The sequence below is a fragment of the Nocardioides ginsengisegetis genome, from assembly GCF_014138045.1.
GTDB lineage: Bacteria > Actinomycetota > Actinomycetes > Propionibacteriales > Nocardioidaceae > Nocardioides > Nocardioides ginsengisegetis.
Genome location: NZ_JACGXA010000001.1, coordinates 1,104,331 through 1,159,041, shown reverse-complemented (window position 1 = coordinate 1,159,041; position 54,711 = coordinate 1,104,331). Strand labels below are relative to the sequence as shown.

Annotated in this window: 57 protein-coding genes, 1 pseudogene and 3 riboswitches (2 of these 61 cut by a window edge); of the genes and pseudogenes, 26 read left to right on the top strand and 32 right to left on the bottom strand. The window is 73.4% G+C overall.

Annotated elements, in window-relative coordinates:
- On the top strand, nt 1-901 hold the 3' portion of the coding sequence (locus FB382_RS05425; RefSeq protein WP_182537447.1) for an ATP-binding protein. Its footprint begins 1,898 nt before the window's first position; only the last 901 of its 2,799 coding nucleotides appear in the window; the start codon falls outside the window, past its left edge; it ends in the stop codon at nt 899-901.
- On the opposite strand, the gene FB382_RS05420 is transcribed toward FB382_RS05425, so the two are convergent.
- The 3 genes from FB382_RS05420 to leuA form a co-directional block, all read right to left on the bottom strand.
- Complete coding sequence (locus tag FB382_RS05420; protein WP_182537446.1) at nt 879-3,593, bottom strand: penicillin acylase family protein; 2,715 nt, start codon at nt 3,591-3,593, stop codon at nt 879-881. The two genes, FB382_RS05425 and FB382_RS05420, sit on opposite strands and share 23 nt — an antisense overlap.
- A gap of 84 nt (nt 3,594-3,677) precedes the next feature.
- A complete protein-coding gene (locus FB382_RS05415) occupies nt 3,678-4,274 on the bottom strand; it encodes a sugar O-acetyltransferase (RefSeq protein ID WP_343055495.1) in 597 nt (198 codons plus the stop codon).
- Nucleotides 4,267-5,973, bottom strand: a complete 1,707-nt coding sequence (gene leuA, locus FB382_RS05410; protein WP_182537445.1) for a 2-isopropylmalate synthase — start codon at nt 5,971-5,973, stop codon at nt 4,267-4,269. The genes FB382_RS05415 and leuA overlap by 8 nt, the downstream gene beginning before the upstream one ends.
- A 184-nt stretch (nt 5,974-6,157) precedes the next feature.
- Between leuA and FB382_RS05405 the strand changes: the two genes are divergently transcribed.
- On the top strand, nt 6,158-7,153 hold the full coding sequence (locus FB382_RS05405; protein ID WP_182537444.1) for a GNAT family N-acetyltransferase: 996 nt from the start codon (nt 6,158-6,160) through the stop codon (nt 7,151-7,153).
- Here the strand turns inward: FB382_RS05405 and FB382_RS05400 are convergent, their stop codons facing one another.
- From FB382_RS05400 to FB382_RS05390, 3 genes are read right to left on the bottom strand one after another with little or no spacing between them, the layout of a single operon-like run.
- The gene (locus tag FB382_RS05400) at nt 7,154-7,552 is read right to left on the bottom strand and encodes a hypothetical protein (protein ID WP_182537443.1); all 399 of its coding nucleotides are present in this window, start codon (nt 7,550-7,552) and stop codon (nt 7,154-7,156) included.
- Nucleotides 7,553-7,587: 35 nt separating this feature from the next.
- Nucleotides 7,588-9,192, bottom strand: coding sequence for a phytoene desaturase family protein (locus FB382_RS05395; protein ID WP_343055494.1), 1,605 nt, complete (start codon nt 9,190-9,192; stop codon nt 7,588-7,590).
- Between the two features lie 4 nt (nt 9,193-9,196).
- Nucleotides 9,197-9,637 (bottom strand): SRPBCC family protein, encoded by a 441-nt coding sequence (locus FB382_RS05390; protein WP_182537442.1) that lies wholly within the window; start codon nt 9,635-9,637, stop codon nt 9,197-9,199.
- A gap of 49 nt (nt 9,638-9,686) precedes the next feature.
- A riboswitch (cobalamin riboswitch) is annotated at nt 9,687-9,888 on the top strand.
- Between the two features lie 55 nt (nt 9,889-9,943).
- On the opposite strand from FB382_RS05390, the gene FB382_RS05385 reads away from it, so the two are divergent.
- From FB382_RS05385 to FB382_RS05375, 3 genes are read left to right on the top strand one after another with little or no spacing between them, the layout of a single operon-like run.
- Nucleotides 9,944-10,816 (top strand): nitrite reductase, encoded by an 873-nt coding sequence (locus FB382_RS05385; RefSeq protein ID WP_182537441.1) that lies wholly within the window; start codon nt 9,944-9,946, stop codon nt 10,814-10,816.
- A complete protein-coding gene (locus tag FB382_RS05380; RefSeq protein WP_182537440.1) occupies nt 10,813-11,478 on the top strand; it encodes a precorrin-8X methylmutase in 666 nt (221 codons plus the stop codon). The genes FB382_RS05385 and FB382_RS05380 overlap by 4 nt, the downstream gene beginning before the upstream one ends.
- Nucleotides 11,475-13,022 carry a precorrin-2 C(20)-methyltransferase gene (locus FB382_RS05375; protein ID WP_182537439.1) on the top strand — a complete coding sequence of 516 codons (1,548 nt, stop codon included), beginning with the start codon at nt 11,475-11,477 and terminating at the stop codon, nt 13,020-13,022. The genes FB382_RS05380 and FB382_RS05375 overlap by 4 nt, the downstream gene beginning before the upstream one ends.
- Before the next feature lie 11 nt (nt 13,023-13,033).
- On the opposite strand, the gene FB382_RS05370 is transcribed toward FB382_RS05375, so the two are convergent.
- Genes FB382_RS05370 through cbiE form a run of 3 tightly spaced genes read right to left on the bottom strand, consistent with a single transcriptional unit; the run spans nt 13,034 to nt 15,317 of the window.
- A complete protein-coding gene (locus tag FB382_RS05370; protein WP_182537438.1) occupies nt 13,034-13,336 on the bottom strand; it encodes a hypothetical protein in 303 nt (100 codons plus the stop codon).
- Nucleotides 13,333-14,091, bottom strand: coding sequence for a precorrin-4 C(11)-methyltransferase (cobM, locus tag FB382_RS05365; protein ID WP_182537436.1), 759 nt, complete (start codon nt 14,089-14,091; stop codon nt 13,333-13,335). Before cobM ends, FB382_RS05370 begins: the two co-directional genes overlap by 4 nt.
- Nucleotides 14,088-15,317, bottom strand: coding sequence for a precorrin-6y C5,15-methyltransferase (decarboxylating) subunit CbiE (cbiE, locus tag FB382_RS22795; protein ID WP_182537434.1), 1,230 nt, complete (start codon nt 15,315-15,317; stop codon nt 14,088-14,090). The genes cobM and cbiE overlap by 4 nt, the downstream gene beginning before the upstream one ends.
- A 16-nt stretch (nt 15,318-15,333) precedes the next feature.
- A riboswitch (cobalamin riboswitch) is annotated at nt 15,334-15,479 on the top strand.
- Between the two features lie 23 nt (nt 15,480-15,502).
- Here cbiE and FB382_RS05355 point away from each other — a divergent pair.
- The 8 genes and pseudogenes from FB382_RS05355 to FB382_RS05320 all read left to right on the top strand — a co-directional run bounded on the left by FB382_RS05355 (nt 15,503) and on the right by FB382_RS05320 (nt 23,966).
- Nucleotides 15,503-17,482 (top strand): magnesium chelatase subunit D family protein, encoded by a 1,980-nt coding sequence (locus FB382_RS05355; RefSeq protein ID WP_182537432.1) that lies wholly within the window; start codon nt 15,503-15,505, stop codon nt 17,480-17,482.
- Entirely contained in the window at nt 17,479-18,105 is a 627-nt protein-coding gene (bluB, locus tag FB382_RS05350; RefSeq protein ID WP_182537430.1) for a 5,6-dimethylbenzimidazole synthase, read from the top strand. Before FB382_RS05355 ends, bluB begins: the two co-directional genes overlap by 4 nt.
- Before the next feature lie 2 nt (nt 18,106-18,107).
- The gene (gene cobO, locus FB382_RS05345) at nt 18,108-18,722 is read left to right on the top strand and encodes a cob(I)yrinic acid a,c-diamide adenosyltransferase (protein ID WP_182537428.1); all 615 of its coding nucleotides are present in this window, start codon (nt 18,108-18,110) and stop codon (nt 18,720-18,722) included.
- Nucleotides 18,719-21,056 (top strand): annotated as a pseudogene (gene cobBC / locus FB382_RS23070) (bifunctional hydrogenobyrinic acid a,c-diamide synthase/histidinol phosphate aminotransferase CobBC). Before cobO ends, cobBC begins: the two are co-directional and overlap by 4 nt.
- 148 nt (nt 21,057-21,204) lie before the next feature.
- On the top strand, nt 21,205-21,420 hold the full coding sequence (locus FB382_RS05335) for a CbtB domain-containing protein (protein ID WP_125035085.1): 216 nt from the start codon (nt 21,205-21,207) through the stop codon (nt 21,418-21,420).
- Nucleotides 21,421-21,429: 9 nt separating this feature from the next.
- The gene (locus FB382_RS05330; RefSeq protein WP_182537426.1) at nt 21,430-22,182 is read left to right on the top strand and encodes a CbtA family protein; all 753 of its coding nucleotides are present in this window, start codon (nt 21,430-21,432) and stop codon (nt 22,180-22,182) included.
- On the top strand, nt 22,179-23,219 hold the full coding sequence (gene cobT, locus FB382_RS05325) for a nicotinate-nucleotide--dimethylbenzimidazole phosphoribosyltransferase (protein ID WP_182537424.1): 1,041 nt from the start codon (nt 22,179-22,181) through the stop codon (nt 23,217-23,219). The genes FB382_RS05330 and cobT overlap by 4 nt, the downstream gene beginning before the upstream one ends.
- A 3-nt stretch (nt 23,220-23,222) precedes the next feature.
- Nucleotides 23,223-23,966: an adenosylcobinamide-GDP ribazoletransferase gene (locus FB382_RS05320; protein ID WP_182537422.1), complete on the top strand. Its 744-nt coding sequence runs from the start codon at nt 23,223-23,225 to the stop codon at nt 23,964-23,966.
- Nucleotides 23,967-23,971: 5 nt separating this feature from the next.
- Here the strand turns inward: FB382_RS05320 and cobU are convergent, their stop codons facing one another.
- The gene (gene cobU / locus FB382_RS05315; protein WP_182537420.1) at nt 23,972-24,496 is read right to left on the bottom strand and encodes a bifunctional adenosylcobinamide kinase/adenosylcobinamide-phosphate guanylyltransferase; all 525 of its coding nucleotides are present in this window, start codon (nt 24,494-24,496) and stop codon (nt 23,972-23,974) included.
- An 11-nt stretch (nt 24,497-24,507) separates the two neighbouring features.
- Between cobU and FB382_RS05310 the strand changes: the two genes are divergently transcribed.
- Nucleotides 24,508-25,440 (top strand): cobalamin biosynthesis protein, encoded by a 933-nt coding sequence (locus FB382_RS05310; protein WP_182537418.1) that lies wholly within the window; start codon nt 24,508-24,510, stop codon nt 25,438-25,440.
- Here FB382_RS05310 and FB382_RS05305 read toward each other — a convergent pair.
- From FB382_RS05305 to FB382_RS05285, 5 genes are all read right to left on the bottom strand, one after another.
- Nucleotides 25,397-26,134 carry a cobalt-precorrin-6A reductase gene (locus tag FB382_RS05305; RefSeq protein WP_182537416.1) on the bottom strand — a complete coding sequence of 246 codons (738 nt, stop codon included), beginning with the start codon at nt 26,132-26,134 and terminating at the stop codon, nt 25,397-25,399. The genes FB382_RS05310 and FB382_RS05305 overlap by 44 nt on opposite strands.
- Nucleotides 26,131-27,561 (bottom strand): cobyric acid synthase, encoded by a 1,431-nt coding sequence (locus FB382_RS05300; protein WP_182537415.1) that lies wholly within the window; start codon nt 27,559-27,561, stop codon nt 26,131-26,133. The genes FB382_RS05305 and FB382_RS05300 overlap by 4 nt, the downstream gene beginning before the upstream one ends.
- Nucleotides 27,558-28,277, bottom strand: coding sequence for a precorrin-6A synthase (deacetylating) (cobF, locus tag FB382_RS05295; RefSeq protein WP_182537413.1), 720 nt, complete (start codon nt 28,275-28,277; stop codon nt 27,558-27,560). The genes FB382_RS05300 and cobF overlap by 4 nt, the downstream gene beginning before the upstream one ends.
- Nucleotides 28,274-31,888: a cobaltochelatase subunit CobN gene (cobN, locus tag FB382_RS05290; RefSeq protein ID WP_182537411.1), complete on the bottom strand. Its 3,615-nt coding sequence runs from the start codon at nt 31,886-31,888 to the stop codon at nt 28,274-28,276. Before cobN ends, cobF begins: the two co-directional genes overlap by 4 nt.
- A 34-nt stretch (nt 31,889-31,922) precedes the next feature.
- Nucleotides 31,923-32,061, bottom strand: a riboswitch (cobalamin riboswitch).
- Nucleotides 32,038-32,742 carry a (2Fe-2S) ferredoxin domain-containing protein gene (locus FB382_RS05285; RefSeq protein WP_182537409.1) on the bottom strand — a complete coding sequence of 235 codons (705 nt, stop codon included), beginning with the start codon at nt 32,740-32,742 and terminating at the stop codon, nt 32,038-32,040. It overlaps the preceding riboswitch by 24 nt.
- Before the next feature lie 35 nt (nt 32,743-32,777).
- On the opposite strand from FB382_RS05285, the gene FB382_RS05280 reads away from it, so the two are divergent.
- Nucleotides 32,778-33,002: a hypothetical protein gene (locus tag FB382_RS05280; RefSeq protein ID WP_182537407.1), complete on the top strand. Its 225-nt coding sequence runs from the start codon at nt 32,778-32,780 to the stop codon at nt 33,000-33,002.
- Nucleotides 33,003-33,512: an AAA family ATPase gene (locus tag FB382_RS05275; protein WP_182537405.1), complete on the top strand. Its 510-nt coding sequence runs from the start codon at nt 33,003-33,005 to the stop codon at nt 33,510-33,512.
- Between the two features lie 27 nt (nt 33,513-33,539).
- Here the strand turns inward: FB382_RS05275 and FB382_RS05270 are convergent, their stop codons facing one another.
- Complete coding sequence (locus FB382_RS05270; RefSeq protein ID WP_182537403.1) at nt 33,540-33,815, bottom strand: hypothetical protein; 276 nt, start codon at nt 33,813-33,815, stop codon at nt 33,540-33,542.
- A 36-nt stretch (nt 33,816-33,851) separates the two neighbouring features.
- Between FB382_RS05270 and FB382_RS05265 the strand changes: the two genes are divergently transcribed.
- The 4 genes from FB382_RS05265 to FB382_RS05250 are packed head-to-tail and all read left to right on the top strand — an operon-like array spanning nt 33,852 to nt 36,713.
- A complete protein-coding gene (locus FB382_RS05265) occupies nt 33,852-34,517 on the top strand; it encodes an SAM-dependent methyltransferase (RefSeq protein ID WP_343055492.1) in 666 nt (221 codons plus the stop codon).
- A 9-nt stretch (nt 34,518-34,526) separates the two neighbouring features.
- Nucleotides 34,527-35,015 (top strand): flavodoxin family protein, encoded by a 489-nt coding sequence (locus FB382_RS05260; protein WP_182537401.1) that lies wholly within the window; start codon nt 34,527-34,529, stop codon nt 35,013-35,015.
- Between the two features lie 35 nt (nt 35,016-35,050).
- A complete protein-coding gene (locus tag FB382_RS05255) occupies nt 35,051-35,857 on the top strand; it encodes a septum formation family protein (RefSeq protein WP_182537398.1) in 807 nt (268 codons plus the stop codon).
- A gap of 7 nt (nt 35,858-35,864) precedes the next feature.
- Nucleotides 35,865-36,713: a septum formation family protein gene (locus FB382_RS05250; RefSeq protein ID WP_182537396.1), complete on the top strand. Its 849-nt coding sequence runs from the start codon at nt 35,865-35,867 to the stop codon at nt 36,711-36,713.
- Here the strand turns inward: FB382_RS05250 and era are convergent, their stop codons facing one another.
- Genes era through FB382_RS05205 form a run of 9 tightly spaced genes read right to left on the bottom strand, consistent with a single transcriptional unit; the run spans nt 36,714 to nt 45,149 of the window.
- Nucleotides 36,714-37,631: a GTPase Era gene (era, locus tag FB382_RS05245; RefSeq protein ID WP_182537394.1), complete on the bottom strand. Its 918-nt coding sequence runs from the start codon at nt 37,629-37,631 to the stop codon at nt 36,714-36,716. It lies immediately after the preceding gene.
- On the bottom strand, nt 37,628-38,416 hold the full coding sequence (locus tag FB382_RS05240) for an SIP domain-containing protein (protein ID WP_182537391.1): 789 nt from the start codon (nt 38,414-38,416) through the stop codon (nt 37,628-37,630). The genes era and FB382_RS05240 overlap by 4 nt, the downstream gene beginning before the upstream one ends.
- 13 nt (nt 38,417-38,429) lie before the next feature.
- Nucleotides 38,430-39,719: a class I SAM-dependent methyltransferase gene (locus tag FB382_RS05235; RefSeq protein ID WP_343055491.1), complete on the bottom strand. Its 1,290-nt coding sequence runs from the start codon at nt 39,717-39,719 to the stop codon at nt 38,430-38,432.
- Entirely contained in the window at nt 39,716-41,083 is a 1,368-nt protein-coding gene (locus tag FB382_RS05230; RefSeq protein ID WP_182537389.1) for an FAD-binding protein, read from the bottom strand. Before FB382_RS05230 ends, FB382_RS05235 begins: the two co-directional genes overlap by 4 nt.
- Before the next feature lie 35 nt (nt 41,084-41,118).
- A complete protein-coding gene (locus tag FB382_RS05225) occupies nt 41,119-41,961 on the bottom strand; it encodes a hypothetical protein (protein WP_182537387.1) in 843 nt (280 codons plus the stop codon).
- A 10-nt stretch (nt 41,962-41,971) separates the two neighbouring features.
- Nucleotides 41,972-42,313: a cytidine deaminase gene (locus FB382_RS05220; RefSeq protein ID WP_182537385.1), complete on the bottom strand. Its 342-nt coding sequence runs from the start codon at nt 42,311-42,313 to the stop codon at nt 41,972-41,974.
- On the bottom strand, nt 42,306-43,610 hold the full coding sequence (locus tag FB382_RS05215) for a hemolysin family protein (protein WP_182537384.1): 1,305 nt from the start codon (nt 43,608-43,610) through the stop codon (nt 42,306-42,308). Before FB382_RS05215 ends, FB382_RS05220 begins: the two co-directional genes overlap by 8 nt.
- A gap of 13 nt (nt 43,611-43,623) precedes the next feature.
- Entirely contained in the window at nt 43,624-44,091 is a 468-nt protein-coding gene (gene ybeY / locus FB382_RS05210) for an rRNA maturation RNase YbeY (protein ID WP_125035464.1), read from the bottom strand.
- Nucleotides 44,088-45,149, bottom strand: a complete 1,062-nt coding sequence (locus tag FB382_RS05205) for a PhoH family protein (protein WP_182537382.1) — start codon at nt 45,147-45,149, stop codon at nt 44,088-44,090. Before FB382_RS05205 ends, ybeY begins: the two co-directional genes overlap by 4 nt.
- Before the next feature lie 118 nt (nt 45,150-45,267).
- Here FB382_RS05205 and FB382_RS05200 point away from each other — a divergent pair, with 118 nt between their 5' ends.
- The gene (locus tag FB382_RS05200) at nt 45,268-45,510 is read left to right on the top strand and encodes a hypothetical protein (protein ID WP_182537380.1); all 243 of its coding nucleotides are present in this window, start codon (nt 45,268-45,270) and stop codon (nt 45,508-45,510) included.
- On the opposite strand, the gene FB382_RS05195 is transcribed toward FB382_RS05200, so the two are convergent.
- Genes FB382_RS05195 through FB382_RS05185 form a run of 3 tightly spaced genes read right to left on the bottom strand, consistent with a single transcriptional unit; the run spans nt 45,507 to nt 48,467 of the window.
- Nucleotides 45,507-46,910, bottom strand: coding sequence for an amidase family protein (locus tag FB382_RS05195; protein WP_182537378.1), 1,404 nt, complete (start codon nt 46,908-46,910; stop codon nt 45,507-45,509). The genes FB382_RS05200 and FB382_RS05195 overlap by 4 nt on opposite strands.
- Nucleotides 46,911-46,917: 7 nt before the next feature.
- Entirely contained in the window at nt 46,918-48,114 is a 1,197-nt protein-coding gene (locus tag FB382_RS05190; RefSeq protein ID WP_246377095.1) for a hypothetical protein, read from the bottom strand.
- 5 nt (nt 48,115-48,119) lie between these two features.
- A complete protein-coding gene (locus FB382_RS05185; RefSeq protein WP_182537374.1) occupies nt 48,120-48,467 on the bottom strand; it encodes an HIT domain-containing protein in 348 nt (115 codons plus the stop codon).
- A gap of 148 nt (nt 48,468-48,615) precedes the next feature.
- Here FB382_RS05185 and FB382_RS05180 point away from each other — a divergent pair, with 148 nt between their 5' ends.
- The 4 genes from FB382_RS05180 to FB382_RS05165 are packed head-to-tail and all read left to right on the top strand — an operon-like array spanning nt 48,616 to nt 50,983.
- Complete coding sequence (locus FB382_RS05180; RefSeq protein ID WP_220481266.1) at nt 48,616-49,143, top strand: SigE family RNA polymerase sigma factor; 528 nt, start codon at nt 48,616-48,618, stop codon at nt 49,141-49,143.
- Nucleotides 49,140-50,213 (top strand): Gmad2 immunoglobulin-like domain-containing protein, encoded by a 1,074-nt coding sequence (locus FB382_RS05175; protein ID WP_182537370.1) that lies wholly within the window; start codon nt 49,140-49,142, stop codon nt 50,211-50,213. Before FB382_RS05180 ends, FB382_RS05175 begins: the two co-directional genes overlap by 4 nt.
- Before the next feature lie 3 nt (nt 50,214-50,216).
- A complete protein-coding gene (locus tag FB382_RS05170; RefSeq protein WP_182537368.1) occupies nt 50,217-50,375 on the top strand; it encodes a hypothetical protein in 159 nt (52 codons plus the stop codon).
- Nucleotides 50,376-50,380: 5 nt separating this feature from the next.
- Nucleotides 50,381-50,983: a hypothetical protein gene (locus tag FB382_RS05165; RefSeq protein WP_182537366.1), complete on the top strand. Its 603-nt coding sequence runs from the start codon at nt 50,381-50,383 to the stop codon at nt 50,981-50,983.
- Here FB382_RS05165 and FB382_RS05160 read toward each other — a convergent pair.
- The gene (locus tag FB382_RS05160; RefSeq protein ID WP_182537364.1) at nt 50,976-52,274 is read right to left on the bottom strand and encodes an HNH endonuclease signature motif containing protein; all 1,299 of its coding nucleotides are present in this window, start codon (nt 52,272-52,274) and stop codon (nt 50,976-50,978) included. The genes FB382_RS05165 and FB382_RS05160 overlap by 8 nt on opposite strands.
- A gap of 316 nt (nt 52,275-52,590) precedes the next feature.
- Nucleotides 52,591-53,001, bottom strand: coding sequence for a hypothetical protein (locus FB382_RS05155; RefSeq protein ID WP_182537362.1), 411 nt, complete (start codon nt 52,999-53,001; stop codon nt 52,591-52,593).
- A gap of 99 nt (nt 53,002-53,100) precedes the next feature.
- Between FB382_RS05155 and FB382_RS05150 the strand changes: the two genes are divergently transcribed.
- Nucleotides 53,101-53,862, top strand: a complete 762-nt coding sequence (locus FB382_RS05150; RefSeq protein ID WP_246377094.1) for a class I SAM-dependent methyltransferase — start codon at nt 53,101-53,103, stop codon at nt 53,860-53,862.
- Nucleotides 53,863-53,869: 7 nt separating this feature from the next.
- On the opposite strand, the gene FB382_RS05145 is transcribed toward FB382_RS05150, so the two are convergent.
- Together FB382_RS05145 and dnaJ are read right to left on the bottom strand one after the other, a co-directional pair.
- Nucleotides 53,870-54,610, bottom strand: a complete 741-nt coding sequence (locus FB382_RS05145) for a 16S rRNA (uracil(1498)-N(3))-methyltransferase (protein WP_182537360.1) — start codon at nt 54,608-54,610, stop codon at nt 53,870-53,872.
- Nucleotides 54,610-54,711, bottom strand: the end of a protein-coding gene (gene dnaJ / locus FB382_RS05140) for a molecular chaperone DnaJ (RefSeq protein WP_182537358.1). Its footprint extends 1,071 nt past the window's final position; only the last 102 of its 1,173 coding nucleotides appear in the window; its start codon lies off the right edge, out of view; it ends in the stop codon at nt 54,610-54,612. The genes FB382_RS05145 and dnaJ overlap by 1 nt, the downstream gene beginning before the upstream one ends.

Genomic DNA, 54,711 nt, shown 5'->3' with positions numbered 1-54,711 from the left:
GACCTGGGTCTCCCACGACGGGCGCCAGCACACCGTCTCCATGACCCTGAGCGTCGCCGCCGACGCCTTTGCCGCCCAGGTCGGCTTCCTGTGCGTGGGCCGCGACGTGACCGAGCAGCGGCACAACCAGGAGATGATGCAGGCCGCCCTCGAGAAGGAGCGCACGGCCGTGGAGCGGCTGCGCCAGCTCGACGAGGCCAAGAACGACTTCGTCTCCACCGTCAGCCACGAGCTGCGCACGCCGGTGACCTCGATCGTCGGCTACACCGAGATGCTCAGCGACGGCTCGATCGTCGACCCGCAGCCCGAGCAGCTGCCGCTGCTGGAGACGATCGCCCGCAACGGCCAGCGGTTGATCGTGATCTGCAACGACCTGCTGCTGCTCAGCGGCCTCGACTCCCCCACCCAGCTGTGGGAGAGCGAGACGCTCGACCTCGCCTCGATCCTGGACCCCACCGAGAAGGCGATCCTGCCGCTGCTCAAGGACCGCGACCTGTCGGTCAGCTTCCGGCAGCCGCCGGCTCCGATCGTGGTGCTGGGCGACCGCGCCCAGCTGGAGCGGGTGCTGCTGAACCTCCTGAGCAACGCCGTGAAGTTCACCGAGGACGGCGGGTCGGTCACCTGCTCCCTCGAGGTGCGCGGCGAGGACGCGTGCGTGGTGGTCGCCGACACCGGCATCGGCATCCCGGCCGACGAGCAGGCCGGCCTGTTCCAGAAGTTCTTCCGGTCCTCGACCGCCCAGGCCCGTGCCATCCAGGGCACGGGCCTCGGCCTGTCGATCGTCGCCGCCATCGTCGCCGCCCACGGCGGCCGGATCGCGGTCGAGTCCGCCCACCTGGAGGGCACGACGTTCACCGTGCTCCTCCCGCTGAAGCGGCTCAGCGCGGCCGGTGCCCCGTGAACGTGACGACCTGCTGGAAGGTCGGCCGGTTCTGCCAGTCGATCGGCCGCACGCCCACGACGCCCGCGGTGTTGCTGCGGATGTCGTCCTGCGTCTTGTCGTAGGTCAGCTCGGAGACCTTCTTCACGCCCTGGACCTCGAGCATCCGCGCCACCTCGGCCCGCAGCGAGGCCCGCAGGATCCGCTGGCACTTCGACAGCTTGCCGCCGCCGCAGTAGCCGAACCGGTAGGGCCGCTCGACGTGCTTGCCGAGGACGGCCCGCAGGTCCTTGTTGACGTAGCCGTACCAGGCGACGCCGTTGAACGAGGAGCCGATGCCTTGGCGCGGGTGGTCGTCGAGGCCCTGCGGCAGCGCGTGGACGAGCTCGTTGCCGAGCCGGCCGCGGAGGACGTCGTACGCGACCGACTGGCTGTTGTGCTGCCACCAGTCGTCGAAGAGCGCGATGGCCGCCTGCTGGGCGTAGGCGCCGTCGCGGTCGCGGTCCACGCGCTGGGCGCCGGAGCGCACCCACTGCTTGAGCAGCGCGACGGCGTCGCGGGTCTTGGGGTCGTCGCCGATGACCTTGAGGATCAGGGGCAGCGTGTACGCCGCGCGCGAGTCGGCCGTGGCCGCGCCCGACATGACGCCCACCATCTGCTCGATGGTGACCGGGCCGCCGGCGATCTGGTGCTGCAGCCGCTTCTCGAGGGCCAGCGAGCGGTAGACCGGGCCGTAGCTCCACGTGTCGTCGGCGCCGCCGAAGCCGGGCGCCGGCTTGTTGTTCCAGCTGACGAGGTAGCCGCGGTCGGGGTCGGTCTGGTGGGCGTGGCCGTCGAAGGAGAGCCAGCCCTGCCAGTCGTACGCAGGCCCGGCCCAGTGCGGGAGGTCGGAGTCGACCTGGTGCGAGCGGACCGGCAGCAGGCCGGAGCTGTAGTAGGAGATGTCCCGGTCGTCGGCGTAGAACCAGTTGAACGTGTAGTCGATGTGGCTGGCCGCCTGCTGGAAGCTGTCCGCGTCGTGCACGAAGCCCGGGTCGTTGAACTGGGCGAAGCCGAGCACCGAGTCGACCTCGTGGCCGTAGGTCGAGCGCTGCAGCACGATCGCGACCGGCTGGCCCTGGACCTCGGTGCGAAGCTGGACGATGCCGTGCACCGTGCGCAGGACCTGGAAGTCGTAGGTCTGCGGCGGCGCCGGGGCGCTGGCGTTGGGCGTCGTGGTCTCGGAGTGGGTGTCCTGCTGCATCGGGGTGCAGGTGTCGCCGACGAGGTAGGCCGTCGAGTCGACCGTCGCAGCAGTGCCGTCGGTGTTGCAGAGCTTCTCCACGACGGTGTCGACGTTGTCGCCGCTGGCGCTCGTGGCCGACCACGCGTAGTCGACGCCGCGACCGAGCTGGACGAAGAGGTTGGTGCCGGCGAAGGCGACGCCGCGGGCCTGGATGCCGGGGCCGTTGAGCACCTCCTCGGTGAGGAGCTGCGGCGCGAAGTAGCCGGTCTGCGGGCCCATCACCGCCAGCGGCTTGCCGGTCGCGGAGTGCTCACCGGTCACGAGGATCGCGTTGCTCATGCCGTGGTGCTCGAGCTTGATGGTCATGCCCGGCAGGTCCATCTGGGGCGACGGGGCCTTGGCGGCAGCCGCCGCGCCGTCGGGAAGGCCGGTGCCGGGGGCGGTCTTCGCGCCCGGGTCGGGCATCGCGACGCCCGGCCGGGTCGGGTCGATCCCACCGCGCTCGTAGGGGGTGTAGATGTCGGAGGTGGTCGGCGCCTCGGGGTCGTTCTTCTCCCGCAGGTCGTTGTAGACCTTGCGCCCCGCCTTGTCGCCGAACTTCGCGGTCAGCTGCTGCAGCCACGCGGCGTTCTGCACCTCGTGGCCGCCGCCCTTGCCGAAGATGCCGCCGACCAGGCTGGCGACGTACACGACGTCGGCGCGGGTCCAGTCCTCCGGCTGCTTCTGCAGCGCGGCGTACTCGACCGGGCAGGTGGGCGCCGTGATGATCGGGCACATGTCGGACTGGGCCTGGTTGATGCCGGCGATGAACGCGTCGACACCGCCGGCCAGCTGGGCCCCGTCGGCGCCGAGCTCGTCGGCCCGGGCCGCCGCCTTGTCGATCTGGGCCGCGGCCTCCTCCGGCGTGTAGTAGGCCGAGCGGAGCTGCGCCTCGTCCATCGCGACGTTGCCGGGGGTGTTGCCGGCGAACTCCGCGAGCCGGGCCTGGCCCGTGTGCCGCAGGGCGTCCATGAGGAACATCCGGTCCTGGGTCGCGGCGTAGCCGGCGCCGAACTCGACGTCGTCGTACGTCGTCCCGTCGACGAACGGCACCCCGAACGCATCGCGCCGGATGGTCACGCCCGGCTTCGGCGTCTCGGTGCTGACGACCGACTCGGGGGTGAAGCCCTCGGGCTTGTAGAGCCGGTTGATGTCGTCGCTGGTGATCTTGCTGGGCTCGACCTTGGTCAGGCCGTCGTACATCTCGAGCTGGTCGGCGAAGTTCTTCGGCGTCGTGGGCGTCGCGGTCGTCGAGCCGCCCAGCGCGAGCAGGTCGGGCGCCGTGGCCGTGCCGTTGGAGCCCGGCGGCAGGATGTTCCAGAGCTGGCCGTAGGGGTCGCTCGCCCCGTCGGCGGCGTTGGCGGTGGTCATCGCCCCGGGCGCGAAGGCGGCCAGGGCGGTCGCGGCGAGGGCGAGGCCTGCGACGGTGGTGCGGGCCGTACGGCGCATGCGGGGGCTCCTGGCGTGCGGGGTGGGTGTGTGACCGCACCCACAACGAGCCCGCGACCCGGTTGGTTACGAGTCGGTAACCACTCAGATCGTGCGGATCACCGACGCCGGGTTGCCGACGGCGACGACGTTCGCCGGCAGGTCCCGGACGACGACCGAGCCGGCTCCGACGACGGTGTTCTCGCCGATGGTGACGCCGGGCAGCACGATCACGCCCCCGCCGAGCCAGACGTTGTCGCCGATGGTGATCGGCCGGGCGGCCTCCCACTTCTGGCGGCGCGGCTCGGGTTCGACGGGATGGGTCGGCGTGAGCAGCTGGACGTTCGGGCCGATCTGGACGTCCTCACCGATGGTGATCGCGGCGACGTCGGCCGCGACGAGGCCCCAGTTGGCGAACGTCCGCGCGCCGATGCGGATGTTGAAGCCGTAGTCGACCCGGAACGGCGGCCGGATCTCCACACCCTCGCCCACCGAGCCGAGCAGCTCCCCGAGGAGACGGCGCCGCTCGGAGCCGTCCCTCGAGCGCGTCGCGTTGTAGTCGTCGGCGAGGTCCTGGGCGCGCAGCCCCAGCTCGCCGAGCTCGTCGTCCGAGGCCAGGTAGGGCTCGCCGGCCAGCATCCGCTCCTTCATCGAGCGCGCGGGACGGGGCATCACGGGGTCGGGCAGGAACTGCTCAGGCACGGTTGACCGCGCTGATGACCGCCTTGAGCGAGGCCGTGACGATGTTGGCGTCCAGCCCCACGCCCCAGAACACCTGGTCGCCGACGAGGCACTCGACGTACGCCGCCGCGATCGCGTCGCCGCCCGCCGACAGCGCGTGCTCGGCGTAGTCGAGGACCCGCACGTCGAAGTTGTTCGGCAGCTCGTTGATGGCGTTGACGAACGCCGCGATCGGGCCGTTGCCGGTGCCCTCGAGGGTGGTGAGCTCGCCGTCGACGTACACGTTGGTGGTGAGCGCGTCCTTCTCCCCCGCCGCCGAGCTCGTGTGCACCGAGTCGAGCTTGAGCGGGGTCTCGCGGTCGAGGTACTCGCTGGAGAAGACCGACCAGATCTCCTCGGGCGACATCTCGCCGCCGTCGAGGTCGGTGCGCTCCTGGACGACCCGGCTGAACTCGATCTGCGCGCGCCGCGGCAGGTCCAGCTTGTGCTCGGCCTTGAGGATGTAGGCCACGCCGCCCTTGCCGGACTGGCTGTTGACGCGGATGACGGCCTCGTAGGTGCGGCCGACGTCCTTCGGGTCGATGGGGAGGTACGGCGCCTCCCACGGCAGCTCGCCGACGGGCACGCCCTGGTCGGCGGCCTGCCGGTCGAGGTCCTCCAGGCCCTTCTTGATCGCGTCCTGGTGGGACCCGGAGAACGCCGTGTAGACGAGGTCGCCGGCGTACGGGTGCCGCGGGTGGACCGGGAGCTGCGTGCAGTACTCCACCGTCCGGCGGATCTCGTCGATGTCGGAGAAGTCGATCATCGGGTCGACGCCCTGGCTGAAGAGGTTCATGCCCAGCGTCACCAGGCAGACGTTGCCGGTGCGCTCCCCGTGGCCGAACAGGCAGCCCTCCACGCGGTCGGCGCCGGCCATCATGGCCAGCTCGGTCGCGGCGACGGCGGTGCCGCGGTCGTTGTGCGGGTGCAGCGAGATCACGGTGTTCTCGCGCCGGGTCAGCTGGCGGGAGAACCACTCGATCTGGTCGGCGTAGACGTTGGGCGTCGCCGACTCGACGGTCGCGGGCAGGTTGAGGATGATCTCGCGGCCGTCCTCGGGCTGCCACACGTCGGAGACGGCCTCGCACACCTCGAGGCTGAACGGCAGCTCGGTGGAGGTGAAGATCTCCGGGCTGTACTCGTAGCCGATCACCGTCATGTCGAGGTGGTTCTCGCCGTGCTTCATGACCAGCTCGGTGCCGCGGGTGGCGATGTCCTTGATCTCGTCCTTGCCGGCGTGGAAGACCACGCGGCGGAACAGCGGCGCCAAGGCGTTGTAGAGGTGGATGTTGGCGCGCGGGACCCCGATCAGCGACTGCACGCTGCGCTCGATCAGGTCCTCACGGGCCTGGGTCAGCACCGAGATCGTGACGTCGTCGGGGATCTTGTCCTGCTCGATGAGCTGGCGGACGAAGGAGAAGTCGGTCTCGGAGGCCGACGGGAAGCCGACCTCGATCTCCTTGTAGCCCATCCGGACCAGGAGCTCGAACATCTTCAGCTTGCGGGCCGGGCTCATCGGGTCGATGAGCGCCTGGTTGCCGTCGCGCAGGTCGGTCGAGAGCCAGCGCGGCGCCTCGGTGATGGTGCGCGTGGGCCAGGTGCGGTCCGGCAGGTCGATCGGCGGGAACGCGCGGTAGCGGGAGACGGGCATCCCGCTGGGCTTCTGGGAGAGCAGGGTCATGGTGTCCTCGGCTGGTGGCTGGTGGGCGCCGGTCGCACAGCAACACTCCGCAGCGAGGGGGTCCGGCGGTGCTAGACCTCGCTGCGGCAGCGAAGGAGGAGCAGCTGACGCATCATGACCCGTTCACTGTAGCCCCCGCCGAAACGAGTTGGTGCGGGGCTGTTCGAGACGCGAGACTCCGGCCGTGGACATCACCCGCATCGACCCGCTCGACGTCGACCTCGACCTCGCCGATCGGCTGGTCGCCGTCGACCGCGCCTCGCACGAGCACGCGGGTCTGGAGCTCCCGGTCCAGTCGGGTCCGTCGCGGATGTTCTCCCTGCAGCACGGCAACGACGGCCGGCCCGTCGACGCCGTCTGGGTCGTGGGCCCGCCCGAGGAACCGGTCGGCTGGGGCCTGGTCGAGCTGCCCTTCCTCGACAACCGCGACCTGGCGCGGCTGCGGGCGATCGTGTCGCCCGCGCACCGGCGGGCCGGCGTCGGCACCGCGCTGCTCGAGCAGATGACCGCCTTCGCGGGTGAGCGCGACCGCACGCAGCTCACCACCGGGGCCTGGCTGGGCACCGACGGCATCGGGTTCCTCGGCGCCCGCGGCTTCGGCACCCAGGGCCAGCACCAGTACGCCGTACGTCGGCTCGACCTGCACGAGGACCCGACCCGCTGGGACCGCTTGTACGGCGAGGCCGCGGCCGTGGCGTCCGGCTACGAGCTGGTGCGCGTGGCGGGGCCGGCCGACGAGGCGATGGTGCCGGACCTGGTGGCGCTGCACGAGGCGATCAACGACGCGCCGGCCGACGACGGCAGGGAGCCGGACGCCTGGGACCCCGACCGGGTCCGCGCCTACGACGCCTCGATGGCACGCCGCCACCAGACGACGCACCGCGTCCTGGCCCGGCACAGCGAGACCGGCGAGTGGGCCGGGATGTCGCTGCTGTGCGTGGACGAGTTCGTCCCGACCGTGGCCTTCCAGGAGGACACGACCGTGGTGCGCGCGCACCGCGGGCACCGGCTCGGCCTGCTGATGAAGTGCGAGATGCTGCGCTGGCTGGCCGCGGAGCGGCCGGAGGTCGCCGCCGCCGACACCTGGAACGCCACCGACAACCACCACATGATCGCGGTGAACGAGCGGCTCGGCTGCCGGGTGATCGCGACGAACGTCGGCTACCGGCGCCTGCTCTGATCAGCCGGCGAGCACGATCCCGACGAAGAGGGTCGCGAGCGCGCTCAGGCCGGTGAGCGCACCGAAGATCGCCATCGCCCGCTTCGACGCGGCCTTGGCGTGGAGGTAGGCGGTGACGCCGGAGACGAGCACGAGGGCGTACTTCAGCGACAGCGTGTGCTGGTAGGCGTCGCCGCGGTCGCCCTCGGCGATCACGTTCCACACACCGGTCACGACCAGGACGCCGAACGCCGGCCACGCGATCCGGTTGAAGGCGTTGGCGGCGGCCTTGGGGACGTCGGTGCCGGCTGCGCGCAGCGCGGGCACGAGGGCCGCCAGGGTGATCTGGCCGCCGACCCAGATGGTGGCGGCCAGGACGTGCAGGAAGAGACGCAGGGTCTCGAGGTCGACGGTCATCACGGGGTGAAGTGTTCCAGCGGCGGTGAGGACCCTTGTCAGCGGTGCCTGGCACGCGGGTCGAGCCGGGCGTGCGCCAGGGCAGCGCGGGCCGCATTCATGCCGGCCGCGCCGTGCACCCCGCCGCCCGGGTGCGCGGACGACGAACCGAGGTAGAGCCCGGCGATGCCCGTCTCGGCACGCCCCAGCCCGGGCACCGGCCGGAGCACGAGCTCCTGGCGCAGGCGGGCGGTGCCCCCGTTGATCGACCCGCCGACCAGGTTGGCGTTGCGGGCCTCGAGCTCGCGCGGTCCCAGCACCCGACGAGCCAGGACCGTCGAGCCGAAGCCGGGGGCCAGCCGCTCGATCCGGGCCTGCATCCGGTCCGCGAAACGCTCGCAGTCGTCGTGGTCCCACAGCCCACGGATGCCGTCACCGCCCGTGTCCCGCGTGACCTGCTGCGGCACGTGCGTGTAGGCCCACATCGACTCGGTGCCCGCCGGCGATCGGGTCGGGTCGGACGTGGTCATCTGGCCGGCGAGCAGGAAGGGCTCGGCCGGGACCGCGCCGTCCGCCACCTCGCGGAACGCCCGGGACATCTGTCCGACGGAGTCGGCGATGTGCACCGTGCCGGGTGCGTGGGCGGGGGCCGACGCCCACGGCACGGGTCCGGACAGCGCCCAGTCGACCTTGACGGTCGAGGGGTCCAGCTCGAAGCGGCGCATCCCGCGGCGCACCCGCAGCGGCAGGTGCTCGGCGGCGACGAGCCCGCCGAAGAGGTGCGGCGCCACGACGTCGGCCACGACGGCCCGGCGCACCGTCGTACGACGGCCGTCGGCGGACCGGACCGCCCGCGCCCGGCCGCGCTCGACGTCGATGCCCACGACCGCGGTGGCGCAGCGGATCTCGCCGCCTCGGGAGACGAACCGCCGGGCCAGGGCCTGGGTGAGCTCACCCGCACCGCCGACCGGGACCGGGAAGCCGACGGTCTGGCCCATCAGGGTGAGCAGCAGCCCCATCAGCCCGGAGCCTGTGTCCTCGAGCGGGATGTCGGCGTGTCCGGCGTTGCCGGCCAGCAGCAGGCGCGGGGCGCGCCCGCCGAAGCGACGGCTCCCCACCTCCGCGGCCGGCGCGAGCAGGGTGCGGACGAAGGACAGCCCGCCGGCGCGCGGCAGGGCCGCCAGCCCGGCCAGCGCCGAGCGCACGGGCGGGAAGGGCGACAGGAGGCCGCCGAGGACGTGCGGGCCGATCACGTCCCACTGGTCGCACAGGGCCAGCCAGGCCTCGCCGTCGCCGGGGTGCTGCTCGTCGAGGAGGCAGGCGGTGACCTCGCGGTCACGGTGGAGCAGCGCCCACGCACCGTCGGGGGTGGGGTGCCCGAGGACCGCGGGCGCGTGGGCCCAGGCCAGGCCGTGGTCCTCCAGGTCCATCGCGCCCAGGAACGGGGAGGCGGCGGCCAACGGGTAGAACGCGCTGAACGTGTCGTGCACGAAGTCGGCGTGCACCTCCCGGTCACTCCGGACCGCTCCACCCACCTCGGGCTGGGCCTCCAGGACGAGCACCGACCAGCCGGCGTCGACCAGGTGGTTGGCCGCGACGAGCCCGTTGGGGCCGGCGCCGACGACGACGGCGTCGTACGTCTCGTCGGCGCCGGGCACGGTCACGCGGTCATCCTTGCGCACGCCGCTCCGCGACGAACGCCAGGCGACGCAGCGCCTCCACGTTGCGCCAGTGCAGCGGCAGGCGCCGCAGCGGCGCGGGCACCAGCCGCCCCGGCCCCGCGACGGCGTCCTCCTCCATCACGACCTCGGTGTCGGCGCCGCGCGCCCGGAGATGCAGGACCACCTCCGCCTCCCCGGTGGGCCAGGCCTTGGCACGCAGCCGCAGGCGGGAGCCCGGCGTCGCCTCGAGGACCTCGGTGTGGTCGTCGATCAGCAGCGGCCAGACCCCGACGGAGTGGTGCAGCCGGGCACCCGGCTCGGGCCAGTGCCCGTCGACCTCGCGCATCCGCGAGGCACCCACCACCCACAGCGGGTAGAGCCAGCCGTCGGCCAGCACGTCCCACACCTGCTGCGGCGTGGCCCGGACGATGCGCGTCGTGGTGCTCATGGCCCCGCCGTACCCGGCGACACCTCGGTGCACGCACTCCCCGCTCGTTGGTAGCCTCGCCGGTGCCAGTCAACCCCGCGGTGAGAGCCACGGGTCAGGGAACCCGGTGAGAGTCCGGGACTGACGCGCAGCGGTATGGGTGACGGGCGGGGCTTCCGTCGTACGACGGGCCACTGGACCTCCGGGTCCGGGAAGGTGCCCCGGCCCGGTCGATCCCGAGTCCGAAGACCTGCTGGCCCAAGCGGCACCTGCCGCTCGGTCACCCGCGGGCTTCGCGCACGAGCCCCTGACCTGCGAGGAACGCGCATGATCACCCGGACCCGTCCCGACCTCTGCCCGGGCGTCACCCGCCCCTGGCCCGCCGACGACGGGGCGCTCGTTCGCCTGCGGCTCGTCGGTGGCCGGGTGCCGTCGTCCGCGCTCGTCGCTCTCTCCGAGGTGGCCCGGGTGCACGGCGACGGAGACCTGCACGTGACCGGCCGCGCCAACCTCCAGCTGCGGGCGCTGCCCTGGTCCGGCGGCGAGCTGTCCCCCGCGGTGGTGGCCGCGATCGAGGCGACCGGGCTGCTGCCCTCGCGGTCGCACGAGCTGGTCCGCAACGTCCTGGTCTCGCCCGCGACCGGGCTCGCCGGTGGGCGGGCCGACCTGCGTCCGGTGGCGGCGGCCCTGGACGCCTTGCTGTGCTCGGACCCGGCGTTGGCAGCGCTGCCGGGCCGGTTCCTGTTCGTGCTCGACGACGGCCGCGGCGACCTGGTCGGCCGCTCGTGCGACCTCGGGCTCGTGGCGCTGTCCGCGACGACGGGACAGGTCCGGATCGGGTCGCACGGCTGGGGTGCGGTGCTGCCGATGGCCGACGCTCCGCTCGCCCTGGTCACGCTCGCCCGGCAGTTCTTGGGCTGCCGCGGCACCGGCCCGACCGCGCCGTGGCACGTCGACGAACTGCCGGCCGACGCGCTGCCGCTGCTGCCCCGCGACCCGCAGGTGCCGGTCGCAACCGGCCCTGCGGCGTACGGCGTGGTGGCCGGGGGCGAGCACGTCCCGGCGCCCGACGGGGTCCTCTCCCCCGCGCTGGTCGCTCGGCTCGCCGGCCGCGCGCCCGAGCTGGTCGTCACGCCGTGGCGTGGCGTCCTGGTGCCGCGGCTGACGCGGGCGGCGCGGGCGGCGCGGGTGGCGCGGTGAACGCGCCGGTGCGGCCGCCGCGGGCCTACGCGTACGTCGACGACGGGCCGGCGATCTACGTCGACTCGTTCGCGACGATCCGGCGGGAGGCGTCGTTCGACCACCTGCCCCCGGACGCCGAGAAGCTGGCCGTGCGGATGGTGCACGGGACCGGGCAGGTGGACCTGGTCGAGGACCTCGTGGTGCACCCGGGCCTCGTGGCCGCGGCCCGGGCGGCGCTGCTCGCGGGCGCCCCGATCCTGACGGACGCGCACATGGTTGCCTCGGGTGTGACCCGGGCGCGGCTGCCGCGCGACAACGAGGTGGTCTGCCTGCTGCGCGACGAGCGGGTGCCGGCCCTGGCCCGCTCGTGGGGAACGACGCGCTCGGCCGCCGCGGTGTCGCTGTGGGAGCCGTGGCTCGACGGGTCGGTGGTCGCGATCGGCAACGCCCCGACCGCGCTGTTCCACCTGCTCGAGATGCTCGTCGCCGGCGCGCCGCGGCCGGCCGCGATCGTCGGCTGCCCGGTGGGGTTCATCGGTGCGGTCGAGTCCAAGGAGGCACTCGCCCGCCTCGCCGACGACCACGGCATCGACATCCCCTACGTGACCGTGCGCGGTCGCCGCGGCGGCTCCGCCATGACCGCCTCCGCCCTCAACGCCCTCGCCCAGGAGCAGGAATGACCGGCCACTTCTACGGCGTCGGGCTCGGCCCCGGCGACCCCGAGCTGATCACCCTCAAGGCGGCCCGGCTGATCGGGTCCGCCGACGTCGTGGCCTACCACGCCGGCGTCGGCAAGCAGTCGAACGCGCGGCGGATCGCCGCCGCGCTGATCCCGGCCGACGCGATCGAGGAGGAGCTCCGCTACCCCGTCACGACCGGGACGACGGGGCACCCGGGTGGGTACGCCGGCGCGATGGCGGAGTTCTACGAGGCGTCGGCGTCACGGTTGGCGGCGCACCTGTCGGCCGGCCGGACGGTCGTGCTGCTGGCCGAGGGCGATCCGCTGTTCTACGGCTCCTACATGTACATGCACGACCGGCTCTCCGAGCGGTTCCCCACCGAGGTGGTGCCCGGCGTGCCGTCCTTCGCGGCTGCGACGGCCGCCGTCGCCTCCCCGCTCGTGCGGCAGACCGACGTGCTGACGATCCTGCCCGGCACGCTCCCCGAGCCGGAGCTGGCCCGGCGGCTCGCCGACACCGACGGGGCGATCATCATGAAGCTCGGCCGGACGTTCCCCGCCGTACGCCGTGCGCTGGCCGCCGCCGGCCGGCTCGAGGGTGCGCTGTACGTCGAGCGGGCCTCGATGGAGTCCGAACGGTGGCTGCCCGTCGCCGACGTCGACCCAGGCTCGGTGCCGTACTTCTCCCTCATCGTGGTCCCCGGCGACTCGCTCCGGGGGCCCGGGCGGCGTGCCGTTTGGTCCCCAACGGCAGGTTCCGGGGCCGAAAACATGCCGTTGGGGACCAAACGGCACACGGATCGGCCCCCGGCGGAGCTGCTGGTCGTGGGGCTGGGGCCGGGGCCGGAGGGGTGGATCACCCCCGAGGTGACGGCCGCGCTGGCGGAGGTCGACCACGTGGTGGGGTACGCGCCGTACGTCAACCGGGTGCCCCAGCGGGCGGGCCTGACCCGGCACGCGTCGGGCAACAGCGTGGAGGTCGACCGGGCGCGCTTCGCGCTGGACCTTGCCCGGGCCGGCGAGCGGGTCGCGGTGGTCTCCGGCGGGGACGCGGGCGTGTTCGGGATGGCCTCGGCGGTGTTCGAGGCCGCCGAGGACCCGGCGTACGACGACGTCGATGTGCGGGTGCTGCCCGGCGTCAGCGCGGTCCAGGCGGTCGCCGCGCGGGCCGGCGCACCGATCGGCGGCGACTTCGCGGTCGTCAGCCTCTCGGACCGCCTCAAGCCCTGGTCGCTGGTGGAGAAGCGGCTGCGGCACGTCGCGGAGGCCGACCTGGTGCTGGCGATCTACAACCCGGCGTCCCGGTCGCGGACCGAGCAGGTGGTGCAGGCCCAGAAGATCCTGCTCGAGCACCTGGCGGCCGACACCGTCGTGGTCGTCGGCCGCGACATCGGCCGGGCCGAGGAGTCCCTGCACGTCACGACGCTCGCGGCCCTGGACGCGACCACGATCGACATGAAGTGCCTGCTGCTCGTGGGGTCGCGCGGCACCCGCGTCACGGCGGGCCGGCGGGTGTGGACCGCGAGGTTCACGGAGCCGACCTGAGGGGTCACCTCTCAGCGACGCTGCATCTCCCAAGCCAGGTCGATGGCCGCCTGCACCGCGCGGGGCTCGGCCCGGTCGAGGTAGCACTCGACCTTGTGGTGGGCCTCCATGCGCGGCGGCACCCCGAAGCTGTCGGGGTAGGTCTCGAGCAGCGACTCCCGCCTGGCCAGGGGCACCCGGATCACGAGCGTCATCGGGTCGTGCAGGCGCACGACGAGGCGGTCGTCGACGTACCAGGCCGGGCGCGTCTCGGTGCCCTTGCGCTTGACCCGCGGCAGCGACTCGGCGTACTCACCAACCTGGTCAGGGGTCATCCAGGCATCGTAGGGCGACGGGTTCGGTCGGCGGAGTAGAGGAACGACTCGCCGCCGCCGGACGGATCCAGCGCGCGCCCGACCAGGATCACCGCGGCCTGGCGCAGACCGGCCGCCTCGACCCGGTCGGCGATGTCGGCCACGGTGCCGCGCAGCACCAGCTCCTCCGGCTGGGTGGCGCGCGAGACGACCACGACCGGGCAGTCCGCGCCGTACTCCCCCGCCAGCTCGCCCATCACTTCCCGTGTGCGCGTGATCGCCAGGTGCAGGCAGAGCGTGGCGCGGGTGGCCGCGAACGCCGCCAGCGACTCGCTCTCCGGCATCGCCGTGGAGCGGGCCTGAGCCCGGGTCAGCACCACCGACTGGGTGACCAGCGGGACGGTCAGCTCGCGGCCCACGGCGGCAGCCGCAGCGGCGTACGCCGGCACACCGGGCGTCACGTCCCACGGCACCCCCGCGGCGTCCAGCCGCCGGGTCTGCTCGGCGACGGCGGAGTAGAGCGAGGGGTCCCCGGACGTGAGGCGTACGACGTCGTGCCCGGCCTCGTGCGCGTCCACCAGCACCGCGGTGATCCGGTCCAGGTCGAGGTGCTGGGTGTCGACCAGCTGGGCGTCGCCGCGGCAGTGCCCGAGGACCTCCGCGTCGAGGTAGGTGCCGGGGTAGAGCACCACGTCGGCCCGCGCGAGCATCGCGGCGGCCCGCAGCGTGATCAGGTCGGCCGCACCCGGTCCGGCGCCGACGAAGTGGACGGTCATGCGCGCTCCTTCGTCCAGGCCCACTGGGTGACGGTGCGGGCCGGCGTCCAGCCGGTGAACGCACCCAGCGGGGCGGCCCGCTCGACCGAGATCCGGGTCAGCTCGCCGCCGTTGCGGGCGTGGGCCGCGCTCAGGGCCTGCTCGGTCTCCAGCGTCACCCCGTGGACGACCAGGCGGCCGCCGGGTCGCAGCGAGCGCTCGCAGTAGCCCAGCAGGCCGGCCACCGTGGCGCCGCCACCCACGAAGACGGCATCGGGCTTGGGCAGCCGGATCAGGGCTTCGGGGGCGCTGCCGGAGACGACCTCCAGGGTGGGGACGCCGAGGGCGGCCGCGTTGCGCCCGATCCGGGCGGCACGCCCGGTGTCGGCCTCGACCGCGATCGTCCGGCAGGTCGGATGGGCCCGCATCCACTCGATGCCGACGCTGCCCGCCCCGGCACCCACGTCCCAGAGCAGCTGCCCCGGCTGCGGGGCGAGTCTGGCCAGCGCGCTGGCCCGCAGGTCGCGCCGGGTCAGCTGGCCGTCGTGCTCGAAGAGCTCGTCGGGCAACCCGGTGCCCCACGAACCCACGGCTGGCCCGGACAGCTCGAGCGCGACGATGTTGAGCTCGGGGGCGAGGCCGGACCAGTCCTCCGGCGTGGTGTCGACCCGGGCCTCCTCAACCCCGCCGAGGTCCGACAGCACGGTCATCGCCGACCGTCCGTAGCCCGCCATGACCAGCAGGCCGGCGAGGGCGTCGGGGCTGCGGCCGTCGGAGGAGAGCACGACCACCCGGTGCCCGGGCGCGAGGTGGCGCAGCACGGCCCGCGGGTCCCGCCCGACGACCGAGACCACAGCCGTGGACTCCGCCGACCAGCCCATCCGCGCCCGGGCGAGCGCCACCGACGAGAGCGCCGGCTCGACCACGACGCGGTCGGACCCGAGCAGCTCGACCAGCGTCGTACCGATGCCCGAGACCAGGGGGTCACCCGAGGCCAGGACCACGACGCGACGGTCGGCGTGCTCCTCGAGGAGGCCGGGCAGCGCGTCGAGCAGCGGGCTCGGCCAGGGCTCGCGGAGCTGGCCGAGGACGGGCGGGACCAGGCCGAGGTGGCGGGGGCCGCCGAGCAGCACGTCGGCGCCCGCGACGACGTCACGGAGGCGTTCGGGGAGGTCCGACCAGCCGCGGGCGCCGAGGCCGACGACGGTGACGGCGCGGGCAGTCGTGGACGGGGCTGAGTGCTGCACGGGGGGTGACGCTATCGTGGCCGCACAGCCACGAGGTGCCCCCGTCCGGGGGAGAATCTGGGAAGCCGGTGAGAGTCCGGCACAGGCCCGCTGCGGTGACCCGGAGGACGCGATCGCGTCGATCCGGGAAGTCCGAAGACCGGCCTCGCGGCGTCCATTCCATGGCGGACGAGCGGGAGCCTCACATGCCACAGCAGTACCCCTTCAGTGCCGTCGTCGGCTCCGGCGACCCCGACGGGATGGCCCTGGCCCTCCTCCTCACCACGATCTCCCCCGAGGTCGGCGGCGTGCTCGTGCGCGGCGAGAAGGGCACCGCGAAGTCCACGATCGTGCGGGCCCTCGCCGGCGTGCTGCCGCCGATCGACGTCGTCGCCGGTGACCGCTTCTCCAGCGACCCGCGGGAGCGCCGGCCGCTCTCCCCCGACGGCCCGTTCGCCGCCGATGCGGACGTCGAGACCCGGCCCGTTCGGCTCGTCGAACTGCCCGTCGGCGCCACCGAGGACCGGGTCCTGGGCTCGCTGCACCTCGAGCGCGCGCTGTCGGAGGGGCGCGCTGAGTACGAGCCCGGCCTGCTGGCCAAGGCGCACCGCGGCATCCTCTACGTCGACGAGGTCAACCTCCTCCACGACCACCTCGTCGACCTGCTGCTCGACGCCGCCGCGATGGGCCGCTCCACGGTGGAGCGCGACGGCGTCTCGGTCTCGCACGCGGCCCGCTTCGTGCTCGTCGGCACCATGAACCCCGAGGAGGGCGAGCTCCGGCCGCAGCTCCTGGACCGCTTCGGCCTCACCGTCGAGGTGGCCGCGCCCCGCGACCCGGCGCAACGGGTTGAGGTGGTGCGCCGCCGGATGGCCTACGACGCCGACCCCGACGCGTTCTGTGCCCGGTACGCCGAGTCCGAGCGGGCCCTGACCGACCGGGTGCTCGCCGCGCAGAAGCTCGTCGGGCAGGTCGAGCTGTCCGACGGGATGCTGGTGAAGATCGCCGAGCTGTGCGCCGCGCTCGAGGTCGACGGGATGCGGGCCGATCTCGTCACGGCCCGGACCGCGGTCGCCCATGCCGCCTGGCACGAGCGGTCCGAGGTCACCCTGGCCGACGTACGCGCCGCCGCCCGCCTCTCGCTCCCGCACCGCCGTCGGCGCAACCCCTTCGACTCCCCCGGCCTCGACGAGGACCTGCTCGACGAGATCCTCGGCGACGACGAGCCGGAGCCGGACCCGCCCCAGCCCGGTGACGACCCCGGCGGGACGTCATCCGAACCGGCTGCCGGAGCGACCACCCCGCATGACGTCCCCGGCGACCCCGGCGGGACGTCATCCGATCCGGCTGCCGGGGCGACCGGATCGCATGACGTCCGGAGCGAGCCCGGGGCGACGTACCGGCCGAAGCTGTTCACCGTCCACGGCACCGGGGCGGGCGAGGCCGGCCGGCGCAGCCGCGCGCGGACCGACAACGGCCGCCGGGTCGGGGCGGAGCGCGGCGGACACGGCCCGGTCCACCTCCTCGAGACCGTCCGGGCAGCCGCGCCTCACCAGGCGGCCCGCGGCCGGACCGACGGGCCCCTGCGCTTCCGCCCCGACGACCTGCGCGTCGCGACCCGGGAGGGCCGCGAGGCCAACCTCGTCCTGTTCTGCGTCGACGCGTCCGGCTCGATGGCCGCGCGCAGGCGGATGGAGCAGGTCAAGACCGCGATCCTCTCGCTGCTGCTCGACGCCTACCAGCGCCGCGACAAGGTCGGCCTCGTGACGTTCCGCGGCGACCGCGCCGAGCTCGTGCTGCCGCCGACGCACTCCGTCGACATCGCGGCGAAGCGGCTGGCCGACCTCCCCGCCGGAGGCCGTACGCCACTGGCCGAAGGCCTCCTCGAGGCCGCCCGCATCCTGGGCGTCGAGCGGGTCCGGGACGCCCGTCGCCGGCCACTCCTCGTGGTCGTCACCGACGGCCGTGCGACGTCCGGCCGCGACGCGGTGGACCGCTCCCGCACGGCCGCGCGGCACCTGGCCGCCGACGGGGTCGACGCCGTGGTCATCGACTGCGAGAGCGGGCCGATGCGGATGGGGCTGGCGGGTGCGCTCGCCGAGCACCTCCGCGCCGAGCACGTCCCCGTCGCCGAGGTCAGCGCTGCGGAGCTGACCCGGATCGCGCGCGACGGGCGCGCGGCGTGAGCGCCGGCCTGTACGACGTGATCGCCCGCCGTCGCGACGTGCGCGCGGAGTTCACCGGCGAGCAGCTGGACCCGGCCGTGCTCGAGAGGCTCCTGGGCGCGGCCCATGCCGCCCCGAGCGTGGGGCACAGCCAGCCGTGGGACTTCGTCCTGGTCCGCGACCCGCGGACACGCGACGAGTTCGCCCGCCACGTCGCCGGCGAGCGGGAGGTGTACGCCGACTCGCTGCCCGCCGACCGGCGCGAGACATTCCGCCCGATCAAGGTCGAGGGCATCCGCGAGTCGGGGCTGGCCGTGGTCGTGACCTACGACCCGGACCGCGGCGGGCCGCACGTCCTGGGCAGGCACACCATCGCCGACGCCGGGCTCTACTCCACCTGCCTCGCGATCCAGAACCTGTGGCTGGCCGCGACCGCCGAGGGCGTGGGCGTGGGCTGGGTGTCGTTCTACCGCGAGGAGTTCCTGCGCGACCTGCTCGGCATCCCCGAGCGGGTGCGACCGGTGGCCTGGCTCTGCCTGGGGCCGGTCAGCCACCTGCAGGAGGTCCCGGACCTCGAGCGACACGGCTGGCGCGAACGCCGCCCGCTCGCCGAGGCCGTGCACCACGAGAGCTTTCGGAGGTAGCCGTGCCCCAGGGACAACCGCTCGCCGTGCCCGACGACGGGCTCACCACGCGGCAGCGCCGCAACCGGCCGCTGCTGATGGTCCACACCGGCGACGGCAAGGGAAAGTCGACGGCCGCCTTCGGCCTCGCGATCCGCAGCTGGAACCAGGGCTGGAACGTCGGCGTCTTCCAGTTCGTGAAGTCCGCCAAGTGGCGGATCGGCGAGCAGACCGTGCTCGAGCGGCTCGGCGAGCTGCACCGGGAGACCGGCGAGGGCGGCCCGGTCGAGTGGCACAAGATGGGCGCCGGCTGGTCGTGGTCGCGCAAGACCGGCGAGGCCGAGGACCACGCGGCCGAGGCCGCCGAGGGCTGGGCCGAGGTCAAGCGCCGGATCGCCGCGGAGAGCCACGACCTGCTCGTCCTCGACGAGTTCACCTATCCGATGGAGTGGGGCTGGGTCGACGTCGACGACGTCGTCGAGACCCTCGCGAACCGCCCCGGCCGCCAGTTCGTCGTGATCACCGGCCGCCGCGCCCACCCGCGGCTGGTCGAGGTCGCCGACCTCGTCACCGACATGACCAAGGTCAAGCACCCCATGGACGCCGGCCAGAAGGGCCAGCGGGGCATCGAGTGGTGAGCCTGCCGCGGCTGGTCGTCGCCGCCCCGGCCACCGGGCAGGGCAAGACCACCGTCGCGTCCGGGCTGATGCGCGCGCTCACCCGGCGGGGACATGTCGTCAGCGGCCACAAGGTCGGCCCCGACTACATCGACCCCGGCTACCACGCCCTCGCCTGCGGCCGCCCCGGCCGCAACCTCGACCCGCACCTCGTCGGCGAGGAGCGCGTCGTGCCCCTCCTCCTGCATGGCGCTGCCGGTGCCGACGTCGCGGTCCTCGAGGGCGTGATGGGCCTGTACGACGGCCGCATCGGCACCCGCGGCTTCGCCTCCACCGCCCACGTGGCCGCGCTGACCCGCACGCCCGTCGTGCTGGTGGTCGACATCTCCAGGTCGTCACGCTCGGTCGGCGCGGTCGTGCACGGCATGGCCACGTGGGACCCGACCGTCGACGTCGTCGGCGTGATCCTCAACAAGGCCGGCTCGGACCGGCACGCCGCCGAGGTCGCGGACTCGATCGCCCTGCCCGTGCTGGGGATCCTCGGTCGCGACGACGCCCTGGTGACCCCGTCGCGGCACCTCGGGCTCGTGCCGACCGGCGAGCGCGACGAAGCCGACCGGACCCTCGACCGGGTCGCCGACCGGATCGCCGACGGCGTCGACCTCGACCGGGTCCTCGAGCTCGCCCGCACCGCCCCGCCGCTCGACGAGGAGCCGTGGTGCCCTGGGGTCTCGGCAGGCTCGACCGCTGAAGGGCGACGGCGGGTGGTGGCGATGGCCACCGGGCCGGCGTTCACGTTCCGCTACGCCGAGACCGCTGAGCTCCTCGCGGCCGCCGGCTGCGACGTGGTGGCCTTCGACCCGCTCACCGACGAGGCCCTCCCCGCCGGCACCGCCGGGATCCTCCTCGGCGGCGGCTTCCCCGAGGTGCACGCCGACGCTCTGGCCGCCAACCACCGGCTCCGTCACGAGCTCCGGGACGCGGTCCGTTCCGGGGTGCCGACGGTGGCGGAGTGCGCCGGGCTGCTCTACCTCTGCGAGACCCTCGACGACCGGCCGATGGTGGGCGCGCTGGACGCGACGGCCCGCATGACCGGGCGGCTGACGATGCGCTACCCCACCGCCACGGCCGCGACCGACTCGCTGCTGACCCGGGCCGGCGAGCAGGTCACCGGCCACGAGTTCCACCACACGTCGGTCACGCCCCCCGGCGACACGGGCTGGACCGTCGACGGCAGCACGACCGGCTGGGCGACCCCGACCCTGCACGCGTCGTACCTCCACACGCACTGGGCCGGCCATCCCCAGCTGGCACAGCGCTTCGCGGACGCGGTCCACGCCCATGCCTGAGGCCCTGGACGACCCGCTCCGCCACCACGGCGACGTCGAGGCGCGCGGCCTGCTCGACCTCGCCGTCAACGTGTACGCCGGCCCGCGGCCGGACTGGCTCGACGCAGCCCTGCACGCCAGCCTCGACGACGTCGGCCACTACCCGACCGCGGCTGCGGCCGAGCGCGCCCTCGCGGCCCGGCACGGTGTCCACCCCGACCGGGTGCTCGCGACCGCCGGCGCCGCCGAGGCGTTCTCGCTGGTCGCGCGGTGGCGGGACTGGCGGCGCCCGGTCGTCGTGCACCCGCAGTTCACCGAGCCGCACGCGGCGCTCGAGCAGGCGGGCCACCGGGTCACCCCGGTCGTCCTCCACGACGACTTCACCCTCGAGCCGGCGGCCGTCCCCCAGGACGCCGACCTCGTGGTGATCGGCAACCCGACCAACCCCACCGGCGTGCTGCACCCGGCCGCCGTCATCCGCGCCCTGCTGCGGCCCGGCCGCACCGTCCTGGTCGACGAGGCGTTCATGGACACCGTCCCCGGCGAGACGGAGTCGCTGGCCAGCGACGACGACCCCGGCCTGATCGTCACGCGCAGCCTCACCAAGCACTGGGGCATCCCGGGGGTGCGGGCCGGCTACGTCCTCGCCGAGCCTGACGTCGTGGCCGCGCTGCGACGCGGCCAAGTGCCGTGGTCGGTGTCCACGACGGCCGCCGCCGCGATGGTCGCCTGCTCGTCCGAGGCGGCCGCCGACGTGGCCGCACGTCGCGCCGAGCAGATCGCGGAGTGGCGCGCACACCTCGAGGAATCCCTTGCCCGCTTGGGGATTCCCCACATCCCATCGTCCAGCTCGTTCGTCCTGGCCCGGCCCGGCGAGGGCGTCCACGCCCGCCTCCGCGTCGCCGGGATCGCCGTACGACGGGCCGACACCTTCCCCGGACTGGGCCCGGAGTGGGTCCGCATCGCGGTCCGTCCGCGCGCCGTCACGGACACGCTGACCACGGCCCTGGTCGATGCCCTAGGCTGACCGCGCGGGCACGAGGAAGCCGGTGGGAATCCGGCACAGTCGCGCTACTGTGACAGCTCTCCTGAAGCACCTGGGACAGCTGGAGTCAGACCCGAGTGTCCGCCACTTCCATTCATCCAGGGACGCACTCATCCCTTCAGGAGGACACATGTCGCAGACGTCTGCCACCCCGCTCGCCCCGGTCGAGATCCCCTCGATCCCCCTCGCGCAGATCGCCCCCTGGGCGCTCTTCTTCGGCCTGCTCGGCCTGCTCGCGATCTTCTTCGTGAGCGCCGACCAGGGCGCGGTCTCCATCCCGTCCGGGATGCTGCTGCACGAGTTCGTGCACGACGGTCGCCACCTGCTCGGCTACCCCTGCCACTGAGCGCACGCCATGACTCCGCGCGCGTTCCTGCTGCGCGGCCTGCTCGCCGGACTCCTGGCCGGGATCGCGACGTTCGTCGTCGCCTTCACGGTCGGTGAGCCGCACGTCCAGGCTGCCATCGACGTCGAGGAGGCCCACACGGCCGCCGCGACGGACCACCACGACGAGCCCGAGCTCGTCTCCCGCGACACCCAGCGCACCTGGGGACTGCTCACCGCCAGCCTCGCCATCGGGACGGCGCTAGGCGGCCTCGTCGGTCTCGTCTCGGCCGGCGTCGTCGGCCGGCTCGGGCGGCTCACCCCCGGCCAGTCCACGGCGCTCGTCGCGGTGGCCGGCTGGGTCGCGGTGACCCTGGTGCCGTTCCTGAAGTACCCCGCCTCCCCGCCCGCCGTGGGCGACCCGGACACGATCGGGCAGCGCACCACGCTGTTCTTCGTGTTCCTGCTGGTCTCCGTCGTCGCGGCGGCGGCCTCGATCGCGCTCGGCAACCTGCTGCACGCCACCCGCGGCGCGTACGTCGCGGTGCTCGCCGGCACGGTCACCTACCTCGCGCTGATGGTGGCGACGGGCCTGGTGATGCCCTCGGTCAACGAGGTGGGCGACTTCCCCGCAGACACGCTCTGGTACTTCCGCCGCGCCTCCCTGGTCACCAACGCCGCCCTCTGGGCGGTGCTGGGGGTGGCCCTGACCGGCCTGGTCGGCGGGCTGCACCGGCGTGAGTCGGCGACCGTCGCCCGGCGCGAGCTGGCGGCGAGCCTGTGAACGCCGCTGCGACACAGGTTGGGCCGCCCGACCCGCAGGTCCGGGCCGAGGCCGACGCACGGCTCGCCGGACTCGCCACGCCCCCCGGAGCACTGGGCCGGCTCGGCGAGCTCGGCGCCTGGGTCGCCGCAACACAAGGCGTCGTGCCGCCCCGAGAGCTGACCGACGTGCGGCTGGTGATCTTCGCCGGCGACCACGGCGTCGCGGCGCACGGCGTCTCGGCCTACCCACCGGCCATCACCGGCGCCATGGTCCGCACGTTCGTCGCCGGCCGGGCCGGGGTCTCCGCGCTGGCGGCCGCGCACGGCGTGGCCGTGCGGGTGCTCGACCTCGGCGTCGACGACGACCTGGAGGGTGTGCCCGACGACGTACGACGCCACAAGGTCCGGCGGGGCTCCGGCGCGATCCACCTCGAGGACGCCCTGACACCCGAGGAGACTCGCGCGGCCCTCGCGGCCGGCGAGCGGGTGGCGCACGAGGAGATCGCGGCCGGGGCCCAGCTCCTGCTGACCGGCGACATGGGCATCGGCAACACCACCCCCGCGGCGGCGTTGATCGCGGCCGGGCTGGGGCTGCCCGCCAGCGAGGTCACCGGCCGCGGGACCGGCGTCGACGACGAGGGCCTGCGGCGCAAGCAGGAGGTCATCGACCAGGCGTTGCGGAGGGCGGGCGACCGCGTCGACGACCCGGTCGAGACGCTGACGGCGCTCGGCAGCGCCGACCTCGCCGCGACCGTCGGCTTCTTGGTCGCGGCCGCCCGCGCGGGCGTGCCGGTCCTGCTCGACGGCGTCATCTCGGTGGCCTGCGCGCTGACGGCCGACCGGCTGGCGCCGGGTGCGGTCGCGTGGTTCGCGGCCGGGCACCGCTCGACCGAGCCGGCCCAGTCCCTTGCCCTGGACAAGATGGGTCTCGAGCCGCTGCTGGACCTCGGCATGCGGCTCGGCGAGGGCAGCGGTGCGGTGGCGGCGGTGCCCGTGGTGCGGAGCGCGGTGGCGCTGATCCGCGACGTCGCGCTGCTCGCCGAGATCGCGCCCTGACCCGTGCGTGACGCCTGGCGGCTGGCGACCGGCACCCTGACCGCGGTGCCGGTCGCCGCCCCGCGCGCGGTCACCCCGGCTGTCGCACGGTCGGCGATGCTGCTCGCCCCGCTCGCGGCCCTCCCGCTCGGGCTCCTCGTCGCAGGCATCGGCCTCGCCGGCCGGGAGCTCGGGATTCCCCTGTCCCCCTTGGGGTTCGTGGCCGTCGGCGCGCTCGCCGCGGGCAGCCGCGCGCTGCACCTCGACGGCCTCTCGGACACCGCCGACGGGCTCACCGCGTCCTACGACGTGAAGCGCTCGCTCGCGGTCATGAAGTCCGGCACCGCCGGGCCGGCCGGCGTCGTCGCGGTTGTCGTGACCCTCGGCGCCCAGGCACTCGCCCTCGGCACGCTCTTCGGCTCCCTGCGCGGGGTCGTCCTCGCGGGCGTGCTCGTCTGCCTGTCCCGCTGCGCGCTGGCGATCACGTGCGCGCGGGGCGTCCCGGGCGCGCGGACCGACGGGCTCGGGTCGTCGTACACCGGGACGGTGCCACGGGCCGCCACGGTCACCGTCTGGATCGTGGCCGCGTCGGTGGCCGGGCTCGTCGCACCGGTGCCGCTGCGCGGCGTGGTCGCCGTCGCCCTGGCCGCCGTGGTCGTGGTGGCCCTCGTGCGCCGCACGGTCCGACGCTTCGGCGGGGTGACCGGCGACGTGTTCGGCGCGGCGATCGAGCTCGCGCTGGCGACGTTGCTGGTGGTCGCCGCGTGAGCGGGTCAGAGGCGCAGCACGCGCCCGGACACCACGAGCAGCACGTCGTCGCAGGCCGCGGCCACGCGCTGGTTTGCCGTCCCGAGCAGGTCGCGGAACAGCCGCCCGGACCGGTGCGCGGGCACCACCCCCATGCCCACCTCGTTGGTCACCAGCACGACGGTGCGGTCGGTCGCCGCGAGGGCGGCGACGAGGTCGTCGGTCCGGCGCGCGACCAGGGCACGCGCTTCCTCCGACGTCGCCTCCCACGCCCCCTCCTCGTCCAGCACACCGGTCACCCAGGTGCCCAGGCAGTCGACGAGCACCGAACCCGTCGCCTCCCGCACGGCACTCGCGAGGTCGCGGGTCTCCACGGTCGTCCACGTCGACGGGCGGCGGGCCCGGTGGGCCGCGACCCGCGCGGCCCAGTCCGGGTCGTCCTTGCCGATCGGGCCCGGCGCGACGTACGTGACGTCCGGGTGGCCGGCGAGCAGCACCTCCGCGTGGGCCGACTTCCCCGACCGCACTCCCCCGGTCACCAACGCCTTCATCGGGACCTCCCATGAGCGGCCGCGCAGCAGGGCTGCTGCTCGGGTTCACCGCCGACCGCGTTCTGGGCGACCCCGCCCGTTGGCACCCGGTCGCCGGCTTCGGACGCGTCGCCACGGCCCTCGAGCACCTCTCGTACGTCGACCGTCGGACGGCAGGCGTCGCGCACGTGGCCGTGCTGGTGGGCGGGGCCGCGGCGCTGGGAGCGCTCGCCGAGCGAGGACCGAGCGTCCTCGGCACCGCCGTCGCCACGTGGGCGGTCCTCGGTGGGACCTCGCTGGACCGCGAGGCGGGCGCCGTCGGCCGGTTGCTCGCGCAGGACCGCCTGGCCGACGCGCGGGTGCAGGTGGCCCGGCTGGTCGGCCGGGACACGAGCGTCCTCGACGAGGCCGGGGTGGCCCGGGCCGCGATCGAGTCGCTCGCGGAGAACACCTCCGACGCGGTCGTCGCGCCGCTCGTGCTGGGCGCGGTCGCCGGCGTCCCGGGACTGCTCGCCTATCGGGCGGCCAACACGCTCGACGCGATGGTGGGCCACCGCAACGAGCGGTACGAGCGGTATGGCTGGGCGGCCGCCCGGCTGGACGACGCGCTCAACCTGCCGGGTGCGCGGCTGACGGCGCTGCTGGCCGCGGCCCTGGCACCGACCGTCGGCGGATCGGCGGCGGAGGCGATCGGGACCTGGCGTCGCGACGCCGGCGGCCACCCGAGCCCCAACGCCGGACCGGTCGAGGCCTCCTTCGCGGGCGCGCTCGGCATCCGGCTCGGCGGCGTCAACGTCTACGGCACCCGGGTCGAGGACCGCCACGTCCTCGGCAGCGGCCGCCCGGCCGCGGGTCACGACATCACCCGGGCCCGGACGCTGGCCCGCCGCGTCGGCGTCGCGGCGGTGGCCGTCTCGGCGCTCATCGCGACGCGATCCACGCGGCGGCCTCGGCGACGTCGCTGACCGTCCCGACCCCGGCGGGCGCCGCCGGTCGGCGGACCACCACGACCGGGACGTCCAGGGCGGCCGCGGCCGCCAGCTTGGGCCACGTGTGGTCGCCCCCGGAGTCCTTGGTGACGAGCACGTCGGTGCCGTGCTCGCGCATCGTGGCGAGCTCGGCGCCCAGCGCGTAGGGGCCGCGGTCGAGCAGCACCCGCCAGGCCAGCGGCACGACGACGTCCGGCTCGTCGACGACGCGCACCAGCGCCGGGTGCTCGCCGAGCGGACCGACGAACGCCCCCAGCTGCTGGCGCCCGACGGTCAGGAACGGCCGGTCGCCCAGGCTCGCCGCGGCCGCGGCCGCCTCGTCGTGGGTGGCGACCCAGTGCCAGCCCACGGCTTCCGGCGTACGTGACCAGCCCGGCCGTTGCAGCCGCAGCAGCGGGGCGCCGGCCCCCGCGCACGCCGACGCCGCGTGCGCCGAGATCCGGGCAGCGAAGGGGTGCGTGGCGTCGACGACCGCGTCGTACGCCTCGGCGAGCAGGTGCTCGCGGAGGCCGGAGGCACCACCGAAGCCGCCGATGCGCACCTCGCCGATCGGCAGCCGCGGCCGCGCGACCCGGCCGGCCAGGGAGGACACGACGTCGACGCCGTCGGTCACGAGCCGGGCCGCGAGCTCGCGCGCCTCGGCGGTCCCGCCGAGCAGCAGCACCCTCATCGCGACGCCCCGGGCGGCAGCACCGGCAGCCCGGCCGGGGCACCGGACCGGGCCAGGGAGAGGAGCGCGTCGACGTCGAGGTGCTCCTCGACGAGGTCGCCGAGCAGGTCGAGCCGGCGCTCGCGGGCAGCCGGGAACGACGCGGCCGAGGCCACGCCGAGCGCGTCGGCGAGGAACGCCGCGCGGGTGGCGTCGTCCTCGAGGCTGCCGTGCACCATCGTGCCGAGCACCCCGCCGGCCCGGTGCTCACCAGTGACCCGGCCGTGGTGGATCTCGTAGCCCGCGGACCCGTGCAGCCGCAGCACCTTCTCGGGTGTGAACTCGGTCCGGAGCTCCAGCAGCCCGAGCCCCTCGACCTCGGCCCCCGCCTCGCCCTCGACCCCGGCCGGGTCCGCGATCGTCCGGCCCAGCATCTGGCAGCCGCCGCAGATCCCGAGCACCGGGCGCCCGGCCGCGGCGTGCTCCGTGATCGCCCGGTCGAGGCCGCGCGAGCGCAGCCAGGCCAGGTCGGCGATCGTCGCGCGCGTCCCGGGCAGCACCACGAGGTCGGCGTCGGAGAGCCCGCGCGGGTCGGACACGAAGACCACGTCGAGGCCCGGCTCGAGCCCGAGCGCGTCGACGTCGGTGAAGTTGCTGATCCGGGGCAGCCGCACCACCGCGACGCGGCGGACGGCGGGGTCCGGCGAGGACCGGCGGCCGTCGAGGTCGAGCGCGTCCTCGCTGTCCAGCCACAGGCCGGGGTGCCACGGCAGCACGCCGTGGACGGGCCGACCCGTCAGCGACGTGAGCTCGTCGAGCCCCGGCGTCAGCAGCGAGACGTCGCCGCGGAACTTGTTGACCACGAAGCCCGCGACCAGCGCCTGGTCGGCCGGCTCGAGCAGCGCGACCGTGCCGAACATCGCCGCGAACACCCCGCCGCGGTCGATGTCGCCGACCACGACGGTCGCCAGCCCGGCATGGCGGGCCAGCCCCATGTTGACGTAGTCGCTGGACCGCAGGTTGATCTCGGCCGGGCTCCCCGCGCCTTCGGCCACGACGACGTCGTAGCGGGACGAAAGGTCGTCGAAGGCGTCGTACGCCGCACGCGCCAGGTGACGGCGCCCGTCGACGAAGTCGCGGGCGGACACCTCGCCGGCGGGCCGGCCCATCACGACGACGTGCGAGCGCCGGTCGCTGCCGGGCTTGAGCAGGACCGGGTTCATCGCGGCCTCGGGCTCGGCCCGGGCGGCGAGCGCCTGCACCCACTGGGCGCGGCCGATCTCGGCACCCCCCGCATGACCCGCGGTCACCATCGAGTTGTTGGACATGTTCTGCGCCTTGAACGGCGCGACCCGCACGCCCCGGCGCGCGAACGCCCGGCACAGCCCGGTCGTGACGATGCTCTTGCCTGCGTCGGACGTGGTGCCGGCGACGAGGATCCCGCTCACCCGCTGGCCTCCCGCCGCAGGAGGTGGATGTCCATGACCCAGCCGGCGGCGTCCTTGACGCGAGTCCGGGCCTCCTCGATCGCGGGGAGCACGTCGCCGACGCGTCCCGCCACCAGCGCCTCGTGCGGCGTGCCGAGGTTGGCGCCCCACCAGATCGACCAGTCCTCGAGGCCGTCGAGCTCGAGGGCCCGGTTGAGCATGACGACGATGTTGTCCTGGCCCTGCTCGACCGCCTCGCGGAGCCGGCGGCCGGTGGTCACGTGCAGCGGGCCGCCGACCTCGTGCAGGACGATGCCGTGCCGGGCCGCGAGCAGCTGCGGCGCGCTGATGCCGGGGACCACGGCGACCTCCACGGGCAGCTCAGCGGCCAGCCGCAAGGTGGAGTCGTAGAGCGCCGGGTCGCCCCACACGAGCATCGCGACGTCGCCGGGGTGCTCCGTGAGCGCCGCGCGGCAGGCGGCGACCCGAGCCGCGTGCCAGTCGCGCACGGCGGCCGGGTAGTCCTCCGGGTCCGCGCGGTCACGGGGCGGGTCCGCGACCACGACGACCGGCGGATTGCCGTACTCCCGGCAGATCGCCGCGCGCGCCTCGAGCAGGGGATCGTCCTCCGACTTCCGGAACGCCAGGACGACGTCCACCGACCGCAGGGCCTCGGCTCCCTCGCGCGTGACGTGCTGCGGGCCCATGCCGACCCCGATGACGAACAGCCGCGTCATCGGTCCTCCAGCTCGCCCTCGAGGTCGAGGTAGACCCGCTGCATGTCCGCGAGCACGCCCGGGTCCGGCGACTCCCACAGCCCGCGGTCGGCCGCCTCGTGCAGCTTCTCGACGATGCCGCGCAGCGCCCACGGGTTCGACTGCCGCATGAACGCCTGGTTGGTCTCGTCGAGGACGTACTCCTTCGCGAGGGTGTCGTACATCCAGTCGTGCACCACGCCCGTCGTGGCGTCGAAGCCGAAGAGGTAGTCGACGGTCGCGGCGAGCTCGAAGGCGCCCTTGTAGCCGTGCCGCTGCATCGCCCCGATCCAGCGCGGGTTGACCACGCGGGCGCGGAAGACGCGGTTCGTCTCCTCCTGGAGGGTGCGGGTCCGGACGGCGTCGGGCGTGGTCGAGTCCCCGACGTAGGCCTGCGGGTCGGAGCCGGTCAGCGCGCGGACGGTGGCGACCATGCCGCCGTGGTACTGGAAGTAGTCGTCGCTGTCGGCGATGTCGTGCTCGCGGGTGTCGACGTTCTTGGCCGCCACCTTGATCCGCCGGTAGTTCGCGCGCATGTCGTCGGCCGCCGGGGCCCCGTCGAGGTCCCGCCCGTAGGCGAAGCCGCCCCACGCCGTGTAGACCTCGGCGAGGTCCTGGTCGTCGCGCCAGGAGCCGGACTCGACGAGCTGCAGGATGCCCGCGCCGTAGGAGCCCGGCTTGGAGCCGAAGATCCGGGTCGTCGCGCGGCGCTCGTCTCCGTGCTCGGCGAGGTCGCGACGGGTGTGCGCGCGCACGAAGTTGAGGTCGTCCGGCTCGTCCAGCCCGGCCACGAGCCGGACGGCGTCGTCCAGCATCGCCACGACGTGCGGGAAGGCGTCGCGGAAGAAGCCCGAGATCCGCACGGTCACGTCGATGCGCGGGCGACCGAGCTCCTCGAGCGGTACGACGTGCAGGTCGCGGACGCGCCGCGAGGCCTCGTCCCACTCGGGGCGGACGCCCAGGAGCGCCAGCACCTCGGCCACGTCGTCGCCGGAGGTGCGCATCGCGCTGGTGCCCCACACCGAGAGCCCGACCGACTCGGGGTAGCCGCCGGTGTCGTCGAGGTAGCGCTGGACGAGCGAGTCGGCCATCGCGACGCCGGTCTCCCAGGCCAGCCGGGACGGCACGGCCCGCGGGTCGACCGTGTAGAAGTTGCGGCCGGTCGGCAGCACGTTGACCAGTCCGCGCAGCGGCGACCCCGACGGCCCGGCCGGCACGAAGCCGCCGTCCAGTGCGTGCAGGACCGCGTCCAGCTCGTCGGTGGTCCGGCCCAGCCGCGGCACGACCTGCGTGGCGGCGAACCGCAGGACGCGGCGTACCTCCTCGTCGTCGTGCAGGTCGTCGGCCGCCCCGGGCACCCAGCCGCGCGACTCCATGCGCTCGACGAGGGCACGGGCCTGCTGCTCGACCTCGTCGACCGCGACCCTCTCGGTGGTCGAGCCTGTCGAGACCTCCTTGTGCCCGAGCGCCGCACGCAGCCCCGGCACGGACGCGGTCTCACCGCCCCAGACCTGGGCGGCGCGCAGGATCGCGAGCACGAGGTTCACCCGTGCCTCGCCGTCCGGCGCCTGGCCGAGGACGTGCAGCCCGTCGCGGATCTGGGCGTCCTTGATCTCGCAGAGCCAGCCGTCGACGTGCAGCAGGAAGTCGTCGAACTCCTCGTCCTCCGGCCGCTCGTCGAGCCCGAGGTCGCGATGCATCTCGGCCGCGTGCATGAGCGTCCAGATCTCGCCGCGGATCGCCGGCAGCTTGGCCGGGTCCATGGCCGCGATGTTGGCGTACTCGTCGAGCAGCTGCTCGAGCCGTGCGATGTCGCCGTAGGACTCCGCGCGCGCCATCGGCGGGATCAGGTGGTCGACGATCGTGGCGTGCGCGCGGCGCTTGGCCTGCGCACCCTCGCCGGGGTCGTTGACGAGGAAGGGATAGATCAGCGGCATGTTGCCGATCGCCGCGTCGGTGGCGCAGGCGGCCGACAGCGCGGCGTTCTTGCCGGGCAGCCACTCCATCGAGCCGTGCTTGCCGAGGTGGACGACGGCGTCCGCGCCGAAGCCCCGCTCCAGCCAGCGGTACGCCGCGAGGTAGTGGTGCGAGGGCGCGAGATCGGGGTCGTGGTAGATCGCGACCGGGTTCTCCCCGAAGCCGCGCGGCGGCTGGATGAGCAGCACGACGTTGCCGGCGGTGATCGTGGCGAGCACGATCTCGTCGGCGTCGCTGACGAAGAGCGAGCCTGGCGCCTTGCCCCAGGTCTCCCTGACGTCGTCCATCAGGGCGGCCGGCAGGTCGGCGGTCCAGCGACGGTAGTCGTCGGCGGCGATCCGGACGTGGCTCTCGGTGAGCTGGGCGGCGGTCAGCCACTCCTCGTCCTGGCCGCCGGCGGCGATCAGCGCGTGGATGAGGGTGTCCCCGGCGACGGTGTCGTCGTCCTCGTCGAGGCCGGGGATGGCGCCCGGTCCGCCCAGGTCGTAGCCCGCGTCCCGCATCCGGCGCAGCAGCCGGATCGTGGAGACCGGGGTGTCCAGGCCGACCGCGTTGCCGACCCGCGAGTGCTTGGTGGGGTAGGCGCTGAGCACCAGCGCGACCTTCCGGTCCGCCGGTGGGACGCGCCGCAATCGCGCGTGGTTGACCGCGATGCCGGCCACGCGGGCGCAGCGCTCCGGGTCCGCCACGTAGCGCGGCAGGCCGTCCCGGTCGATCTCCTTGAAGGAGAACGGCGCGGTGATGATCCGGCCGTCGAACTCCGGGATCGCGATCTGGCTGGCCGAGTCCAGCGGGGTCACGCCGTCGTCGGACGCCTCCCACTCCTCGCGGCTGCTGGTCAGGCAGAGCCCCTGCAGAACGGGGATGTCGAGGGCGGCCATCCGCTCCACGTCCCAGGCCTCGTCGTCGCCGCCCGCGCTCGCGGTCGCCGGCTGGCTGCCGCCCGCGGCGAGCACGGTCACCACGAGGGCGTCCAGGGTGCCGAGGGCGTCGTACAGCTCGTCGGGCGCGGCCCGCAGCGACGTGGAGAAGATTGGTACGCCGACCGCCTGGCCGGTCGCGTCGATCGCGTCGGCCAGGGCGTGCGCGAAGGCGGTGTTCCCGCTGGCCTGGTGGGCCCGGTAGAAGAGCACCCCGACGCGCGGGAGGGCGCCGCTCGTCGAGCTTGCCGAGACCCGCTCGCAGAACCCCCACGCCGGGATCTCGGCCGGCGGCTCGAACCCCTCGCCGGTGAGCAGCACGGTGTCGGAGAGGAAGGCGTGCAGCTGCGCGAGGTTGGCTGGGCCGCCCTCGGCGAGGTAGCGGTGCGCCTCGGCGGCGACGCCGATCGGGACGTTGGAGAGCTCCATGAGTTCGGCGTTGGGCTGCTGCTCGCCGCCGAGCACGACGGTGGGGACGCCGGTGTCGCGGATCTGGCGGAAGCCGTCGCAGAGGTCCTGCGGCGAGCCGAGGATCCGGGCGACCACGAGGTCCGCGCCCTCGACCGCGGTGCCGATTTCTGGGCACATCGACTGGTGGCCGGCCCGGGACGGGTTGCCCCAGACGTAATCGGCGCCGGAGGCCCGGGCCGAGAGCAGGTCGGTGTCGGACGTCGACAGCAGGGCGATGCGGGTCATCGGCGGGAGCCTCCTCGGGGTTCTCGCCCCGCTGGTGGTCGGAAGTCCCGTGGCCAGTGTCTGGCTGGGCCGTCCCTCGCGGGCCGGCTTCACAGTGGCGGAACCGCCCCGGACTCTCACCGGGTTCCTGTTCCACGAGACGTGTGCGGTCAGCCTAGAGGAGGACGGGTGCGCGGGAGTCGCCGCGTCTCGACCGGGCGACCGGCGACGAGGTGGCCCGCGACGATCTCGCGGGCCGCGCCGGGGTCGACGCCGCCGTACCAGACGTCGTCGGGCTGGACGCTGACCACTGGCGCCTGGTTGCAGGGGAACTGGCAGCCCGTGTGCGTGACCAGGACGTCGTCGTCGCCGAGGCCGTGCTCCATCAGGGCGAGGACGAGCGCCTCCGCGGAGGTGTCGGAGCCCAGCGCGGTGCAGCGCGGCCCGCGACAGACGAGGACCTGGTGGCGGTGACCGGGCACGTCCTCCCACGCGGCGCTCGTCAGGCCGGGCTCGGTGCCGGTGATCGGGCGCGTGTCGGTGAGCAGGTCGCCCAGGTCGCCCTCGTCCCGGAGCAGGCCGGTGGCCACGTCGACCGCAGTCCGGTGGCCGGCACGCTCGCGGCACCAGTGCGCCGCGACCCGGCGCAGCCACGACACCGCCGGCGCCAGCGTGCCCAGGCTGACCCCGACCAGCACGATGCGCCGCTCCCCCGCGTCGGCCAGCCGGGTCAGCTCGCGGGACAGCGAGGGGTCGCCGAGCTGGAGGAATGCGACGGTGGCGTCGTGCTCGCTCGCGAGGCGCTGCAGCCGGTCCCGGGCGTCGACCTCGCGCACGGACATGCCGACGAGCACGAGGTGGGCAGACGAGAGCATGGCCCGACGCTAGCGGGCGGGTCTACCGTGAGCGCATGGGAGAGGACCTCGAGCTGGTCGATCCGCACTGCCCCACGTGCGAGCAGCCGCTGCGTCACGGCGGCCACCTGACGCGGCAGAGCGCGGCGTACATCACGGCCTCCGGCAGCGCCGGGGTCACCTTCGAGACCCAGGGCCGCTGCGAGAACGAGGCCTGTCCCGACTACGGCCGGGAGTTCGCACCCGGCGAGTGGTTCATCCCGACGGACGACGCCGACTGAATGGGCGTTCGCAACTACCTCGTCGAGGGCGTCTCCGGCACGGGCAAGACCTCGGTGTTCCGGGAGCTCCAGCGGCGCGGCCACCACGCCGTCAACGGCGACACCGACCTTGCCTACCAGGGCGACCCGGAGACCGGCGCCCCCATCGACAGCGCCGTCCACGAGCACCACATCTGGGACGTCGACCGGGTGCGGGAGCTGGTGGCCGACCAGCAGGCGCCCGTCACCTTCTTCTGCGGAGGCTCGCGCAACTTCGCGAAGTTCATCGACCTCTTCGACGGGGTCTTCGTCCTCGACGTCGACCTCGAGACGCTGCACCGACGGCTCGACCGGCGCCCGCCGGACGAGTGGGGCTCCCAGCCCTCCGAGCGCGCCCTCGTCGTCCGACTGCACAGCACGAGGGAGGACGTCCCCAATGCCGGGGTGGTGATCGACGCGACGCAACCGCTGACGGAGGTCGTCGACGAGATTCTGCGTCGCGTGGGGCTGGCCGACGCCCGCAGCTGCTAGCCGCGCCTCCTGAGGAGCGAGAGCCCGTCAGCTCCCACCGCCGGCGAAGAACATGACCGTGAAGGCGCCGATCTGGAACACCAGCGACGCCACTGTTCCGGCAATCACACCGACACCACCGGGGCGCGTTCGCCGCCACGGGAGCAGGACGACCCCCGCTCCTCCGGCGGTGGCGAGGATCGGCCAGAAGGCTCGGTCGAACGCGGATCCGGCGTGCGATCCGAAGAAGAAGCTCGCCGAGATCGCCGAGGTCAGCAGCCACGCAGCCACCAAGCCGGTCAGGAGCTGGCCGCCGCGTGTCACACGACGGAGTATGCCCACTCCGGCAGACTCGGCGCCGTGGACACCACCGACAGCGGGCACCCGCCCATGACGAACATCGACTGGTCCGCCTGGCACGACGCCTACGCCGAGCCGGGCTCCCGGCTTGCCGACCGGCTGGCCGCGGTCCGCGCCCACATCGACCGGCGCCTCGACGACACTGCACCCGACCCGGTGCGCGTGGTCAGCGCCTGCGCCGGAGACGGACGCGACCTCCTCGGTGTCATGGCGCAGCGCGCCGACGCCGTCCGGGTCACCGCCCTGCTCGTCGAGTACGACGCCGGGCTGGCCGCCCGCGCCCGCGACGCCGCCGCGGCTCTCGACGCGACCGTCGAGGTCCGGCAGGCCGACGCCGCGAACAGCGACGTCTACGCCGGGGCCGTCCCCGCCGACCTGGTCCTGCTGTGCGGCATCTTCGGCAACGTCAGCGACGCCGACGTCCGGGCGACGGTGATGGCCGCGCCGCAGCTCTGCAGCGAGGGCGCCGAGGTCGTCTGGACCCGCCACCGGGCCGAGCCGGACCTCACCCCGACGATCCGGGGCTGGTTCGCCGAGGCCGGCTTCGAGGAGGTCGCCTTCGAGGCGTCCGACGACCACGTGTGGTCCGTGGGGGTCCACCGGCTCGTCGCGGAGCCGCAGCCCCTCGAGCCCGGCCGGCACTGGTTCACGTTCGACCGCGGCTAGCCTCACCCCATGCCCCGCCTGCTGATCGTCCACCACTCCCCGACCCCGACGGTCCGGCGACTGACGGACGCGGTGGTGGCGGGCGCCCACGACGACGCCATCGAGGGCGTCGAGGTGGTCGTCAAGCACGCCCTCGAGGCCACCGCCGACGACGTGCTGACGGCCGACGGCTACCTGCTCGGCACGACCGCCAACTTCGGCTACATGAGCGGCGCGCTCAAGCACTTCTTCGACACGATCTTCCTCGAGGCCGGCGGCGCGCTCACCGAGGACGGGTCGGCCGGGGCGGGGCCGGGCGGCAAGAAGCCCTACGGCCTCTGGGTGCACGGCCGGTACGACGCCACCGGCGCGGTCCGCTCGGTGCAGTCCATCGTCCAGGCCCTCCCGTGGCGCCAGGCCGCGGAGGTGCTGACCGTCCTCGGCGACGTCGACGAGGGCCACACCGACGCGGCGTACGAGCTCGGCGGCACCCTCGCCGCACTGCTGTCCGCCGGCTGACGCACCACCGCGGCCGGACGTTAGGATTCCGTCGCGTGACCGTCGCCCGCCGTCTCGCCCTCGGGCTGGCTGCCCTCCCGCTCCTGCTGCTCGCGGCCTGCAGCTCCGACGACCAGGGCAGCAACACCGACCCCTCGCAGGTCGACGCGATCGACGCCCCCGAGCTGGGTGCCTGTCGGCTGCTGACCCCCGACGACGTCGCGATGGCCAGCAACGCCACGCGCACGGTCGACTGCACCGAGAAGCACACCGCCGAGACGTTCGCGGTCGGCGACCTCCCGCAGTCCTTCGACCACGCGGACGTCGACGACAAGGAGCTCGGCGCCTGGGCCTACCGCACCTGCTCGGAGAAGTTCCAGCGGTTCCTCGGCGCCGACGAGAGCCTCGTGATGCGCACCGTCGTCAGCTGGGCGTGGTTCCGCCCGTCGGAGAAGGCGTGGTCCGCCGGCGCCCGCTGGTACCGGTGCGACGCGGTCGGCGGCGGCGAGCAGTCGACGTCGTACGTCGCCCTCCCCCAGACCGCCAAGGGCCTCCTGCTCGGCGTCCCGGACGACAAGTGGATGGTGTGCGCGTCCGGCCCGACGGTCAGCGGCTCGGTCAAGATCCCCTGCTCCCACCACCACGACTGGCGGGCGGTCACGACGATCAAGCTCGGCGAGTCCGGCGACGACTACCCCGGCGACCGGCTGGTCGAGGTCAAGACCCGCGACTACTGCTCCGGCTCGGTGGCGGCGTGGTTGAGCTACCCGGTCGACTACGACTTCGGGTACACCTACTTCCACGAGGCCGAGTGGTCCGCCGGCAACCGCCGGTCGGTCTGCTGGGCGAAGACCAACGCGTGAGGCAGCCATGACCCCGTCCCGCCGGCTCGCCGCCCTGCTCGTTGCCAGCTTGGCCGGGGTGGCCGCCCTGACCGCGTGCAGCGGCGGCGACGAGCCGTCGCCCGACAGCAGCACTCCCGCCTCGTCGGCCTCCGAGCCCAGCGCGACGCCCACCACCGCGACCGCGGCCCCGCGCCCCGGCAACCGGGCCTGCTACGCGCTGTCGTACGACGCCGCCGTCGCGCCCACCAGCGACGCCGACCCCGTGGACTGCGCCGCCGCGCACACCTCGATCACCTACGCCGTCGGCACCCTCGACACCGTGGTCGCGGGCCACCTCCTCGCCGTGGACAGCAAGCGCGTCCAGGCCCAGGTCGCCACCGACTGCCCGGCCGCGCTGCCGAAGTTCCTCGGCGCGACCCCCGACCAGCTGCACCTCAGCATGCTGCGCGCCGTCTGGTTCACCCCCACCGTCGAGCAGTCCGACGCCGGCGCCGACTGGTACCGCTGCGACGTCATCGCGGTCGCCGCCGACGGCAAGCTCGCCGCGCTCACCGGCAAGATCGGCGGCGTCCTGGCCAAGCCGGAGGCCCGCCAGCGCTTCGGGATGTGCGGCACCGCCGAGCCCGGCACCGCCGACTTCCACCGCGTGATCTGCTCCACCGACCACTCCTGGAAGGCGATCGCCACCGTCCCGATCGCCGGCGACAAGTACCCCGGCGAGGACGCCGCCCGGGCCGCCGGCCAGACACCGTGCGAGAACGCCGGCCGTGACGCCGCCTCGGACAAGCTCAACTTCCAGTGGAGCTACGAGTGGCCGACCGCCGAGCAGTGGGACGCCGGACAGCACTACGGCCTGTGCTGGGTGCCCGCCTGACTAGAAGCCGAGCTTGCGCAGCTGCTTGGGGTCGCGCTGCCAGTCCTTGGCGATCTTGACGTGCAGGTCGAGGTAGACCGGCGTGCCGAGCAGCGCCTCGATCTGCTTGCGGGCCCGGGTGCCGATCGCCTTCAGGCGGGCGCCCTTGGGGCCGATCATGATGCCCTTCTGGGAGTCCCGCTCGACGTAGAGGTTGGCGTGGATGTCCAGCAGCGGCTTGTCGGCCGGCCGGTCCTCGCGCAGCCGCATCTCCTCAACGACGACGGCCACCGAGTGCGGCAGCTCGTCGCGCAGGCCCTCGAGCGCCGCCTCGCGGATCAGCTCGGCGGCGAGGATCTCCTCGGGGGCGTCGCTGAGGTCGCCGTCGGGGTAGAGCTGCGGCCCCTCGGGCAGCAGCCCGACCAGCAGGTCCTGCAGGAGCTGGACCTGGTCGCCGGCCTTGGCGGAGACCGGGACGATCTCGGCCCACTCGGTGCCGGTCTCGGCGCCGAGCTTCTGGATGTCCAGCAGGTGCAGGCCGATCTGCTCGGGCGTCGCGAGGTCTGTCTTGGTGGCGATGGCGACCTTGATGGTGCGCTTGACCTTGGCCATCTCGTTGACGATGAAGCGGTCGCCGGGGCCGATCTTCTCGTTGGCCGGGAGGCAGACGGCCACGACGTCGACCTCGGCCAGCGTGGTCTTCACGAGGTCGTTGAGCCGCTCGCCGAGCAGCGTGCGCGGCCGGTGCAGGCCGGGGGTGTCGACGAGGATCAGCTGCGCGTCGTCGCGGTGCACGATGCCGCGCACGACCGTGCGGGTCGTCTGCGGCTTGTCGGAGGTGATGACCACCTTCGTGCCGACCAGTGCGTTGGTCAGCGTCGACTTGCCGGCGTTGGGACGGCCCACGAAGGACACGAATCCACTGCGGTGCTTGCTCATGACTCGTTCGCCCTGTCGTAGTCGGCCCAGATCTGGTCATCGGTCTTGCCGGCAGCCTTGCCGGCGCGGTAGATCGGACCCGGGTCGACCGCACGCGGCTGGCGTGTGGCTCCCCCGCGCCAGTAGCCCATGACGTCGTACGCCGTGGACGGCAGCTTGCGATCGCGCATCAGGTGCTTGCGGATCGCGCGCATCTGCGCGGACTCGCCCGCCATCCAGAAGTAGCCCTCGCCCGCGGGCCAGTCGATCGCCTCGACGGCGGCCGCGAGGTCGCTCGCGCCCTCGGCCGGCGGGGCCAGCCAGGTCACGTCGGCCCCCTCGGGCAGGTAGTCGGTCAGGTCGTCCGGAACCTCGGCCCAGATCCGGATGCTTCGTTGGTCGAGCCTGTCGAGACCCACCTCGGACGCGATCCGCGCCATCGCCGGCATCGCGGTCAGGTCGCCGACGAGCAGCAACCACTGCGCACCGGCCGGCATCGCGAAGGAGCCGCGCGGCTCGGTGATGGTGACCTGCTCCCCCACCACGTCGCGGGCCGCCCACTCGGTGACCAGGCCGACCTCGTGCACGACGACGTCGAGCACGAGCTCGCCGCCGGACCACGACCGCACGGTGTAGTAGCGGCTCTGGAACTGGCCGGGGACGACCAGCCCGACCCACTCGTCGGGGATGCCGGTGGACGTGAAGTTCGCGAGGCCCGCGCCGCCGAGGGTCAGCCGGACGAGGTGGTCCGAGACCTGCTCACGGCGCAGCACCGTCGCGTCGTACTGCCTGGCTCGGGTGCTCACCCGGCAAGGCTAGTCACCACGTGGGTCGCAGGGAGAATCCGTCCTTCCCATCCTCGGTGGTGCGCACGGCCAGCACCTGGTGCAGCTGGATCTCGTTGCGCTCGAAGGCGAGCCGCGAGCCGGCCATGTAGAGGCCCCACACCCGCGCCGTGCCCTCGCCGACCTCGGCGACGCACTCGTCCCAGTTGTCGACGAGGTTCTGGCACCAGCCGGCCAGGGTCAGGGCGTAGTGGAGGCGGAGGTTCTCCTCGTGCATGACCTCGAGACCGGCGTCCTGGGCCTCGGTGATGATCGTGCCGGAGCCGATCAGCTCCCCGTCGGGGAAGACGTAGCGGTCGATGAACGCCCCCGTCTCCTCGCGGCGGTTGTGGGCGCGGGTGATGCAGTGGTTGAGCAGCCGGCCCTCGGGCTTGAGGCGGTCGCGCAGGAAGCCGAAGTACGCCGGGTAGTTGCGCACCCCGATGTGCTCGGTCAGGCCGATCGAGCTGATCGCGTCGAAGTCGCCCTCGAGCACGTCGCGGTAGTCGGAGTGCCGCGCCTCGGCCAGGTCGCCGAGGCCCTCGCGGTCGATGGCCTCCTTGCCCCACTGGGCCTGCTCGCGCGACAGCGTGACGCCGAGCGCCTGGACGCCGTAGTGCTTCGCGGCGTGCCGGACCATGCCCGCCCAGCCGCAGCCGACGTCGAGCAGCCGCATGCCGGGCTGGAGGCCGAGCTTGCGGCAGACCAGGTCGTACTTCTCGGCCTGCGCCTCCTCCAGCGTCGCGTCGGCGGTCGGGTAGACCGCGCAGGTGTAGGTCATCGACGGGCCGAGCACCAGCTCGTAGAAGCGGTTGGACACGTCGTAGTGGTGCGCGATCACCTCGGCGTCGCGGGACATGGAGTGCCGCAGCCCCTCCATCGCCCGGCGCCAGCGCGGCAGGTGTTCCTGCGGGGGCGGCGGCGGGGGCTTGAGGTTGGACAGGCCCAGGCCGCGCAGCAGGGTCAGCGCCTCGGCCGGCGTGGGCCGGCGGAAGCGCAGGTGGCTCTGCAGCAACCGCAGCGCCTCGTAGGGGTTGCCGGGGTGCACGCCGTTGACGGCGAGGTCGCCGGACACGTAGGCGCGGGCCATGCCGAGGTCACCCGGCGCGGTGAGCAGGTAGGACAGGCCGCGCTGGTTCTTCAGCTCCAGCTCGATCTCGGCGTCCGGCGGGCCGGCCGAGCTGCCGTCGTACGCGCTGAACCGGACGGGCATCCCGTCGCGCAGCAGGGATGCGACGGCGTCGCCGATGGACAACGTGGGGGTCTGCTTCAGGGTGGACTTCAACGTCTCTTCACCGCCTTGTCGTAGAGGCTGGTCAGCCGGTCGTGGGGGTCGTAGCGGCCCTTGACGGCGGCCAGATTGGCGCCGTCGTAGAGCCTGTCGAACGTGTCGCGGTCGTAGAACGCCTCGGAGTAGAGGGACTTGTGGCCGCCCAGGGCGTGCACCTTCTCCTCGATGGCACGGTTGAGCGGGCCCTCGGGCGCGTCCGGCCCGACGTGGACGGTGCCCCAGAAGCCGACGTTGACGTACGTCGTCCCGGGCACGAGCGGGTAGGTGGCCCACGACCGGGTCGAGACCACGGGGCACAGCCACACCGGCCGCATCCCGACCTCGGCGTCGAACCACGCGAGGAACTCCTCGAGCCGTTCGACCGGAACCTCGACGTCCTGGATGACGCGCTCGCGCAGCGGTCGGCCGGCACGACGGTCGAGGAAGTCGGCGACACCGAGCCGGCGGTCGAGGGCGATCAGCTTGCTGTAGACGTCCGACCGCCGCCAGCGCCGCGGCCAGAGCCGGCGGACGACGGGGTGCTGCACCCCGAACGCGCCGGAGCACCAGAACCAGTCGGTGTCCCAGCGCCAGAGGTAGTCGTGCATGGTCAGCAGGTCGGTCTCCCGCTCCTGGATCGAGCGGTAGTAGATCGCCTGGCCGGTGTAGTCACTCGGACGTTCTTCGGTGGTCGAGCCTGCCGAGACCCAGGTCGCCAGCGTCAGGTAGTACTCCCCCGGCGCGAACGCGACCCCGTCGAGCCCGTCGACGCGGGTGCCGTCGTGCTCGCCGGTCTCGACGAGCTCGGCGATCGTCTTGGCCAGCAGTGAGGCGTCGTCGAAGTGCAGGTGCCGCAGCGCGACGTGCGAGGGCACCTCCTCGAGCCGGATCCGCAGCCGCGTCGCGTAGCCCAGCGAGCCGTAGGAGTTGGGGAACGTGTCGAAGAGATCGTCGCCGGGTCGTGTCGTGACGACCTCGCCGGCGCCGGTGAAGACGTCCATCTCGAGGACCGACTCGTGCGGCAGGCCGCTGCGGAAGCTGGTCGACTCGATGCCCAGCCCGGTGACCGCACCGCCGAGCGTGATCGTGCGCAGCTGCGGCACGACGAGCGGGATCAGGCCGTGCGGCAGGGTCGCGTCGACGAGGTCCTCGTAGGTGCACATGCCCTGCACCTCGGCCGTGCGCGCGACCGGGTCGACCTCGATCACGCCGGCCAGGCCGGACACGTCGAGGCCCGGCGCGTCGGTCCCGGCGCGCGGCCGGAACAGGTTGGAGGTCTTCTTCGCCAGCCGCACGGGGTCACCCGGCGCGATGGCGGCGTACGACGTCCGGAGCCGCTCGACGGCGGCCCGGTGCTCATCCCAGCGTCCCCCGGTCACGCTCCCGACTTTACTCCGGGCACGTGTCCGAATCGTTACAGTTCCGCGAGGGCGCGCCAGCCCTCGTAGTCATGCACGGCGATCCCGCGGTACGTCGACCCCGCGGGCACCCCCGCGTCGACCTGCGCGAGCACTCCGGTGAGCTCGGGCTGCGGCCGCGACCAGAACGTCTGCTTGAGCGCGATCGGGCCGTCGCCGAGGTGGTTGGTCTCCACCGCCAGCCGCACCGGCTTGCCCGCGGCGGTCGCCGCCTCGATCGCCTTCGCGCCGAGCGCGAGGATCCCGTCGGGACCCGTGGCGACGTGCCGGTAGGTCATCACGGTGACGGCGTCGACGCGCGCGATCACCTGCCTGTCGAGCCGATGGCCGTGGACCTTGATCGTGTCCAGCCAGAAGGCGATGTCCGCCTCGACGGGCAGCGTGGTGTCACCGGCCAGGGTCGACAGCAGGGCGAGGTAGCGGTCGAGCAGGGCCGGTCGGGCGGTCTTCCAGTCGGGGTGGATCCACGGCTCGATGTCGAGGTGCACGCCGTCGAAGAGGCCGGTCGACAGCGCGGACCGCTGCCAGGCGAGGGCCACCCGCGGCTGGTCGACGTACGTCGTCTCGCTGCCCAGCGCCGACATCGCGATCCCGGCCGCGCGGGTGCGGGCCCGCAGGTCCCGGTAGTAGCCGAGCGACGGGTCGTGCGCGAGGTCGGGCGGGAGCGACACGAAGATCTCGGAGACGCCGTGGTCGACCGCGAACGCGACCAGGTCCGCGGGGTCGGGCCGGTCCCAGAGCCACATGGCCCGGCCGGGCGCGGGTGTCGCCGCCTGCGCGGGCGGGGTCATCGCGAGCAGGGCGGCCACCACGGCCAGGACCATCACTCGCACGCGCACGGGCGCCAGCCTAGGTGCTGACAGTGGTGTGGATGGTGCCCTTCGCGTCACCGAGGTGGACGACGACGCCGGACCCACCGAGGTCGGTCAGCGCGGCCAGGTCGGGGGCGGTCGGCTCGGTGGCCTCGGTGAGCAGCACCGCCGCCTCGAGGCCCTTGACGCCGGACGCGACCGCCATGGCCACGCAGGCCTGCACGGCGGTGACCTGCAGCGATGGCAGGTCGACGGTCGCGGCGGCGTAGGTGCGCCCGTCGGCGTCGCGGATCGCGGCGCCCTCGGCCGCACCGACGCGCGCGCGGGTGGCGCGGGCGAGGGTGACGAGCTTCTTGTCCTCGGGCTGCAGGTCACTCACTGGGGTCTCCTGGGTCGTGGTCGGGCTCCCGCTCGAGGCGGGTGATGAGGACGGTGCCGATCTTGTTGCGGCGACCGGCGGTGCCCTCGGCCTCGAAGCGCAGGCCGTGCGCCTCGACGTGCGAGCCGGGGATCGGGACGCGCCCGAGGTGCTTGGCCATCAGGCCGCCGACCGAGTCGACGTCCTCCTCCTCGACCCGCCGGCCGAAGAGCTCGTCGAGGTCGTCGATCGGGTAGCGCGAGGAGACCCGGGTGGTGCCCGAGGGCAGCACCTCGACCTCGATCTCCTCCTCGTCGTACTCGTCGGTGATCTCGCCGACGATCTCCTCGAGGATGTCCTCGATGGTGATCAGGCCGGCGGTGCCGCCGTACTCGTCGACGACGACGGCGATGTGCTGCCGCTTGGCCTGCATCTCCGAGAGCAGGGCGTCGACGGGCTTGGACTCCGGGACGTAGGCGGCCGGCCGCATGACCTCGTCGATGCGCTGGGTGAACTCCACGTCGGGTGCCTCGAAGTCCCGCCGGACGATGTCCTTGAGGTAGGCGAAGCCGACGATGTCGTCGAGGTTCTCGCCGATGACCGGCACCCGCGAGTAGCCGCTGCGCAGGAAGAGCGACATGGTCTGGCGGAGGTTCTTGTGGCGCTCGACGTAGACGACGTCGTTGCGCGGCACCATCACCTCGCGCGCCGTGGTGTCGCCGAGCTCGAAGACGCCGTGGATCATCTTGCGTTCGCCGGACTCGATCACCGCCGAGGCCTCGGCGAGGTCGACGAGCTCGCGCAGCTCGGTCTCCGTGGAGAACGGGCCCTCGCGGAAGCCCTTGCCGGGGGTGATCGCGTTGCCGACCAGGATCAGCAGCCGCGGCAGCGGGCCGAGCACGGTGGTCACCCAGGCGAGCGGCGCCGCCGAGACCAGCGCGATCCGCTCGGAGTGCTGCCGGCCGACGGTGCGCGGGGCGACCCCGATCACGACGAACGAGACGACCAGCATCGCGCCGATCGCGGTCAGGACCGTGGGCCACCACGAGCCGCCGTACGCGTCGGAGGCCTCGAGGGTGACCAGCACGATCGCGGAGATCTCGCAGGCCAGCCGCAGCAGCAGCGCGGTGTTGAGGTAACGCGGCGCGTCCTCGAGCAGCGTCAGCAGCCGCCGCGCGCCGGGCCGGTCGTCGCCGATGAGCTCCTCCGCGCGGGCGCGCGAGAAGGAGCCGAGGGCGGCGTCGGCGGCCGAGAAGGCACCGGCGAGCAGGACGAGGGCGGCTGCCGCGAGGAGCAGCCAGAGATCGCCAGTGGTCATCTGTCGGCGGTCATCAATCGGTGGTCGAGCTTGCCGAGACCCGCCAGGCGGCGAGCAGCTCGTCCTGGAGACCGAACATCTCCTTGTGCTCCTCCGGCTCGGCGTGGTCGTAGCCGAGCAGGTGCAGGATGCCGTGGGTGGTGAGCAGCTCGATCTCGGCCCACGTGCCGTGGCCGGCGGTCTCGCCCTGCCTGGCCGCGATGTCCGGGCAGAGCACGAGGTCGCCGAGGACGCCCTCCTCGGGCTCCTCGTTGACCAGGCCTGGACGCAGCTCGTCCATGGGGAAGGCGAGCACGTCGGTCGGCCCCTCCTTCTCCATCCACTGCTCGTTGAGCTCGGCGATGGTGGACTCGTCGACGGCCTTGATGCACAGCTCGGCCTGGGGGTGCACGCGCATCCGGTCCATCACGAACCGGCTGAGCGCGGCCAGCTGCTTGACGTCGAGCTCGTGGCCGGACTCGTTGAGGACCTCGATGCTCACGGACGGCTCCCGGGGGTGTGGTTCTGGTTGTGCGACGCAGCGGCGTGCGGGGTGAAGCCGCCGCGGGCGTCGAACTCGTCGTACGCCGCCACGATCTTGCCGACCAGCCGGTGCCGGACGACGTCGTGGCTGGTGAGCCGGTTGAAGACGATGTCCTCGACGCCGTCGAGGATCCCCTCGATGACCTTCAGGCCGGACTTCGTGCCGTTGGGCAGGTCGACCTGGGTGACGTCGCCGGTGACGACGATCTTGGAGTTGAAGCCGAGCCGGGTCAGGAACATCTTCATCTGCTCCGGCGAGGTGTTCTGCGCCTCGTCGAGGATGATGAACGCGTCGTTGAGCGTGCGGCCGCGCATGTAGGCCAGCGGCGCGACCTCGATGGTCCCGGCGGCGAGCAGCTTGGGGATCGTCTCGGGGTCGATCATGTCGTGCAGCGCGTCGTAGAGCGGGCGCAGGTAGGGGTCGATCTTCTCCGAGAGCGTGCCGGGCAGGTAGCCCAGCCGCTCCCCCGCCTCGACGGCCGGCCGGGTCAGGATGATCCGGTTGACGTTCTTGGACTGCAGCGCCTGCACGGCCTTGGCCATCGCGAGGTAGGTCTTGCCGGTGCCGGCGGGGCCGATGCCGAAGGTGATGGTGTGCTTGTCGATCGAGTCGACGTAGCGCTTCTGGTTGAGCGTCTTGGGGCGGATCGAGCGGCCACGGTTGCTGAGGATGTTGAGCGACAGCACGTCGGCGGGCCGCTCGGTGGTCTCGGCCCGCAGCATCGTGATCACGCGCTCGACGGTCTCGGACGTGACGCCCTGGCCGGTGCGGATGATCGTGACCAGCTCGTCGAGCAGCCGGTCGGCGAGGGCGACCTCGCCGGGCTCGCCCTTGAGGCTGATCCGGTTGCCCCGGACGTGGATCTCGGCGGCGAGCGCGCCCTCGATGATCCCGAGGTACTCATCCCCCGGGCCGAGGAGACTGACCATGTTGATGCTGTTGGGGACCACCACGACGTGGCGGGTCTCGTGCTTCGGCGGTGCCGCGTGCACCCCGTGCGGGTTGCTGTCAGTCATGGATGCCCCGAGGGCGCCTCTCCGGTAGGTGATCGAGCGCCCTCCATGCTACGCACTCGCCCCTCTCAGGCCCACCGAGTTGCCGTCGTACGCCGCCCGGGGGACGTACCGTGGAGCCATGACCGCCTGGGAGGACGACGAGGACGCGGACTGGACGCCGCCCACGCACCTCCCTCTGGACGCGCAGCGCATGGGCCTCAACCGGTCGGTGCCCGACGGCGCGCTGCTCGACTTCGCGGGCTCGCTCGACCCGGCCAAGCCGCTGCACCGCGTCACCGCGTGGGTGATGCTGGTCGTGTTCGCGTTCCCCGCCGCGCTCTACGTCGTGCGGCTCCTGTGGGGACTGCTCCTCGGGTTCTAGACGAACGTCGGGAAGGTCGGCTCCGGCAGCGGTCCTGTGCTGCGGTCGCGGGCCAGCTCGTAGCCGTGGGCGATCTCCACGAGCGTCCGCTCGCTGCCGGACGCTCCCCAGAAGGACACCGCCACGGGCAGGCCGGCCGCGAGCTCGGTCGGCACGGTGAGCAGCGGGTAGCCGGCCATCGCGGTCGCACTCGTGCACGAGCCAGGATGCGCCTCGGGGTTGACCAGGTCGATCGGCGCGGCCGGCGCGTAGGACGGCGTGACCAGGGCGTCGAGGCCGTGCTCATGCAGGATCTTGTCGATGCCGTCGGTGCGGGTCAGGGCGACGCAGCGGTCGCGGGCCTCGCGGTAGGCGTCGTCGTCGACGGTCGGCCCCTCCAGCGCCTGCTCGAACAGCGACTGTCCGAAGTGGGCGAGCTCGAGGTCGGCGTGGTCGCGGTTGTACTGGACGACCTCCTCGAGGGTGCGCGGCACGTCGCCGGGGCGGCCGGCGAGGTAGCCCGCCAGCCCGTGGCGCAGCTCGGCGAGCAGGACGGTGAGCTCGTCGGCCCACGCCTGCTCCCCGATCTCGGGCAGGTCGGTGTGGTCGACGATCGTGGCGCCCTCGGCGGCCAGCAGCGCGACGGCGCGCTCGGCGGCCGCGTCGGCGTGCGGCGAGTAGCCCCAGTACGTCGCCCGCGGCACACCGATCCGCTTGCCGGCCAGGCGTCCCGGCACGGCGTGGGCGGCGTAGTCGACGCCGTCGTCGGCCAGCACCGACAGCAGCGCGGCGGCGTCGCGGACCGTCATCGCCATCGGGCCGGGTGAGTCCTGCGAGGACGAGATCGGCACGACGCCGGCGGTGGGGACCAGCCCGACCGTGGGCTTGAACCCGACACAGCCGTTGAACGCGGCCGGGCAGGAGATCGAGCCGTCGGTCTCGGTGCCGATCGCGAAGGGCGCGAGCCCGGCCGCGAGGGCCGCGCCGCTGCCCGAGCTGGACCCGCCCGCCGACCGGTTGAGCCCGTAGGGGTTGCGCGTCAGGCCGCCGTAGGCGCTCCAGCCCGATGCGGAGTTGCCGTCGCGGATGTTGGCCCACTCCGACAGGTTGGTCTTGCCCAGCACGACCATCCCGGCGGCGCGCAGCCGCTGGACGAGGGCGGCGTCGCGGGCCGGCGGCGGGACGTCGGCCAGCGCCAGCGACCCGGCCGTGGTGGGCAGGTCGTGGGTGTCGACGTTGTCCTTGACCAGGATCGCGCGGCCGTGCAGCGGGCTGCGGGTGCGGCCCGCAGCGGACTCGGCGTCCAGCGCCTCGGCCTGGCCCAGCGCGTCGGGGTGCAGCGTGCAGACGGCGTTGGTGTGGACGTCGGCGGTCTCGATCCGGTCGAGGAGTTCCTCGACGGCCTCCCGGCTGGTGATCATGCGCTGGTCAGGACCGCTCGCCGTCGAACGCCACCTGGAGCATGCCCAGGCACATCTCGTCGGTGGTGCCCTCGCCCCACACGACGTACCGCTCGTCCTGGCCCTGGAAGGACGGCAGCTTGTCGCGCAGCCACTGCACGTGCTTGCAGGTGACCTTGACGGTGTCCCACGTGTCGAGGTGGACCGGCGTGATCGGCTTGGCGCCCTGGTTGTCGAAGTCCCAGATCGGGATGTCGAGGATCGTCTTCGCCTCGGGCGTGCCGGGGTTGGTCTCGATCCTGATCCAGCGGCCGAGCAGGTGCATGTGGCCGGCGACGCCGAGGATCGTCATCGGCTGCTGCACGCGGCGCGTGCAGGAGGTGACCTCGGAGGGGTGCGGCGTGCCGCCGCAGAGGAAGTAGAGGATGTCGGCGGTGGAGCCGGGGCCCTGGCCGAAGCGCGCCTTGACGTCGGCGACGGCCGCGTCGCGGTCGCACAGCGGGCTCTGGTCGTGGCCGGCGCGGCACGGAAGCTCGACGGGGGCCGGCATCAGGAACGTGTGGATCGGGTCGAGGTGGGCGGTGCCCGGGCGCCAGCGGACCTGCGCGGCCGACCGGTCGGGGCTGTCGCCGACCAGCAGGTTGTAGTGGACCTGCATGATGATCCGGCTGCCCCGGGCGAGGTGTACGCCGTAGCCGGGCCGAGTCTCGGACTCCTTGCCGCCGGGCGCCCAGGCGCCGAGCCAGTTGGCGTCGTCGACGTTGGAGAAGTCGCCGCGCAGGCCGGTGCCGCCGAAGCAGGTCCAGCCCTCGCCGTCCTCGCTGGCGTCCTTGGCCTTCGCCTCGGCCACCTGTGCGGGGTCGACGCGGAAGAGGATCACGTGGTGCACGACGTCGGGGTTGCCCGGCAGCACGTTGGTGCCGGTGAGGTAGACGTCCTTCGTCAGGTGCGGGTCGAGCAGGAAGCAGCGGTAGTCGTCGGTGCCGACGCCGGTGGGTGCGGACGGGGTGTAGTCCGTCGGCATCGCCAGCGTCATCCGCTTCTCCCCCGCGCGCAGCGGCAGCTGGGTCTTCGGGTCGGCGACGGGCACGGGCAGCTGGGTGGGGGCGGCGTCCGAGGCGCTCGTCGGCGTGTTCGTGGGCGCCGCGTCGTTCTGGTCCGACGGAGCACAGCCCGCCAGCAGGACCAGGGCGGCGGCCGCGGCGAGGACCTTCAGGCGGCTCATCCCGTTCATCCGGGCGGCCACGTCATCGGGCGGCCCGCGAGCAGGTGGAGGTGGGCGTGGAACACCGTCTGCCCGACGCCCGGCCCGGTGTTGAACACCAGGCGGTAGTCGTCGTGGCCCTCTGCGGTCGCAACGGCGGCGGCGACGCGCACCAGCTCGGCCGTCGCGGCGGGGTCGCCCTCGGCCAGCTCGACCGCGTTGGCGTAGTGGTCCCGGGGCACCACGAGGACGTGCGTGGGCGCCTGGGCGTTGATGTCCCGGAACGCCACCGCCGACTCGGTCACGTGGACCACCTCGGCCGGGATCTCCCCCGCCACGATCTTGCAGAACAGGCAGTCGTCTGCCGCAGTCATGTCTCCCGTACCTCCGTCTTTTCCGTCAGTCATCGTCGCATGAAAACTCGCGAAGCGCCGAGGTAAACCCCCGGGGTCGCCGGGGCGTGCCACTAGCGTGATGACCCATGCGACGGCGGCCAGAGTCTCTGGCGGGAGGGCTGCCCTGATGCCCGTCCCGTGGGACTCCGATGCCGCGGTCGAGCAGCTGTACGCGGCCCACTGGCGACAGCTCGTCCGCCTCTCCGTGCTGCTGGTGCGCGACGTCGGCACGGCCGAGGAAGTCGTCCAGGACGCGTTCGTCGCGATGCACGGCCGGTGGTCCCGGCTGCGCGATCCGGACCTCGCGCTGGGCTACCTGCGGCAGGCGGTCGTCAACCGGTCGCGGTCGGTGCTGCGGCACCGGGCGGTCGTGGCACGTCACGCGGCCGCCGCCCCCGCGCCTCCCGCCGAGCCCGGGACCGACCGGGCCTCGGTGGACTCGGCCCGGCGGACCGCCGTACTGGAGGCGATGCGGGAGCTGCCCGAGCGGCAGCGGGAGGTGCTCGCGCTGCGCTACTACCTGGACCTGTCCGAGGCCGAGATCGCCGACGCGCTCGGCATCAGCCGCGGCGCGGTGAAGAGCCACGCCTCGCGCGGCGCCGCCACCCTGCGCACGCTGCTCGATCCCTACTGGCTGCAGGAGGACCGGCCATGACCACACCCCTGGACCCCCGCGACCCCGACGAGGCACGCCTCGCAGAGCTGTTCCACGACGCCGTGTCCGAGGTCGAGCCCTCCGACGCCCTCGACTCCATCCGCTCCCGAACGAAGGTGACCCCCATGTCCGCACGCCGCTCCAACCCCTGGCGCTACGCCCTGCTCGGCGCCGTCGCCACGGCTGCCGTCATCGGCGCGATCGCCTTCGCCGGCGACAACCTCGGCCTGACCAGCAGCGACGACGACAACCCCGGTCCGGCGCAGCAGTCCCACCACGGCAAGCCCACCCAGGGCTCCGACTCCTCGCAGTCGCCGGACTCGCCCTCCCCGACGGAGCCCGCTGCCTCGGACTTCACCGTGGCGGCGTACTACCTCGGCGACACGCCGCAGGGGGTGCGCCTCTACCGAGAGTTCGACGCCGTGACCGGCACGGACAAGCTCGACGCCGCCGTCCACGCCCTCTCCGCGCCGCCGTCCGACCCGGACTACTCCACGCCGTGGCCGGAGGGCACGTTCACGGGGGCGTCGTACAACGGCGACTTCATCTCGATCGACCTCGCCGACTCCTCGCTGCACGACCGGCCGTCGGGCATGAGCGAGGAGGTCGCCAAGGAGGCCGTCCAGCAGGTCGTCTACACGCTGCAGGCCGCCGTGCAGGCGCGGGCCGGCGTCCAGTTCACGATGGGCGGGAACCCGATCGACCAGGTCCTCGGCGTCCCGACGTCCGAGCCGATCGCCAACGACAAGCAGATCGACGTGCTGTCGCTGGTCAGCATCACCTCGCCCGAGGAGGGTGACAGCACCTCAGGGACGCTCTCGATCTCGGGCGTGGCCAACTCCTTCGAGGCCAACGTGCCGTGGCAGATCCTGCAGGACGGCAAGGTCGTGCAGGACGGGTTCGTCACCGCCGAGGGTGCCTACGGCAACGACCTCTACCCGTGGCACGACGAGGTCGACGTGTCCCCGCTGCCCGCCGGCACCTACGTCTTCAAGGCCTCGACCGACGACCCGTCCGGCGGCGAGGGTGGCGGTCCCTTCGTCGACACCCGCACCTTCACCCTCCAGTAGCCCGTGCGGCTCTCCCCGCGACAGCTCAACCGGACCCTGCTCCAGCGCCAGCACCTGCTGGAGCGGGTCGACCTCGAGGTGCCGGACCTGGTCCGGCACCTCGTCGGGCTGCAGGCTCCTGGCGCGGTAGCGCTGGCTCCGGCGGTCCTGCGTGCATGCTGACGCCCATGTACTCGAGGTGGCTGGCCGCCACGGCGCTGGCCTACTCGGTCCTCCACCACCTCGGCCTGGTGCCTGACGGCCTCGGCACCACTCTCGACGCCACTCGCTGGACGGACTGGCTCGACCTCGCCGTGCCGTGGCTGGTCCTCGCACCAGGGGCCGTGACCCTGCACGCAGCACGGGCCCCGATGCGGCACTGGGTCCTCTTCGCGGCCGGTGTCGTCGCCTACACCTCCGGCCACGGCATCCACCTCGCCGCCAACTCGGTCGGCAACGAGGACCCGGGGCCGACCGCCCACTTGTGGGACGAGGTGGTCGGCCACCACCTCTGGTACGCCGGCGTTGCCCTCGTCCTCGCGGCTCTCGCCCTGACCATGCGGGACCGGCCCCGCCCTCACCCGGTCGGCCATCTCCTGTCGCTCGCGGTCGGCCTGACCTGGGCGAGCAACGCGATCGGTGGCGGCACGGAGGTCCTCAGCCTCCTGGTGGCGATCGCCGTGTGCGCCTTCGGATGGGCGCATCGCAAGGACCTCGCCGTGGTCCTGCTCGTCGGCTTCCTGCCGGCGGTGGGCGTGTTGGTCGTCGCGCTGGCGGGCAGCCTCAGCTGAGCGCGGTCGTGCCGAGGGGCGTCACGAGGTAGGTCCGGCCGTGGGGTCCGGTCCAGGTGTAGGTGCCGTCGGGATTCCTGGCGTAGTGCCATCGTCGGCTGGTCTTGCAGCGGTGATGCCGCCGACACAACGGACCGAGATTCCGTGGGTTCGTCTGACCCGGCGGGCCACCCTCGTCGAGGGGGATGTAGGGCTCGATGTGGTCGAGGTCGCAGCCCCGAGAGTCCTTCTGGCACCAGGGGAAGACGCAGTGGGGGTCGCGGAGCCGGACCTGTTCGGCCATCCAGGCCGGTGGGTCGTGCCGGTCCACCGCGTCGGTGCGGCGCATGTCCAGCACGGGGAGGATCGTGGCCCGGGTGCCGGCGAGCCAGTCGCGGATCTTGGTCAGGGTGGCCGGGCCGAGGCGTTCGGCCCACCCGGTCGCGGTCGGGTCGGCGAGGTCGTCGGCGTCGATGTGGAGGTACATCCGGGTCACCGGCGTCGCGCCACCAGCACCGGTCTGTGTGGCGATGACGCCGGCCGCCCGGGCCTTGCGGATGTCCAAGGCGTCCTGCGAGCCGTCGGTGAGGAGCTGGTGGGCGGTGGCGCAGATCAGGTCGTGCAGGGCAGTGAGGTCGGCGGTGTCGCCGGTGATCTCCAACGTCGACGTGCCGGCCCAGACCCCGAGTCGGCGGGGCGAGCCGTGGGTGAGCCGCACGCCCCACGCGGCCTTGGCCTCGTCCTCGGCGTCCGCGACCGTCTCGGGGTCGAGGTCGGCCAGCGCCGCGGCGATGGCGTTCTCGATCGTGGTCACACCCCAGGCACCCATCCGGTCCGCGAGGGCGGCGTCGACGTGGGCGGCGACCGCGGCGGACTGGGCGGCGCACAGCTGCGCGACCCGGCGGGCGCGCCAGACGGGGACCTCGAGGGCTTCGACCGTGGCCCAGATCCGCGGGTGGCGGTGGCGCAGGTTGAGCCCGTCGGCGATCAGCGCGATCCCGGCGGCGGTGGAGATCCCCATCGCGGCCGCGAACGGCTCCGCGGCGAACGCCGCGACCAGGGGTGCGCCGTCGCCGGCGATGGCCTCGTCGCAGTCCAGCCCACCGCCGCCGCGGCCGGCCTCGGCCCAGGTCGCGGCACCGGACTCGTCGGTGGCGGGGTGACGGTGGGCCCACTGCACGGCGTACCGCAGCTTGCGGCGCTGGGCCTGGCGGTCCTGGACCTCCGCATCGGAGACCAGGTAGAGCAGGAAGTCGTCGTCCAGGTCGTCGACCTGGATCCCGATCCCGCCGTTCATGGTCTCCACCAGCATGGGTCCATTCCAGCAGCGACCACCGACAGTTCCGGGCGTCAGGCGCCCGATCCACAACCTCTGGAAGTAAAGCTTTGAAAACCTCGATCACAGCGGTCGAGCAAGGCGACCGAAAGCCACAAGCAGGGTCCGGAGGCACCTCGTGCGAACCCTGCGGTGACCCCATATCTCTGTAATTGCGCGCCGAAGGCGCGAGGTCCCGCACCCAACGTCGGCGCACAAGACCGCACCGTGGCTCGCCGGGTTTCGAGACGCTCGCTCCTCAACCAGCGAGCGGCCTCACCCAGGGACTTGGTACGTGATGGTCAACCGCGTGTCATCGCTCCCCACGGCCTTCCCGGTCACGGTGCCGGTCGCTCCGGCGTACGCGCCCGTGCCGCCGACGACCCGGCCCGCATAGGTCGGCGGAGCAGCGCCGACCGTGTGGACCCGCGTCAGCAGGCAGACCGCCCTTGCAGGCGAGGGCGGTCTCGAAGACGACGCGGTCGGACAGCACGTGACCGCGGAAACTGTCGAAGCCGACGAACGCGCCGGTGGTCCGCGACCGGACCCGCTCGGTCCCGGCGAAGTGGAGCTGGTCGAGGTCCTTGGTCGCCGTCACGTGGAGCAGCAGACGCTTGGTGTGGGTCGTGGCCGCGGCGGGTGCGTGGTGCGACGGCGGGGCCGCGCCCGAGACGGCGGGGATCGTGGCCAGCAGCAGCGCTGCAGCGGCGTACTTCGTGATCATCGGCGTGCTCGATTCCGGGGAGGCAGGTGGGTGGGGCGCCCTCCCCACTTCGTACGCCGCGCGACCGGTCAATGCCATCTCCCAAAGTGGGGATGGGCCATGATGCTCGCCGTGCGCTCCTTCACCGACCTGATCGACGAGGCCGAGGCGGCCGACGTGTCCGGCTGGGACTTCGGCTGGCTCGCGGGCCGGGCGACCGAGGAACGGCCGCCATGGGGCTACGCGCGGCTGCTCGCCGAGCGACTGGCCAACGTCGGATCCGCCCTGGACATCGACACCGGTGGTGGCGAGATCGTGGCCGAGGCGCCCCGTCTCCCGGCGCGGATGGTGGTGACGGAGGGCTGGGTTCCCAACGTCGAGCGCGCCCGGGCGACCCTCGGCCCCCGGGGCGTCGAGGTCGTCCACCACGAGCCCGGCGAGCGGCTGCCCTTCCCCGACGCCACGTTCGAGCTCGTCACGAGCCGCCACCCGGTGCGGCCGCCCTGGACCGAGATCGCCCGGGTCCTGCAGGACGGCGGGACCTACCTCGCCCAGCACGTCGGCCCGGCGTCGGCGTTCGAGCTGATCGAGTGGTTCACCGGCCCAATCCCCCGGACCGACCTCGGCCGCGTCCCCGAGGACGAGGCCGACGCGGCACGGCAGGCCGGGCTGGACGTCGTCGACCTGCGTACGGCGAGCTGCCGGATGGAGATCCACGACGTGGGCGCGGTCGTCTACCTCCTCCGCAAGTGCGTCTGGTGGGTCCCCGACTTCTCGGTGGACCGCTACCGCGCACGGCTCGAGGAGCTCGAGCACGAGCTCCGCGAGAACGGCCCGTTCGTCGCCCACTCGACGCGGACCCTCATCGAGGCCCGGCACTAGCGAGAGGTCAGGACCAGCGCGGGGTGCGGGACAGCAGGGCCGAGACGGCCGCGACGCCCGCGGTCGAGGTGCGCAGCACCTCGGAGCCCAGCCGCACCGACGCGGCACCGGCCGCGACGAACGTCGAGATCTCCTCGGGGCTGACGCCGCCCTCGGGCCCGACAACGACCACGATCCGCCCGGAGGCGGGCACGGTGACCGACGAGAGCGGCACCGACGCCTCCTCGTGGAGCACGACGGCGAGATCGGCCGACCCGACCAGTGACGCGACCGATGCGGTCGAGGCCATCTCGGACACCTCCGGGAACCACGACCGGCGCGCCTGCTTGGCCGCCTCGCGGGCTGTCGAGCGCCAGCGGGCCAGCGACTTCACCGCCCGCTCGCCCTTCCAGACCGCGACGCTGCGCGACGCTGCCCACGGGACGATCTCGGTCACGCCGATCTCGGTGAGCATCTCGACGGCGAGCTCGCCGCGGTCCCCCTTGGGGATCGCCTGGACGACGACCAGCGACGGTGAGGGTGGCGAGGACACGTCCACCGACGCCACCTCCACCGAGAAGACCCGCTTCCCCGTCGACGCGACGGCGCCCTTGACCGAGACCCCCAGGCCGTCGGTCAGCACGACCTGCTCTCCCACTCGCAGCCGGCGTACGGCGACCGCGTGGTGCGCCTCGTCGCCGGTGACCTCGACCGACGCCCCGGCGGCGACGCCCGCGAGCGACGGCACCAGGTGGACCGGCAGCGACATCAGTGCTGGTTGAACGAGTCGCGGAGGCGGCCGAAGAACGACTTGTTGCCGGGACGGACCTGCCCGGTCGGCGACTCCTCGCCGCGCAGGGCGGCGAGCTC

What these genes read in the sequence shown, in the direction of transcription:
- FB382_RS05145 (WP_182537360.1), bottom strand. Translation starts at nt 54,610, where the DNA reads ATGTCGCTGCCGGTCCACCTGGTGCCGTCGCTCGCGGGCGTCGCCGCC.
- FB382_RS05330 (WP_182537426.1), top strand. Translation starts at nt 21,430, where the DNA reads ATGACTCCGCGCGCGTTCCTGCTGCGCGGCCTGCTCGCCGGACTCCTG.
- FB382_RS05305 (WP_182537416.1), bottom strand. Translation starts at nt 26,134, where the DNA reads ATGAGGGTGCTGCTGCTCGGCGGGACCGCCGAGGCGCGCGAGCTCGCG.
- FB382_RS05370 (WP_182537438.1), bottom strand. Translation starts at nt 13,336, where the DNA reads ATGACCCCTGACCAGGTTGGTGAGTACGCCGAGTCGCTGCCGCGGGTC.
- FB382_RS05215 (WP_182537384.1), bottom strand. Translation starts at nt 43,610, where the DNA reads ATGACCACTGGCGATCTCTGGCTGCTCCTCGCGGCAGCCGCCCTCGTC.
- FB382_RS05205 (WP_182537382.1), bottom strand. Translation starts at nt 45,149, where the DNA reads ATGACTGACAGCAACCCGCACGGGGTGCACGCGGCACCGCCGAAGCAC.
- cobF (WP_182537413.1), bottom strand. Translation starts at nt 28,277, where the DNA reads ATGACGCGGCTGTTCGTCATCGGGGTCGGCATGGGCCCGCAGCACGTC.
- FB382_RS05180 (WP_220481266.1), top strand. Translation starts at nt 48,616, where the DNA reads ATGCCCGTCCCGTGGGACTCCGATGCCGCGGTCGAGCAGCTGTACGCG.
- FB382_RS05275 (WP_182537405.1), top strand. Translation starts at nt 33,003, where the DNA reads ATGGGCGTTCGCAACTACCTCGTCGAGGGCGTCTCCGGCACGGGCAAG.
- cobN (WP_182537411.1), bottom strand. Translation starts at nt 31,888, where the DNA reads ATGACCCGCATCGCCCTGCTGTCGACGTCCGACACCGACCTGCTCTCG.
- FB382_RS05335 (WP_125035085.1), top strand. Translation starts at nt 21,205, where the DNA reads ATGTCGCAGACGTCTGCCACCCCGCTCGCCCCGGTCGAGATCCCCTCG.
- FB382_RS05190 (WP_246377095.1), bottom strand. Translation starts at nt 48,114, where the DNA reads ATGAGCCGCCTGAAGGTCCTCGCCGCGGCCGCCGCCCTGGTCCTGCTG.
- FB382_RS05165 (WP_182537366.1), top strand. Translation starts at nt 50,381, where the DNA reads ATGTACTCGAGGTGGCTGGCCGCCACGGCGCTGGCCTACTCGGTCCTC.
- FB382_RS05375 (WP_182537439.1), top strand. Translation starts at nt 11,475, where the DNA reads ATGACCGGCCACTTCTACGGCGTCGGGCTCGGCCCCGGCGACCCCGAG.
- cobU (WP_182537420.1), bottom strand. Translation starts at nt 24,496, where the DNA reads ATGAAGGCGTTGGTGACCGGGGGAGTGCGGTCGGGGAAGTCGGCCCAC.
- leuA (WP_182537445.1), bottom strand. Translation starts at nt 5,973, where the DNA reads ATGACCCTGCTCTCCCAGAAGCCCAGCGGGATGCCCGTCTCCCGCTAC.
- FB382_RS05280 (WP_182537407.1), top strand. Translation starts at nt 32,778, where the DNA reads ATGGGAGAGGACCTCGAGCTGGTCGATCCGCACTGCCCCACGTGCGAG.
- FB382_RS05285 (WP_182537409.1), bottom strand. Translation starts at nt 32,742, where the DNA reads ATGCTCTCGTCTGCCCACCTCGTGCTCGTCGGCATGTCCGTGCGCGAG.
- FB382_RS05420 (WP_182537446.1), bottom strand. Translation starts at nt 3,593, where the DNA reads ATGCGCCGTACGGCCCGCACCACCGTCGCAGGCCTCGCCCTCGCCGCG.
- era (WP_182537394.1), bottom strand. Translation starts at nt 37,631, where the DNA reads ATGAGCAAGCACCGCAGTGGATTCGTGTCCTTCGTGGGCCGTCCCAAC.
- FB382_RS05250 (WP_182537396.1), top strand. Translation starts at nt 35,865, where the DNA reads ATGACCCCGTCCCGCCGGCTCGCCGCCCTGCTCGTTGCCAGCTTGGCC.
- FB382_RS05310 (WP_182537418.1), top strand. Translation starts at nt 24,508, where the DNA reads ATGAGCGGCCGCGCAGCAGGGCTGCTGCTCGGGTTCACCGCCGACCGC.
- FB382_RS05175 (WP_182537370.1), top strand. Translation starts at nt 49,140, where the DNA reads ATGACCACACCCCTGGACCCCCGCGACCCCGACGAGGCACGCCTCGCA.
- FB382_RS05150 (WP_246377094.1), top strand. Translation starts at nt 53,101, where the DNA reads ATGATGCTCGCCGTGCGCTCCTTCACCGACCTGATCGACGAGGCCGAG.
- FB382_RS05200 (WP_182537380.1), top strand. Translation starts at nt 45,268, where the DNA reads ATGACCGCCTGGGAGGACGACGAGGACGCGGACTGGACGCCGCCCACG.
- FB382_RS05195 (WP_182537378.1), bottom strand. Translation starts at nt 46,910, where the DNA reads ATGATCACCAGCCGGGAGGCCGTCGAGGAACTCCTCGACCGGATCGAG.
- FB382_RS05185 (WP_182537374.1), bottom strand. Translation starts at nt 48,467, where the DNA reads ATGACTGCGGCAGACGACTGCCTGTTCTGCAAGATCGTGGCGGGGGAG.
- FB382_RS05260 (WP_182537401.1), top strand. Translation starts at nt 34,527, where the DNA reads ATGCCCCGCCTGCTGATCGTCCACCACTCCCCGACCCCGACGGTCCGG.
- FB382_RS05155 (WP_182537362.1), bottom strand. Translation starts at nt 53,001, where the DNA reads ATGATCACGAAGTACGCCGCTGCAGCGCTGCTGCTGGCCACGATCCCC.
- FB382_RS05160 (WP_182537364.1), bottom strand. Translation starts at nt 52,274, where the DNA reads ATGCTGGTGGAGACCATGAACGGCGGGATCGGGATCCAGGTCGACGAC.
- FB382_RS05385 (WP_182537441.1), top strand. Translation starts at nt 9,944, where the DNA reads ATGATCACCCGGACCCGTCCCGACCTCTGCCCGGGCGTCACCCGCCCC.
- FB382_RS05355 (WP_182537432.1), top strand. Translation starts at nt 15,503, where the DNA reads ATGCCACAGCAGTACCCCTTCAGTGCCGTCGTCGGCTCCGGCGACCCC.
- FB382_RS05390 (WP_182537442.1), bottom strand. Translation starts at nt 9,637, where the DNA reads ATGAGCACCACGACGCGCATCGTCCGGGCCACGCCGCAGCAGGTGTGG.
- cobM (WP_182537436.1), bottom strand. Translation starts at nt 14,091, where the DNA reads ATGACCGTCCACTTCGTCGGCGCCGGACCGGGTGCGGCCGACCTGATC.